The organism is Gilliamella sp. ESL0405, assembly GCF_019469205.1.
In the GTDB taxonomy this organism is placed as follows: Bacteria; Pseudomonadota; Gammaproteobacteria; order Enterobacterales; family Orbaceae; genus Gilliamella.
This window is the reverse complement of sequence record NZ_CP048265.1, coordinates 1,326,441-1,384,111: the sequence shown is the minus strand read 5'-3', so window position 1 is coordinate 1,384,111 and position 57,671 is coordinate 1,326,441. Positions and strand designations below refer to the sequence as shown.

At 35.5% G+C, this 57,671-nt stretch carries 37 protein-coding genes and 1 tRNA gene (2 of these 38 cut by a window edge); 17 read left to right on the top strand and 21 right to left on the bottom strand.

Going from position 1 to position 57,671, the window contains the following annotated elements; genetic code table 11:
* Window positions 1-856, top strand: partial view of a YdgH/BhsA/McbA-like domain containing protein gene (locus GYM74_RS06040; protein ID WP_220219583.1) — the 3' portion only. The gene continues 176 nt to the left of window position 1, outside the view; only the last 856 of its 1,032 coding nucleotides appear in the window; its start codon lies beyond the left edge, outside the window; it ends in the stop codon at window positions 854-856.
* A 68-nt stretch (window positions 857-924) separates the two neighbouring features.
* On the opposite strand, the gene hrpA is transcribed toward GYM74_RS06040, so the two are convergent.
* A complete protein-coding gene (gene hrpA / locus GYM74_RS06035) occupies window positions 925-4,797 on the bottom strand; it encodes an ATP-dependent RNA helicase HrpA (RefSeq protein ID WP_220219582.1) in 3,873 nt (1,290 codons plus the stop codon).
* 72 nt (window positions 4,798-4,869) lie between these two features.
* On the opposite strand from hrpA, the gene GYM74_RS06030 reads away from it, so the two are divergent.
* The 4 genes from GYM74_RS06030 to GYM74_RS06015 all read left to right on the top strand — a co-directional run bounded on the left by GYM74_RS06030 (window position 4,870) and on the right by GYM74_RS06015 (window position 10,711).
* A complete protein-coding gene (locus tag GYM74_RS06030; RefSeq protein ID WP_220219581.1) occupies window positions 4,870-5,280 on the top strand; it encodes an META domain-containing protein in 411 nt (136 codons plus the stop codon).
* 324 nt (window positions 5,281-5,604) lie between these two features.
* The gene (gene pykF / locus GYM74_RS06025) at window positions 5,605-7,017 is read left to right on the top strand and encodes a pyruvate kinase PykF (RefSeq protein WP_220219580.1); all 1,413 of its coding nucleotides are present in this window, start codon (window positions 5,605-5,607) and stop codon (window positions 7,015-7,017) included.
* 102 nt (window positions 7,018-7,119) lie between these two features.
* On the top strand, window positions 7,120-9,177 hold the full coding sequence (gene ppk1, locus GYM74_RS06020; protein WP_220219579.1) for a polyphosphate kinase 1: 2,058 nt from the start codon (window positions 7,120-7,122) through the stop codon (window positions 9,175-9,177).
* A gap of 64 nt (window positions 9,178-9,241) precedes the next feature.
* Complete coding sequence (locus GYM74_RS06015) at window positions 9,242-10,711, top strand: exopolyphosphatase (RefSeq protein WP_370634056.1); 1,470 nt, start codon at window positions 9,242-9,244, stop codon at window positions 10,709-10,711.
* A 47-nt stretch (window positions 10,712-10,758) separates the two neighbouring features.
* Here GYM74_RS06015 and GYM74_RS06010 read toward each other — a convergent pair whose 3' ends face one another.
* The 3 genes from GYM74_RS06010 to GYM74_RS06000 form a co-directional block, all read right to left on the bottom strand.
* Window positions 10,759-12,219, bottom strand: coding sequence for a DASS family sodium-coupled anion symporter (locus GYM74_RS06010; RefSeq protein WP_220219577.1), 1,461 nt, complete (start codon window positions 12,217-12,219; stop codon window positions 10,759-10,761).
* A 91-nt stretch (window positions 12,220-12,310) separates the two neighbouring features.
* On the bottom strand, window positions 12,311-13,270 hold the full coding sequence (locus tag GYM74_RS06005; RefSeq protein ID WP_220219576.1) for an FAD:protein FMN transferase: 960 nt from the start codon (window positions 13,268-13,270) through the stop codon (window positions 12,311-12,313).
* A gap of 29 nt (window positions 13,271-13,299) precedes the next feature.
* Window positions 13,300-16,071, bottom strand: a complete 2,772-nt coding sequence (locus GYM74_RS06000) for a flavocytochrome c (RefSeq protein ID WP_220219575.1) — start codon at window positions 16,069-16,071, stop codon at window positions 13,300-13,302.
* 518 nt (window positions 16,072-16,589) lie between these two features.
* Between GYM74_RS06000 and GYM74_RS05995 the strand changes: the two genes are divergently transcribed.
* Entirely contained in the window at window positions 16,590-17,642 is a 1,053-nt protein-coding gene (locus GYM74_RS05995) for a hypothetical protein (protein ID WP_220219574.1), read from the top strand.
* 98 nt (window positions 17,643-17,740) lie between these two features.
* On the opposite strand, the gene GYM74_RS05990 is transcribed toward GYM74_RS05995, so the two are convergent.
* The 3 genes from GYM74_RS05990 to dnaQ form a co-directional block, all read right to left on the bottom strand.
* Window positions 17,741-18,103 carry a YbaN family protein gene (locus GYM74_RS05990; protein ID WP_220219573.1) on the bottom strand — a complete coding sequence of 121 codons (363 nt, stop codon included), beginning with the start codon at window positions 18,101-18,103 and terminating at the stop codon, window positions 17,741-17,743.
* Window positions 18,104-18,188: 85 nt separating this feature from the next.
* Window positions 18,189-18,265 (bottom strand) — tRNA-Asp (locus GYM74_RS05985).
* Between the two features lie 116 nt (window positions 18,266-18,381).
* Window positions 18,382-19,116: a DNA polymerase III subunit epsilon gene (gene dnaQ / locus GYM74_RS05980; protein WP_255556221.1), complete on the bottom strand. Its 735-nt coding sequence runs from the start codon at window positions 19,114-19,116 to the stop codon at window positions 18,382-18,384.
* 193 nt (window positions 19,117-19,309) lie between these two features.
* Here dnaQ and rnhA point away from each other — a divergent pair, with 193 nt between their 5' ends.
* The 3 genes from rnhA (at window position 19,310) to GYM74_RS05965 (ending at window position 21,913) form a co-directional block, all read left to right on the top strand.
* Complete coding sequence (gene rnhA, locus GYM74_RS05975) at window positions 19,310-19,810, top strand: ribonuclease HI (protein WP_220219572.1); 501 nt, start codon at window positions 19,310-19,312, stop codon at window positions 19,808-19,810.
* Between the two features lie 69 nt (window positions 19,811-19,879).
* Window positions 19,880-20,623 carry a hydroxyacylglutathione hydrolase gene (gene gloB / locus GYM74_RS05970; protein WP_220219571.1) on the top strand — a complete coding sequence of 248 codons (744 nt, stop codon included), beginning with the start codon at window positions 19,880-19,882 and terminating at the stop codon, window positions 20,621-20,623.
* A 222-nt stretch (window positions 20,624-20,845) separates the two neighbouring features.
* Window positions 20,846-21,913 carry a transglycosylase SLT domain-containing protein gene (locus GYM74_RS05965; RefSeq protein ID WP_220219570.1) on the top strand — a complete coding sequence of 356 codons (1,068 nt, stop codon included), beginning with the start codon at window positions 20,846-20,848 and terminating at the stop codon, window positions 21,911-21,913.
* Here GYM74_RS05965 and GYM74_RS05960 read toward each other — a convergent pair.
* The 6 genes from GYM74_RS05960 to rlmC form a co-directional block, all read right to left on the bottom strand.
* Entirely contained in the window at window positions 21,906-22,679 is a 774-nt protein-coding gene (locus GYM74_RS05960; RefSeq protein WP_220219569.1) for an endonuclease/exonuclease/phosphatase family protein, read from the bottom strand. The genes GYM74_RS05965 and GYM74_RS05960 overlap by 8 nt on opposite strands.
* A gap of 1 nt (window position 22,680) precedes the next feature.
* On the bottom strand, window positions 22,681-24,243 hold the full coding sequence (gene gshA, locus GYM74_RS05955; protein WP_220219568.1) for a glutamate--cysteine ligase: 1,563 nt from the start codon (window positions 24,241-24,243) through the stop codon (window positions 22,681-22,683).
* A gap of 200 nt (window positions 24,244-24,443) precedes the next feature.
* The gene (locus tag GYM74_RS05950; protein WP_220219567.1) at window positions 24,444-24,971 is read right to left on the bottom strand and encodes a HugZ family protein; all 528 of its coding nucleotides are present in this window, start codon (window positions 24,969-24,971) and stop codon (window positions 24,444-24,446) included.
* A 50-nt stretch (window positions 24,972-25,021) separates the two neighbouring features.
* Window positions 25,022-26,665: an ABC transporter ATP-binding protein/permease gene (locus tag GYM74_RS05945; RefSeq protein WP_255556230.1), complete on the bottom strand. Its 1,644-nt coding sequence runs from the start codon at window positions 26,663-26,665 to the stop codon at window positions 25,022-25,024.
* A gap of 118 nt (window positions 26,666-26,783) precedes the next feature.
* A complete protein-coding gene (locus GYM74_RS05940; protein ID WP_220219565.1) occupies window positions 26,784-28,979 on the bottom strand; it encodes a TonB-dependent hemoglobin/transferrin/lactoferrin family receptor in 2,196 nt (731 codons plus the stop codon).
* A 302-nt stretch (window positions 28,980-29,281) separates the two neighbouring features.
* Window positions 29,282-30,424, bottom strand: a complete 1,143-nt coding sequence (rlmC, locus tag GYM74_RS05935) for a 23S rRNA (uracil(747)-C(5))-methyltransferase RlmC (protein ID WP_220219564.1) — start codon at window positions 30,422-30,424, stop codon at window positions 29,282-29,284.
* Window positions 30,425-30,642: 218 nt separating this feature from the next.
* Here rlmC and map point away from each other — a divergent pair, with 218 nt between their 5' ends.
* Window positions 30,643-31,431, top strand: coding sequence for a type I methionyl aminopeptidase (map, locus tag GYM74_RS05930; RefSeq protein WP_220219563.1), 789 nt, complete (start codon window positions 30,643-30,645; stop codon window positions 31,429-31,431).
* A 142-nt stretch (window positions 31,432-31,573) separates the two neighbouring features.
* Here map and GYM74_RS05925 read toward each other — a convergent pair whose 3' ends face one another.
* Both GYM74_RS05925 and GYM74_RS05920 read right to left on the bottom strand, forming a co-directional pair.
* Window positions 31,574-32,443, bottom strand: coding sequence for a co-chaperone YbbN (locus GYM74_RS05925; protein WP_220219562.1), 870 nt, complete (start codon window positions 32,441-32,443; stop codon window positions 31,574-31,576).
* Between the two features lie 30 nt (window positions 32,444-32,473).
* Window positions 32,474-33,244, bottom strand: a complete 771-nt coding sequence (locus GYM74_RS05920) for an SDR family oxidoreductase (RefSeq protein WP_220219561.1) — start codon at window positions 33,242-33,244, stop codon at window positions 32,474-32,476.
* A gap of 98 nt (window positions 33,245-33,342) precedes the next feature.
* Here GYM74_RS05920 and mtnN point away from each other — a divergent pair, with 98 nt between their 5' ends.
* Window positions 33,343-34,035: a 5'-methylthioadenosine/S-adenosylhomocysteine nucleosidase gene (mtnN, locus tag GYM74_RS05915; protein ID WP_220219560.1), complete on the top strand. Its 693-nt coding sequence runs from the start codon at window positions 33,343-33,345 to the stop codon at window positions 34,033-34,035.
* 136 nt (window positions 34,036-34,171) lie between these two features.
* Here mtnN and rnd read toward each other — a convergent pair whose 3' ends face one another.
* Window positions 34,172-35,254 carry a ribonuclease D gene (gene rnd / locus GYM74_RS05910; protein WP_220219559.1) on the bottom strand — a complete coding sequence of 361 codons (1,083 nt, stop codon included), beginning with the start codon at window positions 35,252-35,254 and terminating at the stop codon, window positions 34,172-34,174.
* Window positions 35,255-35,278: 24 nt separating this feature from the next.
* Entirely contained in the window at window positions 35,279-36,424 is a 1,146-nt protein-coding gene (locus GYM74_RS05905) for a metallophosphoesterase (protein ID WP_220219558.1), read from the bottom strand.
* Window positions 36,425-36,496: 72 nt separating this feature from the next.
* Here GYM74_RS05905 and cmoA point away from each other — a divergent pair, with 72 nt between their 5' ends.
* The 4 genes from cmoA to GYM74_RS05885 all read left to right on the top strand — a co-directional run bounded on the left by cmoA (window position 36,497) and on the right by GYM74_RS05885 (window position 51,207).
* Window positions 36,497-37,228 carry a carboxy-S-adenosyl-L-methionine synthase CmoA gene (gene cmoA, locus GYM74_RS05900; RefSeq protein ID WP_220219557.1) on the top strand — a complete coding sequence of 244 codons (732 nt, stop codon included), beginning with the start codon at window positions 36,497-36,499 and terminating at the stop codon, window positions 37,226-37,228.
* A 36-nt stretch (window positions 37,229-37,264) separates the two neighbouring features.
* Window positions 37,265-38,233: a tRNA 5-methoxyuridine(34)/uridine 5-oxyacetic acid(34) synthase CmoB gene (gene cmoB, locus GYM74_RS05895; RefSeq protein ID WP_220219556.1), complete on the top strand. Its 969-nt coding sequence runs from the start codon at window positions 37,265-37,267 to the stop codon at window positions 38,231-38,233.
* Between the two features lie 546 nt (window positions 38,234-38,779).
* The gene (locus GYM74_RS05890; RefSeq protein WP_220219555.1) at window positions 38,780-44,839 is read left to right on the top strand and encodes an alpha-2-macroglobulin; all 6,060 of its coding nucleotides are present in this window, start codon (window positions 38,780-38,782) and stop codon (window positions 44,837-44,839) included.
* Between the two features lie 377 nt (window positions 44,840-45,216).
* Window positions 45,217-51,207, top strand: a complete 5,991-nt coding sequence (locus GYM74_RS05885; RefSeq protein WP_220219554.1) for an alpha-2-macroglobulin — start codon at window positions 45,217-45,219, stop codon at window positions 51,205-51,207.
* A gap of 167 nt (window positions 51,208-51,374) precedes the next feature.
* Here GYM74_RS05885 and GYM74_RS05880 read toward each other — a convergent pair whose 3' ends face one another.
* The 4 genes from GYM74_RS05880 to dsdC all read right to left on the bottom strand — a co-directional run bounded on the left by GYM74_RS05880 (window position 51,375) and on the right by dsdC (window position 55,927).
* Window positions 51,375-52,280 carry an endonuclease/exonuclease/phosphatase family protein gene (locus GYM74_RS05880; protein WP_220219553.1) on the bottom strand — a complete coding sequence of 302 codons (906 nt, stop codon included), beginning with the start codon at window positions 52,278-52,280 and terminating at the stop codon, window positions 51,375-51,377.
* A gap of 197 nt (window positions 52,281-52,477) precedes the next feature.
* Window positions 52,478-53,380 (bottom strand): endonuclease/exonuclease/phosphatase family protein, encoded by a 903-nt coding sequence (locus GYM74_RS05875; protein ID WP_220219552.1) that lies wholly within the window; start codon window positions 53,378-53,380, stop codon window positions 52,478-52,480.
* A gap of 397 nt (window positions 53,381-53,777) precedes the next feature.
* A complete protein-coding gene (locus tag GYM74_RS05870; protein WP_220219551.1) occupies window positions 53,778-54,608 on the bottom strand; it encodes a MetQ/NlpA family ABC transporter substrate-binding protein in 831 nt (276 codons plus the stop codon).
* 371 nt (window positions 54,609-54,979) lie between these two features.
* Window positions 54,980-55,927 carry a DNA-binding transcriptional regulator DsdC gene (dsdC, locus tag GYM74_RS05865; protein ID WP_220219550.1) on the bottom strand — a complete coding sequence of 316 codons (948 nt, stop codon included), beginning with the start codon at window positions 55,925-55,927 and terminating at the stop codon, window positions 54,980-54,982.
* Window positions 55,928-56,132: 205 nt separating this feature from the next.
* Here dsdC and dsdX point away from each other — a divergent pair, with 205 nt between their 5' ends.
* Both dsdX and dsdA read left to right on the top strand, forming a co-directional pair.
* Window positions 56,133-57,470, top strand: coding sequence for a D-serine transporter DsdX (gene dsdX / locus GYM74_RS05860; RefSeq protein WP_370634055.1), 1,338 nt, complete (start codon window positions 56,133-56,135; stop codon window positions 57,468-57,470).
* Between the two features lie 23 nt (window positions 57,471-57,493).
* Window positions 57,494-57,671, top strand: the start of a protein-coding gene (dsdA, locus tag GYM74_RS05855) for a D-serine ammonia-lyase (RefSeq protein ID WP_220219548.1). 1,154 nt of this gene lie beyond the right edge of the window; the window shows 178 of its 1,332 coding nt (coding positions 1-178); the start codon lies at window positions 57,494-57,496; the stop codon falls past the right edge of the window.

Genomic DNA, 57,671 nt, shown 5'->3' with positions numbered 1-57,671 from the left:
AGCTGATAAAGAAGGAGCCGCTTCTTTCTATATCACTACAACAAATATAAGCCCTTCAAATGATACATTACGTATAGTTTACGCTAAATTATATAAAGCAGATGCACCTAAAGCGATTGAGAAAGAAGAAAGTCTTCGTCAATTTGAAGGTGTGTATGAATATCCTAAATCAAAAGCTATTCGATTAGAACCTTTTGATATTGTCCGTATTCGTGGCTACTTCCCTACCGATTACGACATCAACCAAGCTATAGCTAAAGAAGCTGCAAGTCATGGCGCTTATGCCTTTTATATCGACTCACGATCAGAATTAGGAAGTAATTTACAAGTTGCAGCTTACTTATTTAAGAAAGATGCGCCGGAGCGTAAACTACAACCGGAAAATGCAATTCCTTATGATTCTGAAGCTGGTCAACAAGCATTAGCTCAAGGTGGTGAAGCCGCTATGCAGGTTGAAAAACCGGGCTATTACTCACCATCATCATTTAATGAAAAATTCTATGCTGAAAAATTCAATAATAAAGTTATTGATAAAACAACAACCACTCAAACAGCGACAACCTCGACTTCAACTCAAACTGCTTCAGCAGTTCCGGTTGAACCGCAACGCGTAAATCGTTACACTGTCACTCTTCCTGATGGTCGTAAAATTCAAGAGCTTAACGATGCTACAGCAGCTAAAATGGTGGCATTTAATACGATCAAGTTCAGAGGATACTATGTGACTGATCAAGAAATTTCTTATCAAGCAGGTAAACGAGCGATTGATGCTGGTGCTAAATATTACCATATAGCGCGAGTTGCTCACGATTCGAATGGACCAAATATCACTGTTTTTGTCGATCTATATCGATAATATCAAAACAAAAATGGGCGCCTGTGCGCCCTACTTTTTCTAACTTAATTTAATATCACCCACGGCTTTTAAAGCTCCGATTTGACCTGATCAATCTGTTGTTTAATTCTTTTGGCTGAGATAGGATAAGGTGTACCAAGTTGTTGAGCAAATAAATTGACTCTTAATTCTTCAATCATCCATCTTATATTTATTACTTGCTGTTGTAATCGTTGATTTTCAGTCAAACTATTTAGCCAATTTTCATATAGATTTTTGACCTCTTCCACTGTATTCATCGCTTGCCTATCTTTTGACGCATTTTGCATTAATTTTTCAATACGCTTTTCAATGGCTAATAAGTAACGATGAATATCATTAAGTCGATGATAGCCCGATTTTGCCACAAATCCTTTATATATCAGATTATTTATTTGTTGTTTGATATCAGATAAAGCAAAAGCTAATGATAAATCAACTCGTCCTTTTAACTTTTTATTGATATTAAAGTGGAGAGTTAAAATAGATTCTACTTGTTTAGCAATATCCACGACGGTTTCATTAATGTGAGCCTTAGTATAATCTAAAAGCTGTTGATATTGTTCCTGATTCTTAATGGTTTGATTATTCTTTTCAATCAGATAATCAACAGCACAAGCTATACAATCATCAATTAGCGATAGAACTGTACCAAATGAATTAAAATATAATCCTAATTTTGATTTATTCGGCAATTTTTCATGCAAATATTTGATTGGTGAAGGAATATTTAATATAAGAAGACGCCTCAACCCCAATTTAGTTAAGCGTTGTTGCTCTTGTTTTGAATCAACCAATTTAATACTGACAGAGTTTTGATTATCTATAATAGTTGGATAAGCTTTAACGACATAATTTTTCTGCTTCGCTTCGTAGATGTGCGGTAGAGTACCAAAGTTCCAGTCAGTTAAATTATCTTGCTCTAATGATATCGATTTTTTTTCGGTTAATGAAGATAATGCTTGTTGTACTTGAGTTTTTAACTGTTCTTTAAGTTTATCTAAATCTTTACCGAAAGCAATTTCCTTATTGTTATCAACAATACGGAAACTCATTTTTAAATAATCCGGGATTTGATCTAGTTGCCAATCTTCATTGGTAATTTTCACTCCAGTCATTTTCCTAAATTCAGTTTCTAAAGTTTCCAGTAATGGTTGATCAGTAGCCCCTACCCGATTTAAAAAAGCTTGAGCATAATTTGGTGCGGGTACCAGATTTTTTCTTAATGATTTAGGTAATGATTTGATTAAAGCTATTACTAGATCTTCTCGAAAACCAGGAACTTGCCAATCGAAACCTCGATTTTTAACTTGATTTAAAATATTAATGGGAATCGTTATTGTGACACCGTCACGTTTATCACCGATATCAAATTGATAACTTAGCGGTAATTTTAATTGGTCTTGATACCAAAAATCAGGAAAATCATTTAAGTTAACTGATTGAGCTGATTGATTAATCAGCATATTCTTCTCAAAATTAAGAAAATCCGGATCCGTTTTTTGCTTAGTTTTCCACCATGAATCAAAATGTTTTGCCGATATCACCGACTTATCAATACGCTGATCATAAAAATTAAATAGCTCATTATCATCAATTAAAATATCTTGACGTCGGGACTTATGTTCAAGATCTTCAACCTCTTCTATTAATTTCTGATTTTGTTTATAAAATTTATGATTGGTTAACCAATCCCCTTCAACAAGAGCATGTCGAATAAACAGGCTACGACTTAAAACCGGATCGATTTTGCTATAATTGACTATTCGGCTTGCAACAATAGGTAGACCAAACAAAGTGACCTTTTCATTAGCAATTGTCGTTCCTTGCTTTTTAGACCACCTTGGTTCACTGTAACTATATTTCACCAAATGTTTAGCGACAGGTTCAATCCATTCCGCTTCGATCTTGGCCGCCGTTCTTCCCCATAAGCGGCTGGTCTCAACTAATTCACTTGCTATACACCATTTAGGCTGATTTTTGAAAATTGCCGAGTTGGGAAAAATAGCAAACTTGATATTGCGAGCGCCAATGTATTCATGTTTTTCCAGCTCTTTCATTCCAACATGTGAAAGTAATCCACATAATAAAGCAACATGCAGCGAACGATAATCAGCTAACTGGCTATTTATCGGAAAAGCTAACTGTTTAATAGTTTGCCTAATTTGAGTATAGACATCTTGCCATTCTCGAATTCGCAGGTAATTTAAAAACTCTTTTTGACAAAGTCGCCTAAATTGATTTCCCGATAATTCATGCTGTTGAGTTTTAATATAATTCCATAAATTGATATATGAAATGAAATCTGACTGTTTATCAGCAAAGCGGCGATGCTTTTCATCAGAAGCTTGTTGTTTATCAAATGGCCGTTCTCTTGGATCTTGAATAGACAAAGCTGCGGTGATAATCATGATCTCTTTAGTACAACCCAACCTTCTTGCTTCAACTAACATTCTGGCTAATCGAGGATCAATGGGTAATTGCGCTAAAATTTTACCGATATCAGTAAGATGATATCGATGATGTTTAGTATAAAGGGCACCAAGTTCTTCTAATAAACGAATACCGTCACGAATATATTTAGAATCCGGCGCCTGAACAAAAGGAAAAGCCGCTATATCGCCCAAACCCAGAGCAGTCATTTGTAAAATAACCGAAGCAAGATTAGTTCGAAGAATTTCCGGCTCTGTAAATTCCGGTCGTGATAGGAAATCTTGTTCATCATATAAACGTATACAGATCCCATCCGATGTTCGGCCACAACGCCCCTTTCGTTGATTTGCTGATGCTTGTGAAATTGGCTCAATAGGTAGACGTTGTACTTTTGTGCGGTAACTATATCGACTAATTCTAGCAAGTCCGGGATCAATCACATATTTAATACCCGGAACCGTCAATGATGTTTCAGCAACATTGGTGGCAAGTACGATTCGTCTTTTCGTATGTGATTGAAATATTCGATTCTGCTCAGAATTTGATAGCCTTGCATAAAGTGGTAATACATCAGTGTGACGAAGTTGCAACTTGTTAAGCGTATCGGCAAGATCTCGAATTTCACGTTCACCGGTTAGGAATATTAAAATATCGCCGTTACTTTCTGCTGAAAGTTCGTCAATAGCATCGATAATTGGCTGAAAATCACTATTTTTTTCAACTTCACTATCGTTATTGTCAAAAATTGGCGGTCTATATCTGACTTCTACCGGGTAGGTTCTACCTGATACTTCAACAACCGGAGCATGATTAAAGTGGTTTGAAAATCGCTCAACATCAATGGTTGCCGAGGTAATAATGACTTTTAAATCGGGTCGCTTAGGTAGTAATTGTTTTAAATAACCTAAGATAAAATCGATATTTAAACTTCTTTCATGTGCTTCATCGATGATGATAGTATCATACTGCAATAAAAGTTTATCTTTTTGAATTTCAGCCAATAAAATGCCGTCAGTCATTAATTTAATTAATGTTGTATCACTTACCTGATCAGAAAATCTTACTTTATAGCCGACTAACTGCCCTATTTCTGTATGTAACTCTTCTGCAATCCGATTAGCGACAGAGCGTGCTGCTAATCGTCGAGGTTGTGTATGGCCTATAAACCCTTTAACACTTAAACCTAACTCTAAACATATTTTGGGAATTTGAGTGGTTTTACCCGATCCGGTTTCGCCGGCAATGATAACAACTTGATTATCTCTTATCGCATTAAAGATATCCTGTCTTTTTTCGACAACCGGTAAATTTTCCGGAAAAACAATCTGTTCTGGAAGCGTTTTGAGCCTGGTTTGGTAATGCAAAACAGCTTGATCAATAAGCGAGTCAATTTCTGCCGTATTTTGATTATGTTTGGCCAGTTTAGAGATTTTAAATTTATCTAAGAAAGTCATCGATTCTAAGAATTTTAATTGCTGCTGAGATAACATAAGGAGTAAAATATAAGAATTATTTTTAATTAAACTAATTATAACAAATTTTATTTATCATTAGGAGTCAATATGAAAAAGACCTTATTGCTAATTACTTGTGCATTAATCATGTCGGGCTGTGGTGAATCAACAAAAGTTAAAGCCGAAGATTTACAACATCACCGTTTTATATTGGTCAAAGCAAATGGTGAAAGTATCACCCCGGAAAATCCTGCCGAAATCGTATTTGGCGAAAATATGCATATTATGGGTAACATGTGTAATCGTTTTGTTGCTAATGCAACTTTTGAAAATCAAATCCTTAAAGCTCCAGGCCTGGCCATGACAAAAATGCTATGTCCCGATACAAAACTTAATGAACTCGATGCAACCATTGAAGCGTTATTTACTGAAGGTGCCAATGTCGAATTAAATAAAGACACTTTAACCTTAAAAAATAAGAATAATGAATTAGTCTACCAATTAAAAGATTTGATGTAATTAAAAGTCAAACTTGCCTTGTAAATTTTGCCAAAATGATTGAGTTGGCTGTATTTGGTAATATTGTGTTAAGAAATAATTAATGATAAAAAACTTTATTTAAAATAGAGTTAAGACTATAATGGCAAAAGTTTTTTTAGGATCCACATTTTGATGAAAATGACCAATTCTTCAAATATTTTAATTATGTTGAATAACTACTTATCAGTTATTTATAACCTCTTATATACCATTCATACCAATGCAAAGACATTGGTTTTTTTTTGTACAAAACCGATTTATATAAAATTTAAACATTAACCTTAACAACTAGTAGATAATATTATGAAAAAGACAAAAATAGTTTGTACCATTGGCCCTAAATCAGAATCAAAAGAGATGTTAGCAAAATTATTAAATGCAGGCATGAATGTCATGCGTTTAAACTTCTCTCATGGGGATTATGAAGAGCATGGTAATCGTATTAAAAATTTACGTGAAGTAATGCAAGAAACTGGCTTAAAAGCCGCTATTATGTTAGATACTAAAGGGCCTGAAATTCGGACTATCAAATTAGAAGGTGGTAATGACGTATCGCTTGTTGCAGGGCAAACTTTCACATTTACAACGGATGAAACTGTGGTCGGTAATTCAGAGCGTGTGGCTGTAACTTATAAAGGTTTTGCTCATGATCTTAAACCAGGCAACCGAGTTTTAGTCGATGACGGTTTGATCGCTATGGATGTTCAAGAAGTTAAAGGTAATGAAGTAATTTGTAAAGTATTGAACAACGGTGACTTAGGTGAAAATAAAGGTATCAACTTACCGGGTGTTTCAATCAAATTACCTGCCCTTGCTGAAAAAGATAAAAACGATCTTATTTTTGGTTGTGAACAAGGCGTAGACTTTATTGCTGCTTCTTTTATTCGTAAACGTTCTGATGTTGAAGATATCCGTGCTCATCTTAAAGCTCACGGTGGTGAAGACATCAAAATTATATCGAAAATTGAAAACCAAGAAGGTCTGGATAATTTTGATGAAATCCTTGAAGCATCTGACGGTATCATGGTTGCTCGTGGTGACTTAGGTGTTGAAATCGCTGTGGAAGAAGTTATTTTTGCCCAAAAAATGATGATTAAAAAATGTAATAAAGCTTCTAAACCAGTAATCACAGCTACACAAATGCTAGATTCAATGATTAAAAACCCACGTCCAACTCGTGCCGAAGCTGGTGATGTGGCTAATGCGATCATCGACGGTACCGATGCAGTAATGTTATCAGGCGAAAGCGCAAAAGGTAAGTATCCGCTTGAAACGGTAAATGTAATGGCAACCATTTGTAAGCGTACCGATATCACCATTCCTGCTTCGTTAGAGTTAACAGCCAAAGAAGAAAAATTGCGCATCACTGCAGCTGTTTGTTGTGGTGCAGTTGAAATTGCTGAACGATTAAATGTACCACTCATTGTGGTTGCAACTCGCAGTGGTAAATCAGCACGCGAACTTCGTCACTATTTCCCTAAAGCTAAAATTTTAGCGCTATCTTCTAGCCAAAAAACAGTTAACCAATTAGCCTTATCTAAAGGTGTGCAACCAATTTTAATCGATGCCATTAATTCGACTGATGATTTTTATCGTTTAGGTAAAGAAATGGCCGTTAAGGTTTGTGGTTTACAACAAGGTGATACTATCGTTATGGTATCTGGTGCTTTAGTACCAAGTGGCACAACTAACACAACATCAGTACACCGTATCTAATATTTGTTAAATAAATAATAAAAAGCTAGCGTATTGCTAGCTTTTTTTTTCACTTAAGTTATTCTGTAATACATCAAATAATTGTATGGTAAGAGATAACAAATGATAGAAGAAACAGTATATTTACCAAAAGAACTAAGTTGGTTATCATTTAATCAACGCGTATTACAAGAAGCTGCTGATGAAAGTAACCCGCTTATTGAACGTGTTCGATTTTTAGGAATATACTCAAGTAATCTTGATGAGTTTTATAAAGTACAATTTGCTAATTTAAAAAAGTATGTCTTAATTGAGCAAGAACAAGTTCAATCTTCCTCCACAGCAAAAAATTTATTACGTCAAGTTAATCAAAAAGTCATTCAGCTGGAATTACAATTCGATCAGCTTTATAACGAGCTGTTATTAGAAATGGCAAGAAATCAGATTTTTTTGATTAACGAAAGGCAACTCACCTCTTATCAAGAAAATTGGATAAAAAATTATTACAAACAAAACTTAAGGCAATACATAACCCCTATTCTACTCGATAGCCATACTGAACTCATTCAATTCTTAAAAGATGACCATGCCTATTTAGCTGTTGAAATCATATGTGAAGATAGCATTAGTTATGCGTTGCTTGAATTACCGACTGATAATGCACCACGTTTTGTATTGTTACCGTCTGAATTCTCAACCAAAAACAAATCAATTATCTTTCTTGATAATATTTTACGTTATTGTTTATCCGATATATTCAAAGTTTTTTTTGATGCTATAGAATTAAACGCCTATTCAATCAATATAAATCGAGACGCCGAATACGAGTTAAATACGGAATTAGATAGCCTGCTTGAATTAATGTCACAAGGATTAAAACAACGATTAACCGCCCAGCCAGTTCGTTTTACTTATCAAAAAGATATGCCCAAAGCGCTTTTTGAATTACTCATTAATAAATTAAGATTAACTGAGCAAGATGCTATGCCAGGTGGGCGTTATCCAAATTTTAAAGATCTTGCTAATTTTCCGGATCTGGGCGTTAAACATCTGCTCAATAAACGTTTGCCTAGTCTTGCATATAATCGTTTTAAACAATTTAGAAATGCATTTGCCACAATCAACGATCGTGATGTTTTACTGTATTATCCTTATTACTCTTTTGGTCATGTTCTGGAAATAATGCGACAAGCATCTTTTGATCCGGCTGTTACGCATATTAGAATGAACATCTACCGTGTTGCTAAAGATTCAAGATTTATTCATGCTGCGATTAATGCGGCAAATAATGGTAAAAAAGTGACGGTTGTGGTTGAGCTACAAGCACGTTTTGATGAAGAAGCAAATATCAAATGGGCAAAACGATTAATCAGTAGCGGAATTAAAGTTATCTATTCTCAGCCAAAATTAAAAATTCATGCAAAACTATTTTTGATCGACCGAAAAGAAGACGACAGAATAGTAAGATATGCCCACATTGGTTCGGGAAATTTCAATGAAAAAACCGCAAGAGTTTATACCGATTTTTCGTTACTAACGGCAGATCCGGCAATCACTGGTGAAGTGCTAAAAGTGTTTAACTTTATTGAAAACCCATTTAAGCCGGTAACTTTTCACCATTTATTAGTTTCGCCACAAAATACACGATTACGTTTTCATGAATTTATTGAAAGAGAAATCAATAACGCCAAAGCCGGGAAACCTTCAGGCATTTATCTCAAACTCAATGCAATAACTGATAAAGAGATGATAAATCAACTCTATAAAGCTTCATGTGCTGGCGTGAAAATACGCATGATTGTGCGAGGTACCTGTATACTCGTTCCTCAAATTCCTAATTTAAGTGAAAATATTTATGTAACCAGTATTGTTGACCAGTATCTTGAACATGCTCGAGTTTATATTTTCGAAAATGACGGTAATAAAGATACCTACATATCATCTGCCGATTGGATGCCTAGAAATCTTGATAATCGGATTGAGGTCGGAGTAAAAATATTTGATCTGACATTAAAATCCACTATTCATAATATTTTCAATATTCAGTGTAATGACAATGTCAAAGCTCGAATTATCGATAAAGATAATATGAACAATTATGTCCAAAGAGGTAATAAAAAGAAAGTGCGAGCACAGCGGGCAATTTATGATTATCTAAAACAATTAGAATCGGCAAGTTAAGGATTTGAATGTGAATAAATTTGATGAATATGCAGTTATTGATCTCGGCTCGAATAGTTTTCATATGGTCATTGCACGTTGTATAGATGGTGCTACACAAATTATTTACAAAAATAAAAAGAATATTCATTTAGCTACCGGGTTAAATGAATTCTATGAGCTAAGCGAGTCAAGTATTAAACGAGGTATTGAGTGCCTTGCTCTCTTTGCTGAACGGCTAAGTGGATTTCCCCCGGAAAATGTTCGAATTGTTGCTACTTATACGCTGCGCATTGCCAGCAATCGGCATCAATTTCTAGCCGAAGCGGCTAAGGTTCTACCCTACCCGATTGAAATTATCTCCGGACAAGAAGAAGCCCGTTTAATCTATTTAGGTACTATGACAGCTGAAGCAACCGCCGAAGATGATACCAAATTTGTTATTGATATTGGTGGTGGATCGACTGAAATTGCCATTGGTCGAGGAAACGATCTCAAACCATTTATTGTGGCAAGTCGACCAATGGGCTGTGTGACTTACACTAAGCAATTTTTTCCACAAAAGACCATTGACCGATATTCATTTTTAAGAGCTAAACTGGCAGCTGAACAACAAATTGAAAATCTTATTACCACAATAAAAAGACAAAATATCAGTGCCGCATTTGGCACTTCCGGCACAATTAAAAGTATTTACAAAATATTATTAGATTTAGGTGTCAGCGACGGTATCATTACGCCTAAACGTTTGGATGATTTAATCAGTTATATCTTAGAATTCAAGTCTTTTCATGAAATTGACTATCCATCACTTTCGGAAGAAAGAAAAAACGTTTTCGTCAGCGGGTTAGCAATATTTAGTGGCGTTTTTAACGCATTAGGCCTACAAGAGCTTCAATTTAGCCCATGCGCATTACGTGAAGGGGTTTTGTATGAACTGATCGACGGTCCAAATTATCGGGATATAAGACAAACAACAGCTGAATCACTCTCTCAGCATTACAACATTGATGAGCGTCATGCTAAACAAGTGGTAAAAACGGCAAAATATCTTTTTTCACAATGGAAAGCGCAAACTTCGACTAATATTCCGCAACATTTAGAATCTATCCTCTATTGGGCAGCGCAGCTTCACGAAGTGGGACTGAAAATAAATTTTTCATCAATACACAAACATTCGAGTTATATTCTGTTAAATAGTAACTTACCCGGATTCAATGAAGAACAACAACTTTTATTGTCTACCCTTGTTCGTTATCACCGAAAGTCAATTAACATTGATGAACTGCCCTATTTTAGTTTATTCGAATACAAACATATCATCTCGTTATTGCAGATTTTGCGGCTTGCCGTTTTATTTAATAACCAGCGTAATAACGATCTGGATCTCACTGCATTTAGATTAAAATTAAACAGTGATAAATTGAGCAAACTGACGATAGAACTCAACGAAAAGTTTGTTGAAAATAATAAATTAATCTTGCTTGATTTAGAGCAGGAGCAGAAATATTGGAAATCGGTTAACGATTGGAAATTATCGATTGAAATGTTTTAATCACTCAAAAAAACCGCCAGTTTAACTGGCGGTGATAAGCTAAGCTTTTAGCCTAATCCAATGATTTTCCACCATAAAATACCAATAGTGAAAACAATAATTAAATTTACTACGCTACAAATGAAACCGACTTTCCACCATGTTTTAACCGGTACAAAGCCTTCAGCAAACAGTAACGGGTTACGAGCATTGGCAAATTGGGTAATCGAACCAAAATAGTTAGTACAAATAACTAATGCAAAAATGGCAATCATTTGCGGCACGCCGAGTGCTAAAGCAACCGTTAAAAATACTGGGAATAAAGCAGCAATATGCGCATTACCACTCGCAAAGAAGTAATGTAGATAAACATAAGCTACACACAAAATCACAATGACTAAAACCCAGCTACTATCCCCTAAGTGACCTTTAACGGCATTACCAATTGTATCGCCTAGCCATTTAGTTACGCCAAGTTTATTCACTTGCCCCGCCATCATCAATAATGCAGCAAACCAAATCAAAGTATCCCAAGCGGCCTTTTCACCCTTGATGTCCTCCCAACTAAGTACACCGGTTAAAATTAAAATTGTTAAACCGATAAATGCAGTAGTGGTTGAGTCAATACCGAAATTTTTACCAAAAATCCACAAGCCTAACAGTAATACAACTGTTGTACCCATAATAATTTCTTTAAAGGTCACATAACCCATTTTTTCAAGTTCTTCGGCGGCTAATTTAGGCGCTTCTGGTGTCTTTTTAAGTTCAGGATTGGTTAAAAAGTAGATAACTAAAGGAATAACAATAAATGAGACTAAACAAGGTACGATAGCCGCCATAAACCATTGTCCCCAGCCTAAAGTAATACCAAGTTGACTTGTTACTAATTTGGCTGCCAGCAAGTTGCCGGTAAAGGCAGTTAAAAACATTGCCGATGTAATATCATTTACATGACTAATGGTTAACATTAAGAAAGTGCCAATACGATTTCTTGATTCATCTTTTGGACTCGAATTAAAATTAATCGCTAATGCTTCAGCGATAGGATATATTACCCCACCAGCACGAGCTGTCGTACTAGGAATCGCTGGAGCTAGTGCCATATCTGTTACTGACAGGCCATAAGCTAAACCTAACGTATTTTTACCTAAAATTTTAACCAGATAATAAGCTATACGCCTACTTAATCCTGTTTTGATAAAACCACGTGCAATCATAAAAGCAATAACAATAAGCCAAATAAGGCTACTGTTTAATTCGCTTAATGAAATTTTAATCGCATCTGTTGCTGTTGCCGCTCCTGACGGTCTTAAAACCGCAAATACTGTTATCGCTAATAGTCCAATTGCACCAATTGGCATAATTTCAGCGACAATACAGGCAATAGTAGCAACAAAGATGATACTGGTGTGCCAACCTTCAATACTAATTCCTTCTGGCGGAGAAACAAATTGCCATAATATTGCTGAAATAGCGGCAATAATTATGAGCGGTAACCATTTGACAGGTGGTTTTTTCACTGTGTTCATAGTATTTTCCTTTTTAATTAAAAATGACTTAATTTAATTCATTATAAAAACGATCCAGTTTGATATAAATTTTTTCGTTTCCAACAAAAAGTTAATGTAAAACATATTGTTGGCTAACTAGCTGAAAAGCAAAATTATCAGTATTAACTAGTTCGATTGTTTTATTTTTCAAAACAAATATGGCTGATAAATTCGGATGTTCAATCAAATATTTACCCGCTTTTTTAACCCCTAATCCATAGAGAATAGTCGAAAAAATATCACCTTCAAGCGACGTATCTGAAATTACCGTTACACTTTCTAATTCATTATCCAAAGGATAACCGGTTGAAGGGTCAAAGATGTGATGATAGCGGTGATTATTTAAGGTAAAGTAACGCTCATAAATCCCTGATGTAACAACAGATTTATCGTTGACTTGAATAACACCAACTAGTTCATTGTTGAGTGAAAATGGTTCTTTCAAACCTATTTGCCAATTGCCGTTCTTATCTAAAGGTGATTTGCCTAAAGTTAAGACGTTACCACCTAAATTGATAATAGCTTGATGTATGTTATTTTGCTGTAGAACCACTTTAACCACATCGGCTATATAGCCTTTGGCTATAGCACCTAAATCAATTTCCATTCCCTTTTTTTTCAAAAAAACTGCACAAGTTTTAGGATCAAGCTCAATTTCGTTAGGATCGGTTAATAATAGTTGATCATGAATTTGCTGTGGGGAGGGAACTTGCTGGCCTTGAAAACCGATTTTCCATAATTTGACTAAAGGACCAATAGCAAAATTGAAACAACTATTGGGCATTAAACTGACTTTATAAGCTTGCTCTATAAGCGAAAACACAGCACGGCTAACGATAACCGGATGTTTACCCGCAGCAGCGTTAATCGACATAACTTCTGAATGACGGCGGTTAACGGTCAATTTATCTTCAAGTAATTTTATGGTGTGAAACACCCTATGAGCTACGGTTTCATTAGGCTCATAAAGCGTTAATGAAACCGTGGTACCCATTAATACTTGAGTATATTCATGGCTTGAATTAAGCATTTTAAACAAGCTTAAGTCATATTAGTCAATTAATGATTAATGTAATCAGTGGCTTTTCTACCTGCCTGCATACCAAATATAATGATATCAGCAACAGCGTTTCCACCGATACGATTGGCACCATGAACACCACCGACCACTTCGCCAGCAGCAAATACGCCTTGTATTACATGTTTATCCGTATCTAAAACTTGAGTTTCGGTATTAATCGTTACCCCACCCATAGTATGATGCACACCCGGTGCAATTTTAATCGCATAAAATGGTCCTTTGTTTATAGGATGTCGCATACCGGTTGTTCTTCCGAAGTCTTCGTCACGTTTTGTTTCAGCGAACTGATTATAACGCTCAATAGTTTGGGATAGAGTATTGCTGTCAATTGAGAGTTTATCAGCAAGATCTTTAATCGTATCAGCTTGAACGACTAAATCATGCGATACATATTCTTCAACAGCTTTGTTTTCATTACGCACTTGTTGATCAAATAGAATATACGCATAATGCTCTGGTAAATTAATAATTTCTGCTGAAACTTTATCACGAGTATCTAACTCATTGACAAAGCGCTGCCCTTTTTGGGAGACCAGTATCGCCCCACCACCACGAATTGATTCGGAAATCAAATACGAAGTTGTTTGCTCAACAGTTGGATGAATCTGAATTTCTTTCATATCCACTGTGCCTGCACCCAGTTTTTCTAGAATCATAATTCCGGAACCGGTTGCACCTTTATGGTTAGTGGTAACAAATCCTTTCAGATCAGGACGATATTTTTCAACCATTTCACGATTTGCACTAAATCCACCAGTAGCAATAATAACCGCTTTGGCTTTAATCGTTTGAACGGAACCGTCTTCTTCACTGACTTTAACACCGACAACTTTATGATTTTCCGTTAAAATTTCAGTTACATTGGTATCAAGCATAACTTCAATACCACGTCGGTTGATATTTTTTTGCAATCCACTAATTAAAAATCCGCCAACAGCAGCGCCACTTGCCGGACGATGCGTACGGTCAATGCTCATGCCACCCGTTGTTGTGATACCACTAAGTTCGATACCATTATTATCTAACCAGTCAATGGCATCAGGTGCATTTTCAACAAAATAACGAAGTAATTCAGGATTATTTTTGTTTTTACCACCTGTTAACGTTTCTTTATAGAACAGATCTTTACTGTCCACAATGCCTTTAAGTTTTTGGAATTTGGTTTCGGCTGCATTCATACCGGCAGAAGCTTTATTCGTATTGCCACCAATAACCGGCATTTTTTCAACCACAACCACACTTGCCCCTAAATCATGTGCTTGAATAGCGGCTGACAGTCCAGCGCCACCACTACCAACCACCACCACATCATAAGCTTTATCATTAGGATCACCACCCTCAGCAAGGATAGCTTCTTTATTTGATTTCGCCATAGCTTTGGTTACCGCTTTTTTGAACGCTTCACATTGTGATGTCGCGCCAGAAATTGCATCGACGTGTGGGCTATTAGAGTCAATAATACGATGTTTGATTTCAGAAAAGTTGTTAACTACTTCACTATCAAAATCATTAGCATTAAGCAATTGCATGTCTTTAACGAAGTCTTTACCTAATTCAACATTAATTAAGTATTCATAAGACTCATCATTAACCTTTTCTTGATAATTGCCCGGCTTGAATTTTTTTACATTAAGATTCACATCACGAATCAAGCTTTCAACTAATGAAAAGTGCCAAAGTGGCTCAGGTATATTGAGTTCTTCACGTTTATCACTATTGATGAAAAGTTCAAGTTTTTCCCCTTTTTCGACTCGACTAAGCCAATCAGGGTAAGCAATACATGCCCGACCCACTGCAACCAGATCAAAGCCGTTATCCATAGCGGCTTCGACATCACTTATATTAACCACATTACCGACGCCAACAACCGGAATTTTAGCTAATGTCTGTGATCGCATTGCCACATATTTATTAATTAAAGGCGTTGGATCATTAGTTTCAACAATAGATGGTCTTAAGATAGCCCCCATAGAGAAGTGAACATAATCAAGACCCTTCTCAGCCAATTTTTCAAGTAAGTACATCGAATCATCAAAACGAATACCCGGTATTTCTAATTCTTCCGGTGAAAAACGATAACCGACAATAAAATCAGGGCTGGCATATTTTTTAACCATATTATGAGTAATATCTAAAACAGCCAATGGGAATCGAGCTCGATTATCACGGCTACCACCCCATTTATCAGTTCGTTGATTTGAGTTAGGTGAGTAAAATTGTTGAATTAAGTAGGTATTAGCACCATGAATTTCGACCCCGTCAAATCCAGCTTGGATCGCTCGACGAACAGCTTGACCAAACTTGTCAATCATCTCATCGACTTCATCTGCAGTTAATTCAATTGGGGTTGCTGCGCCTGGTCGTGGTGCAGCTATCGCACTTGGCCCAACTGGGGATTGTCCACCAATGAGTTTAGGCTCAACCATACGGCCACCATGATAAACTTGGATAACGGCTTTGGAGCCTTTCTCTTTAATGGCTTTAGCGATCTTCGCTAATCCCTCTATTTTATCATCGTGATCTAAACCAATCGCTCCGGGAAAGGCTAAACCTTTATTGTCAACAAATCCACATTCAACAATAATAGTGCCTATTTCACCCGCTCTTGCTCGGTAATATTCAATTAAATCATGCGTGACAGAACCTTCATAAAATCCGGAACAAGTTGTCATCGGCGCCATCATTATTCGATTTTTTAATTCTACGCCGTTTGGTAAAGCTAATGGTTTAAAAATATTATCATTTCTCATTTTTCATTACCCAGTAATTTTCAAAATTGTTTTTTGTTACCGGTAATAATAACATTAGTTACTGGTATTCTCCACTTACATTAGTTTCATTAATAACCTTAGTATCAATTTTTGGACAATTTTTTCTGAATGTTTTTAATCAATTAGCTTTTTATGACTGAATTTGTTGATTAGATTTTGCCTATTTTTGAATTTGATGCTTCAAATCAGCGTAGTGATAGGTGGTCAAAGTCTAAAAAAAAACACTCTAACTATTTCATTTACTTACATATTTTTTAAATATTATACTTGAACTTTATTTTTATTCAGCTAGAATGTCTGACAGTTTGGATAAAAGAGAATTTGACCATGATTGTGGCATTTATACAACAAATCAAAACAACACCACATAATCGCTCTTTTTTCTTTTCCTATATAAATCCTCCTTTATGGAGGATTTTTTATTTCTACCCCTTTGTATTTTTACCTCAATTTAATCAACAACACCATTTCAAGAATATTCATAAACAGGAGATAGCATGAAACCTTTGATCCCTTTTTATAATCCAAGTATTAATTATGAAGATAATTATGCTCAAGGGCCTTTTGGACTTTTTGCGCAATTAGATAAAGCACAACAAGTACCAACCAAACCAACTCAATTTTTAAATATTGATGTCAACCTCCCTTTTGGCATGCCAGCAGGTCCATTATTAAATGCTAATTATATCAAGGCCGCTTTTGCTTATGGATTTGATTTATGTGTGTATAAAACAGTTAGAACTAAACTTCATAAATGCCACCCTTTGCCTAATGTACTATCTGTCCACCCAAATGGTAAATTATCCCCGAATCTTGATACCGTATTAGCTGATACAAATTATACTCAACCTTTGTCAATTACTAACTCTTTTGGTGTTCCGTCTTTTGCTCCGGATATTTGGCAACCCGATATGGCTGACGCCGTAAAATCAGCTGGCCATGGACAATGTGTTATCGGCAGTTTTCAAGGCACCCAAGGTAATGGCGAAATCGAAAAAGATTATGCGCTAGCGGCTAAATTAGTCAGAGAAACCAATGCCCCTATTTTAGAAGCAAACTTAAGCTGTCCAAATGAAGGCGCAAGTAAATTACTCTGTTTCGACATTGATCGCGTTGAACGTATTGTGAATGCTATTAAAACAGCCGTACCTGATCGCCCATTGATCTTAAAACTGGCTTATTTTCCTGATGATGAAAGAATTATTTCGTTATTAACTCGAGTCGGTTCGATAATTGACGGCTTAAGCGCAATAAATACACTATCAGCTAAACCTGTCGATGCTAACGGTAAACCGGCATTAGGTGAAAATAGAAAAGAAGGCGGGATTTGCGGTGAAGCGATTCGTTGGGCTGGTCTGGATATGGTTAGTCGATTAGCCAAATACCGTCAACAAATGGACTTAAAATTTGCTATTGTTGGTGTTGGTGGTGTGAGTAATAGTGAACATTATCATCAATTTATCAAAAGTGGAGCCGATGCGGTGATGAGTGCAACAGGTGCAATGTGGAATCCATTACTTGCTATTGAAATTAAAAAAAGTTTGAAATAATCCGAATAATAAATATCACTTCGCAATCAAACGCCATTATTTTTGTTACAGGGTAACTTATTTACCCTGTCCTCGCCTACTTTCAGCCGTGATGTAAATCACTTTTTATTAAAATAATAGTAGCCAAAAACAAGATGTGCTAAAAACACAATGGCTAAAATGATTCTTACATGTAAAGAATCAAAAATAATAAAAGGAATAAGAAGCACAACAAACACCATTGCCAACATTTTAAATAAACTTGACTTGGTTGCTTTCTTTTCAATTAGCATTTTTTGGATATAAGTTTGATAGTAACTAGTTTGGGTGAAATAGTTATAAAGGCGCTCAGAACTATTTAACCATAGATATGCAGTTAAAAGATAAAAAGGTACGGTAGGTAATAAAGGAACAAAAATGCCAATCGTTCCTAATGCAAAAGAAATTCCACCCAGAACAACAAATATCGATTTTTTTAGCATGTCTGAATCAATTTAAGTAATATTTAGAGGCTATCGAAGATAACACAATTATATTAAACAAGGAAAGCATTAATAAGATAAGAATTGGCGGAACGGACGGGGCTCGAACCCGCGACCCCCTGCGTGACAGGCAGGTATTCTAACCAACTGAACTACCGCTCCGCTTTGTTTGATAGTTTTAATGTTAGAACATTAAAGTAGGCGTGATGTTAAAGATTATTTTTAATTACGTCAATATAAATTTTAAAATTAACGTCTGATTGAATATAAAACAATCATTAACGGTTATTCCACAACGCCCCGCCGCTTTTCTTATCAATTTTTGCTAAAATAGCGTCATGCTCTGTTAACTCTGATTGTGACGCTTTAATCACTTTTAAAGGTGTACCACTGCGAGTAATCTTTTTTATTGTTTGGCTTTGTGTTGAAGATGAAAGATTCTCATCAGAACTAAAAGATAGCGTTGTTTGCCCACCGGTCATCGCTAAATAGACTTCAGCTAAGATCTCGGCATCCAATAAAGCGCCATGAAGTGTTCGATGTGAATTATCAATTTGATAGCGTTCACAAAGCACATCTAAGTTATTTCGCTTACCCGGGAATAAACGTCTTGCCATAGCCAATGTATCGGTAATGATACAGTGATCCGCAGTTTTAAAATCTAATCCACACAGGCGAAATTCATAGTCCATAAAGCCGACGTCGAACGATGCGTTATGGATAACTAACTCAGCACCGTCAATAAACTTAATAAAATCGTGAGCTATATTTTTAAAAATGGGTTTATCTTTAACAAATTCATCACTAATACCATGAACTCGAAACGCTTCTTCATCGATTAGACGTTCAGGATTAATATAAACATGAAAATGATTCCCCGTTAAACGACGATTAATAATTTCAACAGCACCAATTTCAATAATCTTATGACCTTCATAATGATTATTACCACCTTGGTTCATACCGGTTGTTTCGGTATCTAAGACGATCTGACGAGTAGAATTAGTTATCACAATGCTCTCTTTTTGTTAGTAATTGGGAAATAAACAAATTAATGATATAGTCTATCACCAAAATACTTTAATGTTGATACCTGCACGATTTAAACCCAATGAGCCACTTAGCAAAATAGGCTAAAATTAGGTTATATATTTTAGGTTAATCTTATGGATAACATTTTAATGACTCGGTAAAAAGTTTAATAAAATGCTAAAAAAAATTGAAATTTATACGGACGGCTCTTGTCTTGGTAATCCCGGACCCGGCGGCTATGCAGCTATTTTAAAATATAAACAGACAGAAAAAGTCTTATCAGAAGGCTACTTTAACACCACCAACAATCGCATGGAACTATTAGCGGCCATTGTCGCTTTAGAACAATTAAAACAATCTTGCCAAATTGAACTCTATTCAGACAGCCAATATCTACGTAATGGTATATCCAATTGGATACATGGTTGGAAAAAAAACGGCTGGCGTACATCGAATAAAAAGCCGGTTAAAAATGTTGATCTATGGAAACGTCTGGATCAATTAGTCCAGCACCATAAAATCAACTGGATATGGGTTAAAGGACATGCAGGACATATTGAAAATGAACGTTGTGATATATTAGCGAAAACGCAAGCCCAATCGCCTACTTTAACCGATACTGGATTTGAACAATCTATATCAGATCAGCAAATTGATAATTTAGATCTATTTTAAACATCGACTTTATTATCCTTAAACTTCTATCAATATTTTATTACTAGCACCAATAGGAGTAAAAATTTTATGTTTAAATTGCATATTATTCCGATTTTGAAAGATAACTATGTTTGGTTATTAGAAAATAATGATAAACAAGTTGTTATCATTGATCCCGGTGAAGCAGAACCTGTCCTTGAATATCTAAAAAAACATCACTTAACCCCCCTTGCAATTTTATTAACTCACCACCATATCGATCACGTTGGTGGTGTACCTAAGTTACATCAAATTTATCCCGATATTGAAATTTACGGGCCAAGTGAAATAGATTTGCCAATTCACTATCTGAATGATAAGGACATATTATCTAACGATATAGTATCTATTGCTGATTTTCAATTTGAGGTTATTTCAGTACCAGGGCATACTTTAGGTCATTTAGCTTATTATATTAAGCCGTACGTTTTTTGTGGTGACACACTATTTTCTGCGGGTTGTGGTAGAATTGTTGACAATGCTTATCAAAAGATGCTCAATTCTCTCAATAAGTTAAAGCAATTACCTGATGATACGTTAATTTGTGCAGGACATGAATACACTTTAGCTAATCTAAATTTTGCGCAAAAAATGGTGCCTAACGATAAACAAATCGTTAAGTATTTCGATAGTATTTGTAAAAAATCAATTACTTTGCCTTCTATTTTAACCAAAGAGAAACAAATTAACTTATTTTTAAGATGTAATGAAAAATCTTTACAAGATAAATTTAATTTTAACAATGAGTTAGACCTGTTCACTTATTTTAGGAGCCAAAAAGACATTTTTTAGGTATAATAACACGCTTAAATTGATGTCTAAACTTGAAAACTAATGAAAAAATTATTAATATTCACAATGTTATGTTCTTTTTTAGCTGCGTGTCAAAATCAAACTCCTCGACAAACTGTAAGTAGCAGCTATAAAAATTCAAACACGAAATCAATAGTTACTTCTAGTATTAAAAGTGGTGGTGTTAATTATGCATCGGTCACGCAAAATCCTTGGAAATTTATGTTAACCAAAATAAACGTAAATGTTCCGGAAAATAACCGTATTAAAGCGGAAAGAGAGCGTATTTTACGCAATCCTCAAGCGTTTGAAACAATCACTTTGCGATCAGAGCCTTATGTTTATTACATCATCAACCAACTAAGAAAAAATAACTTACCGGTTGAATTAGCTTTAATTCCATTAATTGAAAGTGCCTATGACCCTTTAGCAACTTCACCAGCTCAAGCCGCTGGTTTATGGCAATTTGTGCCGATTACAGCTAAAGAGTATGGATTAAAACAAAGTAGTCATTTTGATGAGCGTCGTGATCTTATTGCGTCAACAACGACTGCTATTAATCTTTTACAAAATTTAAATAGCCGTTTTGATGGCGATTGGTTATTAACTTTAGCTGCTTATAATGCCGGTGAAGGTAGAATCAGAAAAGCGATTGAGAAAAACCAAGCAAAGGGTTTACCAACCAACTATTGGTCGCTTGATTTACCTGCTGAAACCATGCACTACGTTCCTAAAATTTTAGCGATCATCGATATTGTTAAAAATAGTAAACGTTATGGCATAAAATTGCCTGATTGTAACTATCAAAATTCGCTTGTAAGGATTGATATGTCTAAAAACGTTTCATTAACGAAAATTGCCCAATATACCGGGTTGTCGCTTAATGATTTGATGACATATAATGCAGGTTATGTTAAGCAAACAGTAAATGGCCCTTTCCATTTGCTTGTTCCTTATTCACATGCAGAATCTTTATTTAAAAAGTTAAAGGCAGAAAAGCTGGTTTCGAATCAAATCACTGAGCTTTTACAAGATGTACCACATAACACGATGCCATTTGAAGTGAAATCGACGACGATTCAATATAGTGGTATAAATAACAACATGAATTCGGTACTTACTGCCAACAAAAATCAGATAACCTATCAAGTTAAAGCGGGTGATAATCTTTACTCTATCGCGCAAAATTATCGGGTAAAAATCACCGATATTTTAGAGTGGAATAAGTTGAAAAACCCACGAGTAAAAGAAGGTGACGTTCTTAAAATTAAGCTAGTAAAAGCTAAATAATTTTAAAATTCACCAATAAAGGATTATGATCTGATGCGGCTGTGTTAATTATTTGCGCCGCATCAAGCTTTAACCCACGATAAAATACAAAATCTAATGGCCTACCCAAAAACGTTTTGCGAATATCATTAGTAAAGTTCACAGGTTTAAGTTCAATTGAACGAACTAAATGATAAAGTAAATTCACTCGCTGTCGACTCCATGCATTAAAATCTCCAGCTAAAATAACCGGTCCTTGATGTGTTTTAATGCGATTTAATAACATATGGATTTGTTGCCGATAAACTTTAATACCAATACTAAAATTTATCGCATGAACATTGGCAACTAAGAGTTGTTCTGATGAATTTTCAATAGGATAAAGCGTGATTAACGCCGACTTAGGTACACGTATAAGCGGCTCTTTTTCACGAAACGACCACAAAGCACTTGGCAATGAATCGGATATTGTCATGACACCTGCATAAATATCATTCAAACAATAGGCGGGGACATGGTCAGCGATTTTATTGTGCTGACTGATAAAGTTAAGCAGCAAAGGGGTATTTTGCGCTTCCTGTAACAATATCAATTTAGCCTTGCTGGCATACAGTTCAAGGATATGGATACAGTCAGCTCTTTTTTGCTTGAAAATATTCCACACTAAAACTGAAAACGACATCTGGTTAACCAATGGTGTGTTAACCATAATTTGATGATTGGGCAATATTAATTCAATATCACTATCACTTTGATATCGTAGTGTATAGTCACGCTGTTTGAACATTTTATATCGTCATTTTTTGTTTTAAATAATCATCAAATGATATTTTGTCACTTTGCTCGATCATCACCTGTTTTTCAAGCGATAAATTGCGTTGTTGAATAAAATCACTATCTGTAAGTAAGCTTAATGGTTCTGTGATAAGCTGTTTTTTATATTGAGTCGCTAAAGCTAAGCCAAATTTAGCCGTGCCTAAATCGCTGATAGCCTCAAGCGTTCTTGCAGAAAGCGTTAATTCAGGTTGATCAAACATCAAATCAAGCCGTTCGCAAACTTTACGATAATGTTGTTTATCATCTTGATGATCCAATACATCAGCAACACGGAGCAAATCTTTAAATAATTCGTGGCCGACTTTTGATAATGGCTCACGATAGCTATCACAGCCGATACCAATTTCAAGACCAGGTTTACGCCCTTCCATAATAACCCGATTCCAATTTAATTTTGTGCACTCAAGCTCCTCACTACTCATTTCTGGGGCTGGCGCTAGCGCACACCATATTAAAAACAGATCAATAAAGCGAATCTGTTCTTCGGTAATGCCTATCGGTGAAAACGGATTAACATCGAGCGCTCGTACTTCAATATACTCTATTCCACCACGTAGTAAGGCATCAGAAGGTAACTCCCCTGCTCTAGGCACACGTTTAGGGCGAATTGGTGCATAAAACTCATTTTCAATCTGTAATACATTATCATTTAACTGCCGATAATGACCATCAACTTTAATGCCTAACTTTTTAAACGCTTCTGATTTAGTTTGAGTAGCACGTTTTAATCCTTCTACATAAGTATCAAGATGATTAAACGTAATACCCAGTTGTTTCTGGGCATTGTTGGTATAGCCGATATCACTTAATCTTAATGAAGTTGCATAAGGCAAGAAGCAGTTACCATTGGTTTGTTCAATAAAGGCCTTAGCTTTTTGCTTATCTTGAATAAATGAAGAGCACATGGAAGGCGATGCGCCAAACAGGTAAGGAATCACCCAACCAAATCGATAATAATTACGTATTAAAGTAAAATAACCTTCAGAAATGACAGCCTTGCCTTCTTCGGCGTTTTTTACTCCAAATCGGGCTTGCCAAAATGCCATAGGCAAAGAGAAGTTATAATGCACGCCGGATATGGTTTGCATCATGGCGCTATAACGATTTTTCAATCCTTCCCGATAAACCGTTTTAAAACGCCCTTCATTTGAGCTGCCATATTGCGCCAAAATAATATCGTCTTCATTTGCCACAAAACAAGGCATACTTAATGGCCACATCATCTCATCGCCGATACTGACACTGGCATAACGATGTAAATCACGCAAAAACGTGAGCATATAATCAATATTCGTATTAACCGGCGTAATAAATTCAAGCATCGATTCGGCAAAATCGGTTGTTATCCAAGGGTGAGTTAAAGCTGAACCAATTTTATTAGGAAAAGGGGTTTTTGCTAAAGAGCCGTCTGGTAAAATACGAAGTGTTTCACGTTCAACACCCCGTTGAATTCCCTGTAAAATAGTATAGTGCTTTTCCAACCAATTGAGCGCTTTAGAAACGTCAGGAATCATAATATCTCATTTCCTAAATTCAGTTTAAATTGGCTTAATTTTAGCATAGTTTAAGGGTTTAGATAGGCTGTTTTGTGACTATCAAAAAGAAAATAGAAATCTATCAATCGACAAAATTATTTAGATTATTTGAAAATCGCCAACAATAAACCATTACCTATAAAATAGATAATGGTAAGTATCTTTGCGAGTAATTTAGCTTAGTTACTGGCTTGTTGGCTTTTTTGATTAGCGACATAATCTTCATCAACCGGTGTGATAAGATTATTTTGATGATCAACAATATAGGTTTTTCCAAAACCTAACACTAATCTACCGGCTGTCGGTGTGATTTTAAATAAATTAAAATCTTTCATTTCGGCTAACATATAGACCATTTTACTCACCCTTTTAGCAAGCTGGTCAATAATGTTATCAAATAGCTCAGTTTCTCTTTCAACAATGCTTGTTTTTGCATGGAAAGATAGTCGTCTACGAGCATAGATATTCTTAGTATTACTTTCATCATCAATGATTAAAAAAGAGATATTTGAATTATCTTTCATATTCTGACTATGAGGCGCTAAATCTGATATTAAAATATAATAATCATTACCGTCAAAATAATAAGGCGAATAACTCGTATCTACCTCTCCGTTTTTAGTCATTGTTGATAAGATGACTGTACGGATTGTTTCATGTAAATTTTCTATTGTCTTTTCAACAACATCATTTTTGGACTCAGCCATAATTACTCCTTGTTTTTGTCAATATTGAGTTAATTCATCTAACTACATTGTTATAAATTCAATTGGTAGCATTTATCAAAATAGTTCGAAATATCAGTATGAGAAATTATAATAAAACTACTGTTCGGTAGGTTTGTCTTTAACAATTTCAGCAATTGTTTTTCGGACTGCTTATCTAATGCATTGGTTGTTTCATCCATAAAAATCCAATCAGGTTTATGCATTAAAATTCTTGCAATCATTAGACGTTGCTTTTCACCACCGGAAAGTGTTTTTAAATTATCACTGAGTAAATTTCTATCGATAAATTCTGTAGAAAAACCCACTTCTAATAGAAGTTGCTTAATCAAACTTAAATCTTTTTCAAACAACGGCTGCGGATAGCTTATTGCATGAGCTAATCCCCCAACCGGAAAATAGGTATTTTGCGATAAAAATAATGTCTTTAATTTTGGCACTTTAATCTTCCCCTCAAAATTGGGATAAAGGCCAGAAATTACTTTGAAAAATGTTGATTTACCTATACCCGATGCACCGGATATAACAACCGAATCGCCTTTATTAAGAAAAAGATTGGGTAGTGTTAATAACACAGCGCCATCCGGTTTTTTTATAGTTAAATCGTCAATCGAAAATGCATCTTGATTTATCTCTAATTGGCTAGCTGATTGGTATTGACGAGCGGCTTGATTAGCTTTTTCAAAAAACTGGGTTAAACGATAACTACACGCAATAAGTTCAGCAAGTTTATGATAATTGAAAATAAACCAAGACAAGTTAGTCACAACATTACTAAATGATTTACTAATTTGCATTAAAGAACCTAAGCTAACTTTACCAATTAAATAGATAGGCAGAGAAAAGAAAATAGGCACACTTAACACCGTTAAATAATATGGCCGAGTAAAACAGCCTAAAATAAGTTGTCGTTTAATTAATAAATACCAATTTTTGATAATATGATTGAAATGCTGTTCAAATTGTTGTTTCTCCACTTTTTCACCATTGGCTAACGCGATTGGCTCTTTCGATTCACGAAATCGAGTTAAGGCAAAGCGATAATTTGCCTCTAAGTGTTGTTGTTCAATCAATAAGTTTTTTAATGGGCGCCCGAGCATGTGAGCGATGCAAGAAGTGAATAATACATAGATTGGTGCCAGCCAAATTAAATAATGAGAAACACTTATATCAATATTAAATAGACTAAAATTTAAAACAAAATTATCGGTAATTTGCCACAAAAGCATAACATAGGAAAACAGACCAATACATTGAGTAATCAGCGAAAAGCCTTCATTAGTTAATCGCTCAATAAATAGAAGGCAATCTTCGGAAATACGCTGATCAGGATTATCAATTTCGTCTTGATGGTTATTTAAATACCAATATGCTTTGTTATTGAGCCACTTATCAAGTATCGAATCATTTAAAACCTTGCGCCATGTAATCACTAAAGTTTTTCTTAAAAACTCAATTATTAAGTAAGTTATTGCCCCCGAAATTGTTAACAACACAAAAACGATTAATTGGGTAATAACGCCTTGCATGTCATATTTTTCTAATGCATTAAAAAAGTTTTTATTCCAATTAATCATTTCAAGACTAATTTTAATTAAAACAATATTTAAACAAATAATAATTAAAGCATAACAGTAACCATATTTACCTTGTCTTGATTTGAAGCAAAGCTTCATAAGCAAGATTATATTTTTCAATGTTTGCACAACTTATACTCTCAAAACTGCCTTTTTTCTACATCAACTCCTGCCAAAAATGTTTTATCAATTTGACAGAAGTATTTAACGTTAATGATTAAAAATTAATAACCGCACTAACGGCAAAAGTTCTTCCCGGCGCGGTTTGAAGCTCGATAGGATTTGTCACTTTTACATTATTTTGTGCATTTTTATAATAACTACTAAACATCGGCCATTTAAAATAGCGGCGATCAAATATATTTAATACCGATCCCCGAATAGTAATATTTTTGCTAGGGTGCCAATTTAAATAGGCATCATAGATTGCATAACCGCTTGGTTTAAATATTTCATCTGATGACGATTTGTCTTTAGAAACGTGTGATACAGCCTTAGAAAAAGTCCCGACGACTTCAGTATCAAAATTAAAATCGGGAACATTCCATTTCAAACCGATATTACCTTGCAGTGGCATGGCTTCATTAAAATAAGTTTTTCTATCACCGGGAGAATCTTGTTTTTTTCCATATTGATATGAGCTTGAAGCATTCAAAGTCCAATTTGGCGCAAAATGCCACTCGCCCGATGCTTCAATTCCCCATAAATTGACGTTGGATAAATTTTTGTAGGTATAATCCTTCGGCCCAACCCGAATAAAATTCTTAATATAGTTACTATAATTAGCTTTGAATAAACCTACACTAAACCAACCTTCTGAAAAATCGCCTCTAATGCCGGTCTCATAAGATTTCACTTTTTCAGGTTTTAGTTTAGGGTTAGGAATCAGATTCATCGTTACCGAAGGCAATGACGTATAAAGCTGTTGAGCCGTTGGCATTTTGAATCCTTCAGCATAACGGGCATAAGCAGAATATTGATCAGTGATGTTATATAATATGCCTAATTGCGGAATAAGGCGATGTGAACTCAAATCACGAGGCTCTTTGCCTTTAACCACCGCATAATGGCTATCGGTATTGGGTTTAATTTTATAGGTTGCGTATCGTAAACCCGGTTTAATTTTTAAATTTTCAGAGATAAAGTGAAATTCATCTTGAAGATAGATATCTGCACGTTGCGTTTTAGCATTAGCAAAATTAAAGCCGCCACCTATGGTTTTTACGCCATTTTTGGTGCTCTCATTACGATAATAGCTACGGGTAATATCCCCTTGAAAACCATAAGTTAAATCATGCGTTATATTGAAAAAATCCACGTTCGAATTTAACTGAAGATCCAACTGCCAAAACTTTTCTTTATAATCGTTAGTGGTATAGGTATTAATCGGATTTTGTCGTTTATCTTTTTGTTGACGATACGATTTTAAATAACGTTCTTGCGGCGAGTAAGAGAACATGGTTTTGATTTGATCGATAAATGATACTGGGGGCGTCCAACTATCATCAATAGCATACCTTTTACGAGTTTGTATTTGCGTTCTTCGATAATCGCCATTAAATGTTCCGTTAGCTTGTAAACCATAATCATACATCTGTTTAACAAATGAGTTAGACCGGAAATTTTCAAATGTTAACTTTGTTTCTCGAGTGTCATTATGATAAACCAATTTGGTTAACATATTTTCTGCTTTGGCATCTAACGGATTGAGTTTATTACATCTAATGGCATCTTCGCCACGTGGACAGCCCCAAATACCGCCATTCGCTTTAGCTTTAGATAACTTGGCTTCTTGGTAATCTCTTCGGCTAAAGCTTATCAGCCCTTCTAAATTAGGCAGCAATTCAAGCGCTAACATGCTTGTTTTAGTATTTTGTTTATTCAAACTATCATAACCACCACTTAATCGCACTGCATAAGATTTACCTTTCAGCAAATCACTGGGATCTAAAGTTTTAAATGCAACTACCCCACCAACGGCATCAGCGCCCCATAAGACCGATCCCGGTCCACGAATAACTTCAACAGCTTTTATGTTGGCTAAATCAATAAAATTTCTATTGCCGTCTTGGATACTTTCAATCACTCTTGCACCGTCGACTTGCATTTGAATACGATTACCTGCCATACCACGTATTCTAATACCGCCTAAATTACCAAAAGGGTCAGTACCTGAAGTTTGTCTGTTAACTGAGATTCCCGGTAAATATCTGACTAAATCTTCCATTGTTGACATTTGATGATCATCAATGTTCTTGCTAGTGATAACATCAACGGTTTCCGGAATAGCTAATTTGGCTCTCTTTTGTCTGGTAGCCGTAACCGTCATAGTTTCCAATTCATCATCAGCCGCAAAAACTGATAGTGGTAATGAAGCAGCTAAAACGGTTAAAAATATTTTACTTATTTTCATTTTTCACCATAAACTTATGTTATTGAACTGCTCGCATTAAATTTCCAATTTTTGATAATTATCATTTTTTCGTAAATCTATCAAAAATAATAAATAAGATCAACAATAATGATAACCATTACCATTTGCTAATAATTATCATTAACATTAAAATAAAAAACATAAAAATATTCGTAAGTTAGAGAAGTGTTTGAAGATTAATTGATATCAAAGCGACAAAGTTTAAGAGGTAAAATGAGGAAATTGATGATTAATACTTATTAATCATCAATTAATAAAAACTCGCCTAAATGTTTAAAAAGTTATTGCAATTTTTCCAATAAAACCAACACTTCCATATGTGAAGTATGAGGGAACATATCAAACAGTTGTACTTTACTAATTTGATAATCCGATAACAAGCGAACATCAGCAACTAACGATGATAAGTTACAACTTGAATATAAGATAAAGTTGGGTGACATCTGTTGTAAATATTGTATCAATTGGCTCCCTGCCCCACGTCTGGGTGGATTAAGTAAGACTAAATCCGCTACAGCTTGCTCGGCGATTGCATATTGGGTTGCATCCAATGATTTAAATGTCAAATTATTAAATCCTAGTTGTTTGGCCGATTGGGTTGCGCAATCGATAGCATCGGCACTTATTTCAATACCCGTCAATTGTATCTGTTTATCCATTGCTTGAACGCAATGCAAACCAAAACCACCGACACCACAAAATAGATCCCAAATGGACTTAATATCTAAATCAGCAATCCACTCACTTGCTGTCTTATACAGGTTTTGAGCAATATAAGTATTGGTTTGAAAAAAGCTTTTCGATTTAATAAAAAGCGGAATTTGATTTATCGTCATGGGTAAATATGGATTATTAGTCAAAACTAACTCTTCTTCCCCTTCTAAAATCGCGGCATGATTCGGCTGAATATTAATTGAAACGACTTGCAAATTTTGAATTGTCGCTTGTAGTTGGTGAAAAGAGTTTTTAATTTTACTCACCAATTTATGTGATTTTAAAACAAATCGTAACATAAAGCCGCTTGATTGAGACATTGAGCTTTGGGTAATGATCACATATTTTAATTCGCCTTTGCGTTTATTGATATTATAGGGCACCAGACCTTGTTTACGAATATAACTACGCACTATTTTCAATATACTTTGCATACCAGCGCTATATAACGGACAATCACATAAATCGACAGCTTGATCACCATTTTCAATCCCTAGTATCGGCTTTTCAACGGTACCTAATACCGCCATTTTCGCTTTATTTCGAAAAGCAGAATCAGGGCTAGCAAACGGCGCCATAACTTCTTTGGGTTGTAAGGTAGCTAGCTGCTTTAATAACTCATGTTGTTTGTCTTCGAGTTGCTTTGGGTAAGGACGATTAATCCACTGGCAAGATAAACATTTCTTTTGTTGATAATAGTGACATTGCATTACGATAAAACCTTTTTTTATAATTGGTAATTATATACTTAAAAGTCGTTTTACCAGTATTACTTTTCATTTTTATACTCAAACATAGGTAAAATCTGAAACTTCTTTACAGAATATTGATTAACTCTTGATAACCTGTCGCATAATAGCCTCGCTATAATTTGACGAAAAAATGGTATATGGTAGGATATTGTCATCAATATTACAGGAATATTTGAATGTCTATTAAGTTAAAAACCCCAGAACAAATTGAAAAAATGCGTATTGCAGGAAAGCTTGCAGCAGAAGTATTAGAAATGATTGAGCCTTATGTCAAACCTGGCATTAGTACCGGTGAGCTAGATAAAATTTGTTATGATTATATCGTCAATGTCCAAAAAGCAATTCCGGCTAATATTGGCTATAGTGGATATCAACATACCAGTTGTATTTCAATTAATGACGTAGTATGTCACGGCATCCCGAGCTTTGAAAAAAAATTAAAAGACGGGGATATTTTAAACATCGATGTGACTGTCATCAAAGACGGTTATCATGGCGATACCTCTCGCATGTACATTGCTGGCAAACCAACAGTTGCGGGCGAAAAACTTTGCCAAGTCACTCAGCAAAGCTTGTATGAAGCAATCAAAATTATTAAACCGGGTATTCGTTTAAGAGAGATCGGTAAAACCATCCAAAAATATGTCGATAAATTTGGCTTTTCATCGGTACGTGAATATTGCGGGCACGGCATTGGCGAAGTCTATCATGATGAGCCGCAAGTACTGCATTATGATGCTGATGACGGCGGTGTGATTTTAAAAGCCGGCATGACATTTACTATCGAACCGATGATAAATACCGGCGACTGGCGAACTCGCACCATGAAAGATGGTTGGACAGTGAAAACCAAAGACCATGGTCTTTCAGCGCAATACGAACACACGATTTTAGTGACCGAAAATGGCGTTGAGGTTTTAACGCTTCGAAAAGACGAAGACTTCCCTAGAGTCATAGAACACTAAAAAACAAAAGATTCAACAATTTAACATTGTTGAATCTCCGCTTATTTTATTCTTCTATTATCATCGTAACGTTCACTTGTTGTTAATCTGTCAAACTTCAGATCGAAAACCAACAAGTGACCTCATCAAAACCGACTAACAATTAATAAAGTAAAGTATAGAGTTTACGACGATAAGTTCCGGCTAACGAATTACTGGTACCTAAGGCTGCGAGCAGATCCAGTAAGGTCTTTTTAATACGCCCTTCCCCAGCATTGAGATCTTTGGTAAGCGGTTTATAGAGCAATTCTAATGCCTCTTCATGTCGACCAACCTGCATTAATTGTGAGGATAGTTGAATCATTAAATCGATATTATCCGGTTGTTCGGCTAATTGCGCTTGTAGTAACTGCAATTGAGGTGAGTTTGCCGCTTGCTCAAGTAATTCTATCTCAGCTTGTAAACCATGGAAAACTGAATCTTGATCTTGTAATGGTATCGTTGCCAGTACTTCTTTAGCATCAGCCAGTTGCTTTAATTCGATTTGCGCTTTTGCCAGCATCAACGCAATATCAGATCGTGGTTTCCCTAAATGGTCAGTAAGATTTTGCCAGGCTTGTTTTAATAAAGGTAATGCTTGTTCATATTTCCCTTCATTATATAAATTTTGTGCTTCAACAAGTTTTAATTCATCTTCATTTGGCAACACTTTAGCTAAAAATTGTTTAATCACTTCTTCAGTCTGTGGACCTTGAAAACCATCAACCGGTTGACCATTTTGAAATAGATAGACGGTAGGAATAGCACGAAGACCGAATTGGGCAGCTAACATTTGCTGTTCATCACAATTGATGCTAGCCAAAATAAATTGACCATGATGCTCATTAGTGAGTTTGGTCAATGTTTGAGTCATTGCCTCGTAATTGGGACTTCTTGCAGACCAGAAATAGAATAGCACTGGCAATCGAGAAGATTGCTCGATGATCTGTTGAATATTTTGTTCATTGACATCAAAAATAAATTGCTGTTGCATATCGTGTCCTATCAATAATATGGTTAGGTATTATTTATTTTGTAAAATTTTATCCATTAATCTATCCGGAAGCAAACGTTTAGCTATTGCTGCCAACTTCGTTACCATGGTGACCCTGTAACGTATTTTCGGTCTAGCATGCTCTAACGCATGTATCAAATAGGGTAAAATGGCTTGTGCTGGTAAGGTAAAGCGTTTGGCTATAGGCGGATTTTTGACAATTTTATCCTTGTCGGTTTGATTAACATTGGCTGAAAAGTCGGTTTTCAATGGCCCGGGTTCAATCAAGCAGACTTTAATATTGGTTTTAGCTAACTCTAATCTTAACACATCAGACCACGCTTCTAATGCATATTTACTGGCTGAATAAGCGCCTCGACCGGGGGTGGCGACAACACCGACAATTGAACTGGTTTGAATAATTCGCCCTTCGTTGTGCGCTAACATAGCCGGCAAAAGTAACTGGGTTAATTGATGAACACCAAAAAAGTTTGTCGAAAATTGAGATTCTAACTGTTCACGGCTAATTGTATTTAAGCGCCCATAAACACCAAATCCGGCATTATTAAAAAGTGCATACAATTTACCATTGGTTAAGCGTAAAACCTCGTTAGCCGCCTGCGTGACCGATTGCGGATCATCCAGATCCAGTAGCACGGTTTCAAATCCTTGATCAATTAATTTTTGTTGGTCTGATATTTTTCGGCAAGAAGCAATAACACGATAACCCCGTTGCTTTAATGTCAAAGCTGAGATTAGCCCGATACCACTAGAACAACCTGTTATAAAAATTGTGCGCAAAGTTCAACTCCATTAGTTTGATATATTGTCAAGCTTGAAGACTGCAATTATGATAGCATATTTATCCTAATATTATGCCCGTTAGCTAAGAGGAAATTATGAAAATTGCTATCATCGCTGCAATGGAAGAAGAAGTTGCTATATTAAAAAGTAAAATCACTAATTATCATATCGAACACCATTTAGGTTGCGATTTTCATGTTGGTCAAATAGCCGGATGTGATATTGTTTTACTTCAATCGGGAATTGGTAAAGTAGCAGCCGCCTCCGGCACCACTCTTTTACTTAATCATTATCAGGCTGAAGCGGTGATTAATACCGGTTCAGCCGGTGGGCTATCAAGCGCATTAAACATTGGTGATATTGTTGTATCGAAAGATGTTTTTTACCATGATGTCGATTTAACTGCTTTTGGTTATCAACCGGGACAAATGTCGGGTTGTCCGGTAACATTCGCCGCCGATTCAAAATATCAAGCGTTAGCAAAATCTTGCATCAAAAAACAGGGCGTTAATGCGGTTGAAGGATCAATTGGTAGTGGTGATGCATTTATCAATGGTAAAGAAAATCTGCAAAGAATCAAACAAACCTTCCCGGATGCAATCGCCGTTGAAATGGAAGCCGCTGCAATTGGCCATGTTTGTTGGTTATTTAAAACCCCATTTGTTGTGGTACGAGCGATTTCAGATAATGGTGACAGTGAATCAGCGGTTGATTTTCAATCATTTTTAAAACTGGCCGCCGCCCACTCCTCAGCGATTGTCGAGTCAATGCTTGCTGAACTGGCGTAAATCAGACTAATTTGGGTGACCAATCAAGAAAAAATCGATTTTATTTTGATAAGCTGTTTTGATAATAATAAAGCTTACCCATTGCCAGTTTCTCGCCCTTGGTTTAATTATATCAGCAGGTATGACCTGCTGACTTTTAAATACCAAACTTTTCAAATAAAGGTTTACGCCAACCCTGTAATATTTCAGGCTCAGTACTGGTTTTATCCGCTTGCCATTTTACATATTGATTAATCAACCGCCTTGAAAGCAATAAATCCGGATTAAGCCCGGTTTGAGAAGCAATGGCTTGTGCCGCATTTTTCAATTGTTCACAGATATCTTTGTAATTAGGATAACGGTTAACCCGGCAAATCGGTGCAATGTCCGGCGTCGGCTGAGCTAAAATATCTAAAATCATCTGACCATACAGGCGTATTTCTTTCCCTTTCATGCCTAATTGACTCAGCTCACTGAGCGATGAAGGTAAAAAACGGGCTATTTTAAATAAGACCTCTTCATGCACAACAAAATTTAGCGCAATATCTTGCTCTTTCGCTATCAGATATCGAAAACGGGCTAATTTATACAATTGCCCTAAATTTTTTCCTTTTAATTGCCAACTATTTTTAATATTGAGATACGCATCATCAGGATTCATTACCTCACACTTACGGCTAATCACCATTTGACACTCTTGATAAGCAGCGGATAAATAATGATTGTCTGCTAACAGTGCTTTCAATTTATTCATCAATGGCAAAAGATACAGTACATCATTGATAGCATATTGGCATTGTTTATCGGTTAAAGGTCGTTTAAGCCAATCAGTTCGTGTTTCACTTTTATCCAGTTCTACCGCTAAATATTTATTAACTAAACTGGCATAGCCACTACTGAGTGGGTTATCCAAAAACGAAGCGAGAATTTGACTATCAATGATTGGCGTTGGTACGCAACCAAAGTGATGTAAAAACACTTCAATATCTTCAGAACAAGAGTGAAAATACTTTTCAATTTTTGGATTATTTAACACCGCCAAAAAATCTTGCCAGTCAGTTATCGCTATGGGATCAATCAATGCTGCATGCTCGCCATTAAATACTTGTAACAAGCCTAAATGAGGGAAAAACGTACGAGTACGTACAAATTCTGTATCTAATGCTAAAGCTGAACTGTTTTGAATGTTCAAACAAAATTCAGCTAGCTGGTCATTATGGGTAATAAGCTTATAAGACAAATTAAGATTCCTATTGAGACAAGTTTACGGTTTAGTGTTAAAAGTCACATCAATCACCCCAATTTCACCCCGTGTCATTAAGCGAATAGGAGGACTACCAAAACCAAATCCGCTACTAACAATACTGGTAAAATGGTGTGTGGTATCTTGATATAAACCATAGGGATTTTTATACATTATATCAACAACTAAATTAATTGGGAAAATTTGCCCGCCATGGGTATGCCCTGATAGCATCAGATCGACACCTAAATTAGCGGCTTTATCAAGATTGCTGGGCTGATGATCAAGCAAGATTATAGGTGTATTGCTATCACTAAACATCATCAAATCAGCAAGTGACGCTCGTTTAGCATGATAACGGTAAGACGAAAGATCATCACGGCCGATTAATGTTATGCCAACATCATCCAGATAAATAACATCATCTTTTAATACTTTCATATTGGCTTGCTCAAAAGCATCAATAATATCTTGCTCATGATTGTCGGCGTGTTTGGAATGGTAATATTCATGATTACCAAAAATTACAAAAGTACCATATTTCGACTTCAATTGTTGAAACTGTTTAGCAAAACCTCGTTGAGTAAATGGCGCTAAGCGCCTATCTAATGTATCACCGGTGATCACAATAAAATCGGCCTGTTGTTGGTTTACCTCTTCCACCATTTGTTCAATTCTTTTCGGTGATGTTAATTCACTTAGATGAATATCGCTTAGATGCACAAAACGTAGATGATCGACATTTGCCGACTTATTAATATTGACATGATAATGCACAATTGTTGGATTAACAGCCAAACTATATCCATAAAAACACAACGAAATAACCGCAACCACATAGCAGATTTTAAACCACAGCTTCAGTTTAAACCGCTTTTTACTCGCCAAATAAATGGCATCCGCCAGTAAAATTAACAAACTTGCGCAAATCACGACAGATGCCAGACAATTAAAAAATAGCACTAGGTGTGGAACAGCAAAATTATTCGCTAATCGAGCAATTATCAAAGAGTAAATCGCAATAGCCACCAATGACCAATACATTAATCGATAACAACCGGTTAACTTAATATCAAACCAAAACTGCCACCTTTTTCCTAAATAAAACGTTGCTAAGCCACTAACAAAAATAGCGATTAAAGGAGTGAAAAGATCTACAAAAGCCATAATTAACCAAACAATTTATCGCAAAAAAGTGATATGATAACAAAATTATTTTTTCCAGTACCAATAACTTTTATGAGTATAAAAAAAGACCAATTATTCATGGCGCCAATTGAAAAGCTAGGCGATTGGACGTTTGATGAAAAAGTCGCTGAAGTTTTCCCCGATATGGTGCAACGTTCTGTCCCAGGTTATTCAAATATTATTTCAATGATTGGTATGCTTGCAAAGCGATTTGTCCAGCCAAACTCTGTGATTTATGACTTAGGTTGTTCATTAGGTGCCGCTACCCTTTCAATTCGTCGTCATGTTAATCAGCCTAACTGTAAAATTATTGCGGTTGATAACTCTTTACCGATGATTGAACGGTGCAAACGCCACATAGAGTCTTATAAAGCAACAACGCCAGTCGAAGTGATTTGCGATGATATTTGTAATATTGAAATGCAAAATGCTTCAATGGTCGTGCTTAATTTCACCTTGCAATTTTTAACGCCTGAAAATCGTCAACAAGTGTTAAATCGCATCTATCAAGCGCTTAATCCTAACGGAATATTAGTCTTATCAGAAAAGTTTAGCTTTACCGATCCCATTATTGATGAGTTGCTATTTAACATGCATCATGATTTTAAACGCGCTAACGGCTATAGCGAGCTGGAAATTAGCCAAAAGCGCAATATGTTAGAAAACGTCATGTTAACTGACAGTATCGAAACACATAAACAACGTTTATCACAAGCCGGATTTGCGCATATTGATACCTGGTTTCAATGTTTCAATTTTGGCTCCATCATTGCCATTAAATAGCCCGCTTTTTTTAGTGTAATTAATAAGGAAAATAGCATGATTGATTTTGGTGATTTTTACCAGATTATTGCAAAAAATAAGCTCAGCCATTGGCTTGAAGTGTTACCGGCACAATTAGCCCATTGGCAAAAACACAATATTGATAATCGTTTTAATCAATGGCTAAATAGCATAAAACATTTACCGACAATCACGCCCTATTACATTGACCTATTACACAGTGTAACGGCCAAAACCGAGCATCCGCTAAGCGCTGGCGAGCAACAACGAATAGAACAACTATTGAAAACCATGATGCCGTGGCGTAAAGGCCCTTTTCATTTGTATGATATTGAGATTGATACTGAATGGCGCTCTGATTGGAAATGGGAACGATTGATTAACCACATTGACTGTCTGGAAGGCAAAACGGTATTAGACGTAGGTTGTAATAGTGGCTATCATTTATGGCGAATGGTTGGAGCAGGCGCAAAACTTGCAGTGGGAATCGATCCTATGGCGCTTTACCTTTGTCAATTTGAAGCAATACGAAAACTATTAGGTAATGATAAGCGAGCACATCTATTACCATTAGGGATTGAACAGCTTCCAAAACTTACTGCTTTTGATACGGTATTTTCCATGGGCGTTTTATATCATCGCCGTTCACCACTCGATCATCTTTACCAACTAAAAGATCAACTTGTTAACGGTGGACAGTTAATACTTGAAACACTGGTTATCGAAGGTGAATTGCATCAAGCACTAATGCCGGGAGAACGTTATGCACAAATGCGTAATGTCTATTTTATACCGTCTGTTCCTACCATGATCAATTGGTTACAAAAATGTGGCTTTAGTGAAGTAAAATTGGTGGATATTTCGCAAACTAGCTTAGATGAGCAACGCAAAACGCCGTGGATGACATCAGATTCATTAGCTGACTTTTTAGATCCTAACGATAGCTCAAAAACGATTGAGGGTTATCCCGCCCCAACTAGAGCTGTATTTGTTGCCAGAAAATAAAACTTAATAAATCAGAGCGTATCAATAAAACATTAACACTGATAGGCATCAAAATTGGATTTAGACCAATATGGTAGGTTATTCAATTTTTGATTGCCAATCAAATGTTACATCCCCTATCTTCACAATATTAATTAACCTATTATTGTGTTTAAAAACGCCGCCCAAACACGCTGCTTGATAAGCCGAAAACTTGCCCAAAAATAGTAATGATTGCGCTCCCAAAATCTGATCAATTCTAAATATTTTTGATTGTCAATCACCACCTTTATCCAAAACGTATGCCTGAATGGTTTTAACCAATTTCATTTAAGATAATTCACAAACATAATCGCATGAAATATCGCCAGAAAAAGACTGTTTTTTGCCATTTTTTTCTATCTTATTTTTACATAAAGATGTATAATTCTTTACAATTTCTTTTCAAAGTCTATTTACAGGGATTTGTTTAAAAAAACACTTGTAAAGAAGTTTCAGAAATACCATACGTTTCAGTATAAATACAATAATTTTTTATCAAATCTATCTATAAGGAATAAGTATACAATGGGGTTACTTCGATCTATTCTTGAATTGCCTTTTTACCTATTACAAAAAGGTTGGGAAATAATACGCTATTTTATTATTTTCTTATTTTACTTAATCAAAGGAATCTTCTGGCTATTTACCCCAATAATTGGTGAGATAAATTGCCATTGGTCTTTACCCAACTGGTTAGCAAAAATAAAAACTTCCTATGATTCAATTGGCATGGCGCTTAATAAAAGAAAGCTGTTGATCGGTTCAACAATTATCGTCACTGCAATTGCGATAATTTCTATCAACTATCTATATCATTGGAATCTAAACCGCCCTAAACCAGTAGAAGCAGCCACCAATGTTAAGAACACTTATTCTGTCAGAATAGATCCGCCTACTTTCAAAGATTATCGATTGAAAGTTAACTTTTTGGGATCGTCCCACTCTCCAGCCCCATTAGAACTAATCAATAAAGAAATTACTCAAGGGATTTCTATTTCGCCTAAAATAGAAGGTACTTGGGTATGGGCTAATGACAATACCATAATATTCGAACCGCTCACAAAGTCGTGGCCACTAGGAGAAACATATCAAGTAAACTTAGATGATAAAAAACTGTTAGCCGATAATAATTTTTTAAAAAAAAATTCTGTATACCACACGTTTATTTCACCTGAATTTGACTACAAATTAAATCCAACAGGCAAACTTTTTTACGATCCGACACAAGATTACGCGCTCAAAGTCATCAATTCAATTACCTTTAATTATCCTGTAGATAAACAAACTTTAGAAAAAAACATAAAACTTTCACTTTATGAAATAATTGATGACAAAGATAAAGATGATAAATTTTTAGAAAATATCGATTTTACTCTTGCTTATAATGAAGATAATACTGTTGCCTATATCACTAGTAGTGCGCTTCCAATACTGAAAAATCCTGGTTATCTCAAAATAGAGATAGATAAAGGTGTTACATCCTCACTTGGTGGTGCTCCGGTTTTCACAACAGTTGCTTCAACTATCAACCTACCGGGTAAATATAATCTTGAAATCATTGACAGTGAACTAGATATTGTTTCAGGCACTAATAATGACCTAAAACAAGTATTAAATATTTCTTTATCTCAAGTAGTCAACGATGAAGAATTAGCTAAAATGATTAGAGTTTGGCAACTACCTGAAGATAACAATAAAAATAATAACGATGAAGAAAAAAAATATGATGATGATGATGATGATGATGATGATGATGATTATAATTATAGTTTTGAGAGATATTTTGAACAAAGCTCTATTTACGTCGATGAGAAATTACTCGCACAAGCTAAACCTGTTGAATTAAAATTAAGAAAAGGTGAAGACAATGATAATAAGGTAGTGAGTTTTGACTTACAAGCTGATCAGAAATCTAAGCTTTATATTGTTATCGACCGAAATTTAGTTGCGCAAAATGGTTATATTCTTGGCGAAGAATATAAAAAAGTTTTAACCGTACCAAAATATTCGAAATTTGCTAGCTTTACTTCATCAGGTTCTTTGTTATCGCTTTCTGGTGAGAAGAAAATACTATTGGTTTCTCGAAACATTAAACATTTGAAACTTCAAATTGATCGTGTTATCCCTTCTCAGCTTCATCATTTACCTTCATTTAATAGAGGTTATTCTTTGGAAGATATGGACTTTGGACGTAATTCTAATGACCATTTTGTCGATAGATTTGTATTTACTAAAGAAATAACGGGTCCAGCTCAATCAGTTCAAGAGACCGCCTTCGATCTAACCAGTTACTTAACTAAAAATACCAATGATGTTAAAAATCGAGGCGTCTTTATACTCTCCGTTTATGGTAATGATGGTCTTAATGATGATGGTAAACATCAAAAACCAAATAAAATCAAATATAATTTTATGCAATCACGGCTTATTGTCGTAACAGATTTGGGAATTATTGCCAAGAAATCTCTCGACAACTCTTATGATCTGTTTATCCAGTCAATAAATACAGGGGAACCGGTCAGCAACGCAAAAGTGACTGTCATGGGTATCAACGGTGTGACTATTACGTCACAAGTGACTGATGAAAGCGGACATGTCAAATTTTTACCGTTATCTGAATATGATCAAGGTGTAAAACCAGTTGTATTTATTGTTGAGAAAGATCAAGATTTATCGTTTCTGCCGATTGACAAAAGCTCGACAAATTTAGAATTTTCACGATTTGGGACATATGGTGAAGAAGAAACCGTTGACGGTGGTCAGTTACGCTCACATATCTTTACTGATCGTGGTATTTACCGCCCCGGCGATACTTTACATGTCGGTACCATTGTTAAAGCACAAAAATGGGCTAAATCATTAGCCGGCATAACGTTAGAAGCAGAAATCCATGATGCCAAATCTAATATAGCACTGAAAAAACCAATAGTGCTTGATAATTCAGGTTTTAATGAAATCAGTTATAAAACCAGTTATAGTTCCCCTACCGGTGAATGGTTTATCTATTTATATCTAAAAAATGACAATGAAAAGCAACGAATTTTATTAGGCATTGAATCATTTATTGTTCGTGAATTTGAACCGGATAAAACACAGGTATCACTAAAATTATTACCAGAAATTAAAGCAGGCTGGAGAAAACCTGAAACATTAAAAGCACAAATTACCGCTAAGAATTTGATTGGAACAGATGCAGCTAATCGCCGTGTAACAAATACATTAATTCTTCAGCCGTTTTCCACTCAATTTACAAAATATGAAGATTATTATTTTTATAGTTCTTCTCTAGTTAACGATCAAAGTTTCAAGGTAGAATTAGACGAACAAAATACCGATGAAGATGGTATTGTTAATGTCGATATTTATAAAAATCTCAATAGTTTTAAAGGCAATTACATACTCAAAATGCTAACCGAAGTCTTTGAACCTGATAGTGGGCGAAGTGTCGCTGCAACAGCAACAACATTAGTATCGCCTAATGATTACCTTGTTGGGGTTAAAAAAGACAATTATGATTGGAATTTTTTCAAAGATTCTAAAAATTATTTGGAATTTATTGCTATCAATCCATTACTGGAAAAAATTGATCTCAATGATTTGAAACTCTCAGTTTTTGAAGAGAAAAAAGTTTCTGTTTTGGTTAAGCAACCGTCTAATAACTATCAATATGAATCACGTTCAAAAGTCTCGCTAATATCACAGAAGCCTTTTGCGATCAGCAAAGATAAAACAATTTATCAGTTTGATACGCAAAACCCGGGTAATTTTATTATTGAAATCAGGGATAAGAATGATAATTTACTACACAAAATTCAGTACGAAGTTAAAGGGGATTCAAATTATGAACGTTCATTTTACCGTAATTCAGGGTTAGATCTTAAAATTGATAAAACCAATTATAATCCGGGAGATGAGATAGAAATCGCTATTAAAACCCCATATGTTGGTAGCGGTATAATCACTATCGAGCGGGATAAGGTTTATGCATGGAAATGGTTCCATACTGATACAACTAGCTCAATACAAAAGATCACAATACCGCAAGATATTGTCGGTAATGCTTATATTAATATACAGTTTATTCGAGATCCAAACTCTGAAGAAATATTCCTCAGTCCGCTTAGCTATGGTGTTGTACCATTTAGAATTAGTACTACCCAGTTTGACGATAAACTCACCTTGCAAGTACCAGAAAAAATAAAATCGGGTAATAAACTTCCTATTACCTTGCATAGTAATTCCCCGCAAAAAGCCATTATTTTTGCGGTTGATGAAGGTATCTTACAAATTACAAAATATAGGCTCGTAAATCCTTTAAACAGTTTCTTTGCTAAAAAGCAACTATCTGTTAAAACTTTACAAATTATGAATATGATTTTGCCAGAGTTTAGACACCTAATTTATAGTTCTGCACCAGGGGGAGATAACGGAAATAATATGGAATTTGCCGGTCATCTCAATCCATTTAAACGCAAAGGCGATGAGCCGATAGTTTATTGGTCAGGTATTATTGATGTAAACGGAGATAAAACCGTTGAATATCAAGTCCCTAACTATTTTAACGGTGAGTTAAGAATAATGGCTGTCTCAGTGGGTGAAAACACCATGGGGCGCACGCAAACATCAACAACAGTACATAATGATATTGTGTTGCAACCAAACGCGCCTTATTTTACAACGCCAAATGATGAATTTGAAGTTAGCCTTAATCTGACAAATTTAATTGAAAATATGGGTGATAAAACTATTCCAATTAGTGTTAATGTCACAACTACCCCACACCTCTCAATTATCGGTGAAAACGAAAAAACAATCGAGCTGGCAACCGGTAAAAATGGCGTATTGAATTTTAACTTTAAAGTCAATTCTCAGCTTGGCAATGCTGATCTGCACTTCACTGCCGTAGCTGGTGATATTAAGGTAACAAGAGATATCAGTCTTTCTGTTCGACCGAGTAGCGAATATCGTCTCACCACGATGATGGGACGAATCGATGGTCACAAACAAGAGTTTACTGGCTTTAGGGATATGTACAGTGAATTTAGTAAACGTCAGGCATCGGCATCCTATTCACCATTTGTACTGAGTAAAGGATTGGGGACATATTTGCAAAATTATCCTCACAACTGCTCTGAGCAAATTATTAGTCGTGCTATCCCTGCTTTAGTCGCAAAGAAATATGCTGATTTTGATTTAATTTCTCAAGAAGAAAATATTTCTCTATCAGATGTGTTCCAAATTCTGCAATCACGCCAAAATAGTTCAGGTGTTATTGGATTATGGTATCCAACCAATGAAGAGGATCCGTTTGTGACATTATATGCGGTTCACTTTATGCTTGACGCAAAAGATATGGGACAAGCTATTCCACAAAAAATGCTCGATAATGCTAATCACTATCTAGAATATTTAGTAAATCGTGTTGCTTTTGATTTAAATCAAGTACGTTCACGAGCTTACGCTATTTATTTATTGACCCGGCAAAATAAAATAATGACCAACTATCTAGCATCCCTTTTAACCGATTTAAATAGAAAATATGATGCTTCTGAATGGGAAACCGATATTATGGCTATGTATATCGCATCTTCTTACAAGATGCTCAAAATGGATAAACAAGCTGAAGAATTATTAAAACCTGTCTGGAAAAAAATGGAAAAAGCTTATGATAATGCATGGTGGACAAATAACTACTATGATCCATTAGTGGTAGATGCAAGCAAAATTTACCTAATTAACAAGCATTTCTCAGAAAAAGCACAAGATATTCCTGCCCAAGCGTTGGAAAATATGGTGTTAATGCTCAATAAGCAAAAATACACAACGCTATCAGCAGCAATGACAATAATGGCATTAAGCAATTATTCTTCAAATATTGTCAATGCTCAATTAACCAACGATTCACTACAAATTAGTACAGCATCAAGAGGTAGCGATAAACAAAAATTGATTGCCAATTTACAAGGTATACTGGCGAAAGCGAAATTTGCTGCTGAGGATAATACCCTATATGTAAATAACGTTACCGATTTACCTGCATGGTATATGATTTCACAGCAAGGCTATGATAAAAACATTTCAAGCGAGCCGATTAAATCCGGACTTGAAATCTATCGTGAATTTACCGATAAAAATGGCAAACCTGTTGAACAAGTCGAACTGGGAGAGACAATTAATGTCACGATCAAAGTTCAAGCCCTATCTCAAGAAGGTGCGACCAACATTGCAGTTGTAGATCTATTGCCTGCCGGCTTTGAAGTGGTACAACAAGCCATGAACTCGGAGCAAAGTGATAATGAAGATGACAATGGCGATGAGCAAAACGGTTGGCAATCACCGATAGCCATAAAACCCCATGGCTACACTTGGTATCCTGATTATACCGACGTCCGTGAAGATCGAGTCATTATCTATGGTTCTACCGACCAAGGCGCGGTAAAAGAATTTTCTTATCAAATAAAAGCCACCAATGTTGGAACTTATACCATTCCACCTTCATTTGCTGAAGCAATGTATAATCGTGATATTCAGGCGATATCAAAAGCAGGCAACAAAATCAAAGTGGTATCACCACCACAACAATGATTAAACAACTAGATATATCGATTTTAAAACGGGCTTATCGCCCGTTTTTTTTACCGAATATTTAACGAAGAAAAAACAAATGATCGCATTAATGATCAACAAATAGCGAAACTATTAACTTCCTCTCAATAAACCCTATGAAAATACAATTACATATCACCAGCGCATACCTAAAAAAAGATCGTAAATTAAGATTTTTAATATCATGTTTTTACGCAAAGTAGTATAATTTATTACTTATTTTATTAATTATATTTGTTGGTCTTTTCTAATCCTTGTCAAGAAGTTTCAGAAATACCCTACGTTTTAGTAAAAAATAATCATTATAAAGCTTTATTAGATCTGATCTGTCTATAAGCATTAAGGGATAAGTTAAAATGGAATTACTACGATCTATTCTGCAATTACCTTTTTACATTTTGCAAAAAGGTTGGGAAATAATACGCTATTTCATCGTATTTTTATTTTATTTGATTAAAGCTATTTTCTGGCTTTTTAGCCCAATTATTGGTGAAATTAATTGGTCTACACCGAGTTGGTTACCAAAGGCAAAAGCCATTTATAATACAATTGGTAATGCATTGAATAAAAGAAAATTGTTGATAGGATCGACAATAATTCTTGGAACACTTACTTATATGGGTGCAAACTATGCTTACCATTGGTATTTAAACCGTCCACAACCTATCATACCTGCCCCAATTGTTAAACAAAATTACAGTGTGCGAATTACGCCGCCAAATAGATCTTATGATCAATTAACCCTCTATTTTGTTGGCGATATTCGCTCTCCAGCCCCTTTAGACAAAGTAAATAAAGAAATTACCGAAGGAATAACGATAACACCGCAAATTGAAGGAACGTGGAAATGGAGCGATGATAGAACGATTACTTTCAAGCCTAACGTTGCCTATTGGCCACTTGGCGCTGAGTATAACATTACCTTAGATGATTCTAAATTGTTAGCAGAAAACAGTTTTCTACCGGGAGATTTACCCGGCATCACTTTCACCACACCTTCTTTCAATTACAGTTTAGGCTATCAAGGTAAACTCTACTCAGATCCGACTCAAGACAATGTGAGAAATGTTTTATATACAGTATATTTTTCCCACACAGTAGATAAGCCCACTTTTGAAAAAAACATAAAGCTTGCAATGTACGAAGATGGAGTAGATTACCACCAAGACAAATTTCTCAACAATATCGATTTTACTATCGCTTACGAACAAGATGACACCATTGCCCATATCAAAAGTAGCCCTGTCCCATTTTTAGAAAAACCGGGTTATGCGAAACTAACCATTATGGAAGGTGTAAGTTCCACCATGGGTGGTAAACCAGTTGAATCAATTGCCAATTCAAAAGTTGCCATTCCGGACAAATATAATCTTGGTATTATTAATGCTGATGTGAAACTTGTTGAGGAAAGCAATGAAAAGATACAACAAGTATTAATTGTCTCTTTAACACATCCGGTAAAATCGGAAGATCTCACTAAGGTGGTTAAAGTTTGGCAATTGAGTGAAAGCACAAGCGACTACGAACATCACTACTATTACGATGAAATAACACGTAGAAACCAAAGTATCTTTAAGGTACCAGAAAAAGAGCTAGAAAAAGCTAAACCGATTGAGATAAAACCAATCGCAACTGAACACGCTTATCAAACTGTACTGAGTTTCAAAATAGATGCAGATCAAAAATCAAAACTTTATATCGAAGTTAACCAACCTTTATCTGCTCAAAATGGTTATTTCTTAAAAAATAGTTATCGGCATATATTAACCGTTCCGGAATATCCAAAACTTGTTGATTTTGCCGCATCAGGATCGTTATTATCACTATCGGGCGAGAAAAAAATAGCACTCCTCTCCCGTAACTTTAGTAATTTAAGACTTGAAATCGATCGGGTTATCCCTTCTCAATTACAACATTTAATCTCATTTAACCAATCTTACGACTTTGAAGATATGGATTTTGGCGAAATGGATAATGATCACTTTGTCGAAAAATATACAGTCAGGAAGGAGGTAAAAGGCTCCCTTCAAGCCATTACACAAACAGAAGTTGATCTTTCTAAATATTTAACAGCCAATAATAAAGATAGGAAAAATCGAGGGGTATTTTTACTTAGAGCCTATGGCGATGATTATGATAGCGACCGTTTTATGAGTTCACGCTTTATGGTAGTGACCGACCTGGGAATTATTGCCAAAAAGTCGCTCGACAAATCTTATGACCTGTTTATCCAATCAATTGCAAGTGGTGCTCCGGTTAGTAATGCTAAAGTAACGGTTATGGGAATGAATGGCGTTGCCATTATTTCCAAAAAAACCGATCAAACAGGACATGTTAAATTCTCAGCATTGTCAGAATACTATCGAGGTATTAAACCACTGTTATTTGTGGTTGAAAAAGATAGAGATTTATCTTTCTTACCTATCTCCAGCTATGATCGTGATCTTAACTTATCACGATTTGATATAGGTGGTATTGTAGAAACAATCAAAGGTGGTGAATTACGTTCCCATATCTTCTCAGATCGCGGTGTTTACCGTCCGGGTGACACGTTTCATATTGGAACCATTGTCAGAGCACAAAACTGGGCTAATTCATTGACTGGCATAACATTGGAAGCAGAAATTTATGATGCTCAATCTAATTTGGTATTAAAAAAACCCATTGTCCTTGATAAATCAGGATTCAATGAATTAAGTTATAAAACCAACTACAGCTCCCCAACGGGTGATTGGTATATCTATTTATATCTTAAAGACGATAACGAAGATGAACGAATCTTATTAGGCACAAGTTCGATTGTGATTCGTGAGTTTGAACCGGATAAAACGACCGTCTCGTTAAAATTATTACCGGACATTAAACAAGGTTGGGTGAAACCCGAACAGTTACAAGCTGAAATTACCGCTAAAAATTTAATCGGTACTGATGCCGCTGATCGCCGTGTAACAAATAGTGTAATCCTTGAACCTTCTTACCCACACTTCAAAAAGTATGAAGATTATAGCTTTTATGAATCGATTTCAGCGCATCGAAAAAGCTTTAAAGTCGAATTAGATGAAGAAGAAACCGATGAAAATGGTCAAGTTAAAATCGACCTTCATAAAAATATGGAAAGCTTTGAAGGCAATTACATGCTTAAAATGCTAACCGAAGTATTTGAGCCGGATAGTGGCCGAAGTGTAGCTGCAACTGCAACAACATTTGTATCACCTAGTGATTATATTGTCGGTGCTAAATCTGACGGCAATTTATCTTATATTAATAAAGATTCAGATCGTTATTTAGATATTATTGCTATCAACCCAATTCTTGAAAAAATTGAACTGAGTGATTTAACACTGTCTGTCACCGAACAAAAATATGTTTCAATTTTGGTTAAGCAACCGTCAAATACTTATCAATTTGAGTCACGTTTGAAAGAGTCAGTTATCTCAGAGCAACCTTTTGCGATTAACAAAGATAAAACAATTTATCAGTTAGATACGCAAAATCCGGGTAATTATATTATTCAAATTATGGATAAAGATAATCAGCTATTGTATAAAACTCGTTACACCGTTGTGGGTAATTCAAATGTGACACGTCAATTAGACCGCAATGCAGAGTTAGAACTTAAGATCAATAAAACCCAGTTTAATCCGGGCGATGAAATTGAGATCGCAATCAACGCGCCATATGTCGGTAGCGGTATTATCACTATCGAGCGGGATAAAGTTTATGCATGGAAATGGTTCCATACTAATACAACCAGTTCCGTCCAAAAAATCAAACTGCCTAAAAATATGAGTGGTAATGGCTACATTAATGTTCAATTTATTCGTGATCCAAATTCCGATGAAATATTTATGAGCCCGTTAAGCTACGGTGTGATACCATTTAAAATTACCAACAATCAGTTTGACGATAAACTGTCGTTACAAGCACCAGCAAAAATAAAATCGGGTGACAAACTCCCAATTACTTTGCATACCAACAGCCCGCAAAAAGTGGTAATTTTTGCGGTAGATGAAGGGATCTTACAAGTTTCGAATTATAAACTTAAAGATCCGTTAAACAGCTTTTTACGTAAAAAAGCGCTCTCAGTACGAACGTCACAAATTTTAGATCAGATATTGCCAGAGTTTCGTCATTTAATCACCCATTCAGCACCGGGAGGCGACGGCGATAATGATGATGTGCTATCCGGTCATCTTAATCCATTTAAACGTAAAATAGATGAACCTGTCGCTTATTGGTCGGGTATTATTGATGTTAACGGTAATAAAACCGTTGAATATCAAGTGCCTAATTATTTTAATGGGAAAATTCGAATCATGGCCGTTTCGGTAGGCGAGAAAACCATGGGTCATACCCAAATGTCAACCACGGTAAGTAATGATATTGTATTGCAACCTAATGCCCCCTACTTTGCCGCACCAAATGATGAATTTGAAGTGGCGCTTAATGTGACTAATTTGATTGAAAATGCTGACGATAAAGCTACCGCAATTAATATCGATGTCACAACAACCCCACACCTTTCAATTATCGGTGAGAGCAAAAAAACGATTGAGCTGGCTAATGGCAAAAATGGGGTACTGAAGTTTAAGTTTAAAGCCAATACTCAATTTGGCAGCGCTGATCTGCATTTCACCGCGACCGCAGGTAAAATTAAAGTAGAGCATGACGTAAGTCTTTCTGTTCGCCCACTTACTGAATATCGCCTAACCACCATGATGGGACGAATGGATGGACATAAACAAACCTTTACTGATTTAAGGGATATGTTTAATAGTTATAGTAAACGTGATGCATTGGTCTCTTTCTCGCCATTTGTGCTGAGCAAAGGTTTAGCAACCTATTTGCAGGACTATCCACACTACTGTTCAGAGCAAATTCTAAGTCGGGCGATTCCTGTTTTAGTTGGCGGCAGCTATCGTGAATTTAATTTAGCCGCCAAAGAAGGCATTACCCCTTTATCGGAATTGTTCCAAATTTTGCAATCACGTCAAAATAGTGAAGGCGCTATTGGATTATGGTATTCAACTTATAATGTTGATCCGTTTATTACATTATATGCGGTTAACTTTATGCTTGAAGCAAAAGATATGGGGCAAGCTGTTCCACAAAAAATGCTCGATAATGCCAATAAATATTTGGAGAAATTAGCTACATCTTATAAGAAAGATTTCTATAATTTACGGTTACGTGCTTATGCCAGTTATTTATTAACTCGACAAGATAGGATAACAACCAGCTATTTAGCATCCATTTTACAAGATCTCAATAAAAACTATAATTCATCAGCATGGGAAACTGATATTATTGCTATGTACATTGCATCTTCTTACAAGATGCTCAAAATGGACAAAGAGGCAGATAAAATCTTAAAACCAATTTGGCAAGAAATGTCAAAAGCTTATAACAAAGCTTGGTGGACGCATAACTATTATGATCCATTAGTCATCAATGCCAGCAACATCCACTTTATCAGTAAACATTTTCCTGAAAAAGTGAAAGACATCCCTGCTCAAGCGTTGGAAAACATGGTTTTAATGCTCAATAAGCAAAAATACACAACCCAATCGGCGGCAATGACAATATTAGCCTTAAGCAGTTATTCATCAAGTATCGCCAATGCGCAATTAAAGCCTGATTCTCTCCAGATTAGTGCGACATCAAAAGATACCGATAAACAAAGAATCATTGCTAATTTGAAAGGCATTTTAACCAAAGGACAATTTAGCGAAGCGGATAAAACCTTGAATGTGAAAAACAGTACCGATTACCCTGCATGGTATATGATTTCACAACAAGGTTATGATAAAAATATTCCAAACGAGCCGATTAAGTCCGGGCTTGAAATCTATCGAGAATACACCGACCAAAATGGTGCGCCGATTGAGCAAGTCAAACTGGGAGATAAAATCAATGTAACGGTCAAAGTACGTGCCATAGCTGATCAAGGTGCGACCAATATTGCCATTGTTGATTTACTACCAGCCGGATTTGAAGTCGTACAACAAGCGATTAATCCGGAGCAAAAGGATGCTGACGAGGATGAAAATGAGTACGATGATCAATACGCCGAGGATGAAGGCTACGATTACAGTTGGCGATCACCGATAGCGATAAAAACTGGTGGCAACACATGGTATCCTGAATATACTGATGTCCGTGAAGATCGGGTCATTATTTATGGCTCTACCTACAACAATAAGATTCAAGTATTCACTTATCAAATAAAAGCCACAAATATAGGTAGTTATCACGTTCCGCCTGCATTTGGTGAAGCAATGTATGATCGTGATATTCATGCGGTTTCTAAAGGTGGAAGCAAAATCATGGTTGTGCCACAACAATAATCATTTATCTTAATTGTTGGGTAATACATTTTAAACGGGCTTATCGCCCGTTTTTTTATTTTAATTGCCGATATTCATTGCCTTGTAAGCAAATCGATACGGCTTTTATCAATCGATTTAAGATTGGCTTTCATATTGGAATTGAAATGGGCATAATGCCCAATTATTTACTGTTCAATCAGTTTTAAAGTGGCAATAACCGGAATATGATCACTCACTAAAGGCCATTTAATCCCGTTCCACTCTTCACCGTTATTTGGAATAATTAATTTTTCAACTTCCCATACCTGATTACGGCTAGTGAATATATGGTCAAGATCTAATCCGGGATTTCCGGCTGGCCAGGTTCGGGTATCGACATTTTCTTGTTTAACTAAAGTCCAATATTTTTCAAACTCTTTAACAACCCGATCATTTTTAACCGAATTAAAATCACCCAATAAAATCATTATGCCGGAAGCAAGATTAGGAAACTCCTCGTCTAAATCCAGATCATCAAAAACGATGCTATTAATAAATCGTGCTTGTGACATTCTTACCTCATCTTCTTCATGCCAATCAAAGTGAGAGTTAAAAATATAGATAGGAGAATCAAACCCCGGCAGGTTGATTTTACTTAGCATCAATGCTCGTTGTTCATAATCGCCCGACGGCAACAAAAACACCTTAGTTTTTTCAATTGGATACTTAGATAATATTGCATTTCCATAATTGCCGCCTTTCATATCGGTAGCTTTACCAAAGGCGTAATACATACCGGTTTTTTCGGCAATAATTTTGGCTTGATCTAAGCCGTTACTGCGTGTGGTATTTTGATCGACTTCTTCCAGTGTGACGATATCCGCATTCATCGATTTAATCGCTTTAGCGACTAAATCAAGATCAACGGTATGCTTTCTCAATCCACCCGCTATATTGTAATTTGCAACGGTGATTTGTGGTTGTTTATCTTTTTCATATACTTTGTTTGGCGAGCTATAATACTGCGACTGAACTAAATCTTGTGATGCATAAGCATGAGAAAACCAAGCCAATAATCCAACTAGCCCTAATACAAAAAATTGTTTTTTCATCTGTTTTTTCCTATAGCAAAATGTGCTTAAAAGTTTGAATTTTTTCAAACTTGCCTATACTAAAATAGATATACGCTTTTAAATGCGATCTGTATCACAAGTTAAATTTTTATTATTAAATAAGTTATCATTGATTTTCTAACCACAATAAAAAAGCCATGAGATAACTGCATGGCTTTTTAGCGTATAAGACTAAATTATTTAGTATTTTTTATTATCATTTGCACCGGATAGTGATCGGAATAATTATCAGTAAATTCATCTTTCAAAACTTGAACATCCATGACATCATCTTTCAGTTTCGGTGACACATAAATATAATCATAGCGAAGTGGTGTTGATGCTTGATCATAAAATACTTTGGTTGGTGCAGTGGCAATAAAATCTTTATTCTTTATTTTTAATGCATCAATAAAGCCTGCATCAATAAGATTTTGTTGCACAGTATAACTGAGCTGACCGTCAACCAAGTTTTCTAAGATAGGTCTTTTTTTCTGTTTTTCTTTAATATCATTAAGTAAATTACTTGAGTCATACTCTTTCTTATCTGCCGGCGAGAATGAATTTAAGTCCCCTGCTATGATCCATTTACCGTTAGGATCACGACTATATTTAATTGAATCGATAATTAAATTCATCTCATCAATTCTTTTAGCCGTCCAGAAAGGATTCATATGGGTGACAACAAAATGGTAATTACCGATATCAGCATATAGCGCACCATGCCATAAATTATCGACAACTTTTTGCACATTAATTATCGGATATTTAGAAGTAATAGCTACCGGGAAAAACGCAGGATCATCAGGTGATTCTTTCAATAAAACCGCATATTTATGCCCATAACTGGCGGCAAATTTTTCGAGCTTTTCACGGGTAAAAAAGTTCATCTCTTGCCAGGCGATTATATCGGCATCCTGTGCTTTCGCCCAATCAATAAACTTCTGTTTACCCTCTGATTCATCTAATTTCATGCCGTTATAGACATTATAGCTAATCATCTTGAGCTCTTTAACATCTTCAATTGCAGCCAATGCGGTTGAAGTGCTGAAAATAAGACTACCAATCAGTGCGGCCATTTTTAATTTGCTTTTAATCATAAGATATTCCTTTCTATAATATTAATTGATATAACAAGTATCATATTGATTGCTATTTCTACAAAACGGTTTTTACAATTTATGTGACCTATGTCAATATTATTCATCTTTAACTCATTGACGAATATCATAAATCAATTTAATTCGATAAGAATAAGGGGAAAATCTAAAGCTTTTTACAGATAGAACTTGGGTTAAAATTTTTTCATCAAACAGCCAGCCAAATTAAAACCTTTATTAAAACTTTTTTAGTCATTTCAACTTATTTTAAAAAATCATTTAATCGGTTTTAAATTAGCTAAGCGTTTTTTCAATCTACTGGGTAAAGATAATCGGATAGAAAAAATATCCTAATTGTCTAATTAGGATATGTTAAACTCAGCAACGTAATAATGAATTAACCTTGAGGCCAAATAAAACGCCCTTTGGCTTCGGGATCTTCATTGATAAACTTTCTTAGTGCTTCAGATTGATAAAGTTGTTTAACATCTTTTGCCCATTGGGTATTGAGATTCTCTTTTTTAACAACCACCATTAATTCCAGATTAGGTGATAATTTTTCCTGAACTAATACATTATCAGCCGGCACTTTGCTAAGCCATGCTACACCGCCCGGCATAATTGCATAATCCACTTCACCCAAGGTACGAGGAATAATTTCAGATAATAAAAGTTTAAACTGCAAATTGTATTTATTTTCGGCAATATCATTCAGACTGGCGGTACCGGTTGGGGTATTTGGCTTAAGTTTGATCCAATTTAACTCTTGCAGTAATAACAGTGCCCGAGCAGTATTAGAAGGATCATTAGGAATAGCAATTGTTTGATTAGGGGCTATCTCATTGACAGAACGATGTGTTTGGGAAAACAGTGCTGCGGATATAGAAGGAATGTGAACTAACGAAACCAAATCATTATTTGTCTCTTTATTGTAGACATCAAGATAAGCTTGATGCTGAGCGGCATTCATATCAATACTTCCTTCAACCAGCGCCGTATTAGCATCTCTTAATGAACTAAAATTAACTAATTTAACTGTGTAGCCCTTTTTTTCCAGTTCCGGTTTAACGACTTTTTCCATTAAAATGTTATGCATACTTGGTGGCAAACCTACCACGATTTCTTTTTTGTCAGCGCTATTGGCTTGCTCCGATTCTGATTTACGATCACAACCAATCAAAGACAGTCCTAACATCATAAACAATGGCAAATAGAGATATTTTTTCATTATTACTCCTTTTTATTCTATTGATTAAATGAATCGTTAAACTCATTTAGGAAAATGTGTATTACTTATCGTAATAACATTATAGATAGGTATGATAAAACGTGATAATACAGAAAAATTATATAGTTATTCTAATAAAGAATATATATTGATTAAAAATTAAATTGCTCTGATGTTTATGCTTAAGTGAAACAGAAACATCAAAGCGATTCATTAATAATAACAAAAAGGTATAAAGTCAAACAAAAATTAAATAAGTTTTTAATCAAGTAAGGCGTGGTGTTATTGAAGGGAGATTACAAATAATAACGCTATTTTATCGCACTATTGATAAATCTGTCCTAAATAACCGTCTAACCTGCATGTAAAATCTAATTAATTCGATTCATACTCTCTTTCACCCATTTAATAAAAGCCCTTATTTTAGGATTACGCTGGTTACTTCCGGTAATAATATAGTAACGCTGTTTGCAAGTTGCAACCATATCCGGGAACGGGATAATCAATTCACCCGACTCAATGTATTTTTTAATGATATGATGCCGCCCCATTGCAATACCGGTATGATTCATAGCTGCGGTTAACGCCAAATCAGAACGGTCAAATAACATCATCGGAATTGAATAAAAATCATAATTTAGATTAAATTGTCGCTGCCATGTCTCCCATTCATCAAAGTTTGAATCATAACCCCATGCTTGATAATCGTGTAATAAAAAACAGTGTTTAAGGTTATCAAAGTGATCATTTAAATTATATCTCTCTGCATACTTTGCACTACAAACAGGGGTAATCGATTCATGCATTAAATGGTAACAATTTAAATCCTTATGTTCTAAATCATCATAATAGATCGCCAGATCAATGCGATGCTGGTTAAAATTAATCATTTCATTACCTGTTAAAATATTGACCGTGATATACGGGTGTTTGGTAATGAATTCTGAGATTCTAGGCACCAGCCAACCTTGAGCAAAAGTCGGTCTGGCATAAATCGTTAATTGGCCGGCTAACTCCTGACTTTTGATTTCTAAAATCTCTTTATTTAACTGAGCCAAAGATTTTTTTAGAATATTAAATAGATTTTCACCGTCATTGGTTAATTTAATACGCCGATGTGACCGAATAAACAGTTTAAATCCTAACTCCTCCTCCAGCTTATTAATTTGATGACTAACAGCACTCGGACTAATACATAACTCATCAGCTGCTTGAATAAAAGAACAGTAACGCGCGGCTGCTTCAAAAGTGTGAAACTTTGCTAATTGATAACGTGAAACCAATCGATTAGTTGTAAAAATGCGATCATCATCAAACATTACTCTCTCCTTTCTGAAAAATTCCGTTATTAAACTATAAATATTGCTGAAAACATATCCAATTGATCACAAATTATTAATTTCATGATACAAATCACATCTTTAACTGAAACTAGTTCATGCTAACGTGATTATTAATCATTTGTCAGTTTGGGATGCTTAAAATCTAATACTCACTCACTCTTTACTATACAAGGAAAACATGATGGATTCACAATTTTGGGTTTTAGGTGTTTTAGTAACAAGTATTTTGTTAATTGTAATTAGTATCGTCAAATGTAAACTTCATCCTTTTTTAGCTTTATTATTATCCAGTTTTTATGTGGGTGCTTTAATGGGAATGAAACCACTAACAATGATATCATCGATTCAAGATGGCATCGGTGGCACGCTGGGTTTTTTAGCTGCCGTCATCGGTTTAGGAACAATTTTAGGTAAAATGATGGAGATTTCCGGTGCCGCAGAGCGCATTGGGATCACCCTACAAAAATGCCGTTGGTTATCCCCTGATGTCATTATGGTGTTAGTCGGCTTGATCTGTGGTATCACTCTATTTGTTGAGGTTGGGGTTGTATTACTTATCCCGTTAGCATTCTCAATAGCTAAAAAAACCAAAACCTCGTTATTATTGTTAGCCATCCCTTTATGTACTGCGTTAATGGCAGTGCACTGCATTGTACCACCACACCCTGCTGCATTATATGTCACCAATGCATTAGGCGCCGATATTGGTAGTGTGATTATTTATGGTTTAATTATCGGATTAATTGCGTCATTAGCGGGCGGGCCGATTTTTTTACGAATGATTAAAAATAAAATTCCCTTCAAAGCTGTACCGGAACAATTTTCCGATTTAAAAGTGCGAACTGAAGAGGAGTTACCTTCATTAGGCGCAACCCTGTTTACCGTGTTACTGCCTATTATTCTAATGTTGATTAAAACCACTGCTGAATTAAATATGGACAAAACCAGCACCGTCTACTCCATACTTGAATTTATCGGTAATCCAATTACCGCTATGTTTATTGCTGCATTTGTCGCCTATTATATTCTAGGTATTAAGCGCCATATGAGCATGGCAACATTATTGACAAAAACAGAAGATTGTTTTTCATCTATTGCCAATATTCTGTTAATTATTGGGGCTGGCGGCGCATTTAATGGTATCTTAAAAGCCAGTGGATTAAGTGATAGTTTAGCGGGCATCTTATCACATCTGGATATGCACCCTATTTTATTAGCCTGGTTAGTCGCCATTATCTTACATGCCGCTGTAGGCTCAGCGACAGTTGCCATGATGGGGGCAACGGCTATTGTTTCGCCAATGATGGCGATGTATCCCGGTATCAGTCCGGAGATTATCACATTAGCTATTGGATCTGGCGCCATTGGTTGTACGATTGTCACTGACTCACTATTTTGGCTCGTCAAACAATATTGCGGAGCAACAATGAGCGAAATTTTCAAGTATTACACAACAGCCACCTTTATTGCATCAATTGTTGCACTAATAGGCACTTTCGTGTTATCTAATTTTATTTAATGATTCAACAACAAGGAGCGTATATGAGTCAAATCGATACGAAAGCACTAGTTAATGATAAACCACTAGTAGATAAACTGATCAAACTTCAACCATGCAGTTGGTTCAATCCCAATATAACCACATTGGACATTGCCCTTCCTTACGTCGGGCTTGATCAAACGGATATTACCGATGCCAGCGAACGGCTAAAACGCTTTG

Excerpts from the sequence above, each read along its gene's own strand:
- GYM74_RS05880 (WP_220219553.1), bottom strand. The coding sequence starts at position 52,280 with ATGAAAAAACAATTTTTTGTATTAGGGCTAGTTGGATTATTGGCTTGG.
- cmoA (WP_220219557.1), top strand. The coding sequence starts at position 36,497 with ATGAGTATAAAAAAAGACCAATTATTCATGGCGCCAATTGAAAAGCTA.
- GYM74_RS05960 (WP_220219569.1), bottom strand. The coding sequence starts at position 22,679 with ATGTTCAAACAGCGTGACTATACACTACGATATCAAAGTGATAGTGAT.
- gloB (WP_220219571.1), top strand. The coding sequence starts at position 19,880 with ATGTTTAAATTGCATATTATTCCGATTTTGAAAGATAACTATGTTTGG.
- GYM74_RS05940 (WP_220219565.1), bottom strand. The coding sequence starts at position 28,979 with ATGAAAATAAGTAAAATATTTTTAACCGTTTTAGCTGCTTCATTACCA.
- GYM74_RS06000 (WP_220219575.1), bottom strand. The coding sequence starts at position 16,071 with ATGAGAAATGATAATATTTTTAAACCATTAGCTTTACCAAACGGCGTA.
- GYM74_RS05905 (WP_220219558.1), bottom strand. The coding sequence starts at position 36,424 with ATGGCTTTTGTAGATCTTTTCACTCCTTTAATCGCTATTTTTGTTAGT.
- hrpA (WP_220219582.1), bottom strand. The coding sequence starts at position 4,797 with ATGTTATCTCAGCAGCAATTAAAATTCTTAGAATCGATGACTTTCTTA.
- mtnN (WP_220219560.1), top strand. The coding sequence starts at position 33,343 with ATGAAAATTGCTATCATCGCTGCAATGGAAGAAGAAGTTGCTATATTA.
- dsdX (WP_370634055.1), top strand. The coding sequence starts at position 56,133 with ATGGATTCACAATTTTGGGTTTTAGGTGTTTTAGTAACAAGTATTTTG.
- GYM74_RS05945 (WP_255556230.1), bottom strand. The coding sequence starts at position 26,665 with ATGAAGCTTTGCTTCAAATCAAGACAAGGTAAATATGGTTACTGTTAT.
- dsdC (WP_220219550.1), bottom strand. The coding sequence starts at position 55,927 with ATGTTTGATGATGATCGCATTTTTACAACTAATCGATTGGTTTCACGT.
- GYM74_RS05950 (WP_220219567.1), bottom strand. The coding sequence starts at position 24,971 with ATGGCTGAGTCCAAAAATGATGTTGTTGAAAAGACAATAGAAAATTTA.
- GYM74_RS05995 (WP_220219574.1), top strand. The coding sequence starts at position 16,590 with ATGAAACCTTTGATCCCTTTTTATAATCCAAGTATTAATTATGAAGAT.
- GYM74_RS05925 (WP_220219562.1), bottom strand. The coding sequence starts at position 32,443 with ATGCAACAGCAATTTATTTTTGATGTCAATGAACAAAATATTCAACAG.
- GYM74_RS05990 (WP_220219573.1), bottom strand. The coding sequence starts at position 18,103 with ATGCTAAAAAAATCGATATTTGTTGTTCTGGGTGGAATTTCTTTTGCA.
- pykF (WP_220219580.1), top strand. The coding sequence starts at position 5,605 with ATGAAAAAGACAAAAATAGTTTGTACCATTGGCCCTAAATCAGAATCA.
- GYM74_RS05875 (WP_220219552.1), bottom strand. The coding sequence starts at position 53,380 with ATGATTAAAAGCAAATTAAAAATGGCCGCACTGATTGGTAGTCTTATT.
- GYM74_RS05965 (WP_220219570.1), top strand. The coding sequence starts at position 20,846 with ATGTTAACCAAAATAAACGTAAATGTTCCGGAAAATAACCGTATTAAA.
- GYM74_RS06010 (WP_220219577.1), bottom strand. The coding sequence starts at position 12,219 with ATGAACACAGTGAAAAAACCACCTGTCAAATGGTTACCGCTCATAATT.
- GYM74_RS05890 (WP_220219555.1), top strand. The coding sequence starts at position 38,780 with ATGGGGTTACTTCGATCTATTCTTGAATTGCCTTTTTACCTATTACAA.
- cmoB (WP_220219556.1), top strand. The coding sequence starts at position 37,265 with ATGATTGATTTTGGTGATTTTTACCAGATTATTGCAAAAAATAAGCTC.
- GYM74_RS05870 (WP_220219551.1), bottom strand. The coding sequence starts at position 54,608 with ATGAAAAAATATCTCTATTTGCCATTGTTTATGATGTTAGGACTGTCT.
- ppk1 (WP_220219579.1), top strand. The coding sequence starts at position 7,120 with ATGATAGAAGAAACAGTATATTTACCAAAAGAACTAAGTTGGTTATCA.
- map (WP_220219563.1), top strand. The coding sequence starts at position 30,643 with ATGTCTATTAAGTTAAAAACCCCAGAACAAATTGAAAAAATGCGTATT.
- GYM74_RS06015 (WP_370634056.1), top strand. The coding sequence starts at position 9,242 with ATGGTCATTGCACGTTGTATAGATGGTGCTACACAAATTATTTACAAA.
- gshA (WP_220219568.1), bottom strand. The coding sequence starts at position 24,243 with ATGATTCCTGACGTTTCTAAAGCGCTCAATTGGTTGGAAAAGCACTAT.
- rlmC (WP_220219564.1), bottom strand. The coding sequence starts at position 30,424 with ATGCAATGTCACTATTATCAACAAAAGAAATGTTTATCTTGCCAGTGG.
- GYM74_RS06005 (WP_220219576.1), bottom strand. The coding sequence starts at position 13,270 with ATGCTTAATTCAAGCCATGAATATACTCAAGTATTAATGGGTACCACG.
- GYM74_RS05885 (WP_220219554.1), top strand. The coding sequence starts at position 45,217 with ATGGAATTACTACGATCTATTCTGCAATTACCTTTTTACATTTTGCAA.
- rnhA (WP_220219572.1), top strand. The coding sequence starts at position 19,310 with ATGCTAAAAAAAATTGAAATTTATACGGACGGCTCTTGTCTTGGTAAT.
- GYM74_RS06030 (WP_220219581.1), top strand. The coding sequence starts at position 4,870 with ATGAAAAAGACCTTATTGCTAATTACTTGTGCATTAATCATGTCGGGC.